General features: G+C 38.1%; 53 protein-coding genes, 3 tRNA genes and 3 pseudogenes (2 of these 59 only partly in view). 37 read left to right on the top strand and 22 right to left on the bottom strand.

What is annotated here, in order from left to right:
- The 3 genes in view from CVS95_RS01125 to CVS95_RS01115 are tightly spaced (each overlapping or abutting the next) and all read left to right on the top strand, a layout consistent with a single transcriptional unit that may run on beyond the window.
- Positions 1 to 905, top strand: partial view of an SH3 domain-containing protein gene (locus tag CVS95_RS01125; protein WP_107695276.1) — the end only. It extends 1,105 nt beyond the left edge of the window; 905 of the gene's 2,010 nt are visible here — the last part of the coding sequence; its start codon lies off the left edge, out of view; the stop codon is at positions 903 to 905.
- Positions 906 to 2,225: an ATP-dependent DNA helicase gene (locus CVS95_RS01120; RefSeq protein WP_107695275.1), complete on the top strand. Its 1,320-nt coding sequence runs from the start codon at positions 906 to 908 to the stop codon at positions 2,223 to 2,225.
- Positions 2,222 to 2,761, top strand: coding sequence for a hypothetical protein (locus CVS95_RS01115; protein WP_107695274.1), 540 nt, complete (start codon positions 2,222 to 2,224; stop codon positions 2,759 to 2,761). The genes CVS95_RS01120 and CVS95_RS01115 overlap by 4 nt, the downstream gene beginning before the upstream one ends.
- A gap of 26 nt (positions 2,762 to 2,787) precedes the next feature.
- On the opposite strand, the gene lolA is transcribed toward CVS95_RS01115, so the two are convergent.
- Entirely contained in the window at positions 2,788 to 3,300 is a 513-nt protein-coding gene (gene lolA, locus CVS95_RS01110) for a LolA-like outer membrane lipoprotein chaperone (protein ID WP_084041469.1), read from the bottom strand.
- 97 nt (positions 3,301 to 3,397) lie between these two features.
- On the opposite strand from lolA, the pseudogene secA reads away from it, so the two are divergent.
- From secA to CVS95_RS01100, 3 genes and pseudogenes are all read left to right on the top strand, one after another.
- Positions 3,398 to 5,794: pseudogene (secA, locus tag CVS95_RS01105) on the top strand (preprotein translocase subunit SecA); the annotation flags it as partial.
- 108 nt (positions 5,795 to 5,902) lie between these two features.
- Positions 5,903 to 6,004, top strand: a pseudogene (locus CVS95_RS09935) (SEC-C metal-binding domain-containing protein); the annotation flags it as partial.
- Positions 6,005 to 6,056: 52 nt separating this feature from the next.
- On the top strand, positions 6,057 to 7,256 hold the full coding sequence (locus tag CVS95_RS01100) for an ABC transporter permease (protein WP_107695272.1): 1,200 nt from the start codon (positions 6,057 to 6,059) through the stop codon (positions 7,254 to 7,256).
- A gap of 102 nt (positions 7,257 to 7,358) precedes the next feature.
- On the opposite strand, the gene CVS95_RS01095 is transcribed toward CVS95_RS01100, so the two are convergent.
- From CVS95_RS01095 to CVS95_RS01085, 3 genes are read right to left on the bottom strand one after another with little or no spacing between them, the layout of a single operon-like run.
- Positions 7,359 to 8,984: a cation:proton antiporter gene (locus CVS95_RS01095; protein WP_107695271.1), complete on the bottom strand. Its 1,626-nt coding sequence runs from the start codon at positions 8,982 to 8,984 to the stop codon at positions 7,359 to 7,361.
- Positions 8,985 to 8,987: 3 nt separating this feature from the next.
- A complete protein-coding gene (locus CVS95_RS01090) occupies positions 8,988 to 9,362 on the bottom strand; it encodes a heat shock protein transcriptional repressor HspR (RefSeq protein WP_107695270.1) in 375 nt (124 codons plus the stop codon).
- A 3-nt stretch (positions 9,363 to 9,365) separates the two neighbouring features.
- Positions 9,366 to 10,262 (bottom strand): DnaJ C-terminal domain-containing protein, encoded by an 897-nt coding sequence (locus tag CVS95_RS01085; RefSeq protein WP_072594939.1) that lies wholly within the window; start codon positions 10,260 to 10,262, stop codon positions 9,366 to 9,368.
- Between the two features lie 155 nt (positions 10,263 to 10,417).
- On the opposite strand from CVS95_RS01085, the gene CVS95_RS01080 reads away from it, so the two are divergent.
- The 5 genes from CVS95_RS01080 to CVS95_RS01060 all read left to right on the top strand — a co-directional run bounded on the left by CVS95_RS01080 (position 10,418) and on the right by CVS95_RS01060 (position 15,769).
- Positions 10,418 to 11,821, top strand: a complete 1,404-nt coding sequence (locus CVS95_RS01080; RefSeq protein ID WP_085657485.1) for a Do family serine endopeptidase — start codon at positions 10,418 to 10,420, stop codon at positions 11,819 to 11,821.
- Between the two features lie 97 nt (positions 11,822 to 11,918).
- Complete coding sequence (locus CVS95_RS01075; protein ID WP_103619089.1) at positions 11,919 to 12,596, top strand: response regulator transcription factor; 678 nt, start codon at positions 11,919 to 11,921, stop codon at positions 12,594 to 12,596.
- Positions 12,596 to 13,837 carry an ArsS family sensor histidine kinase gene (locus CVS95_RS01070; RefSeq protein ID WP_107695269.1) on the top strand — a complete coding sequence of 414 codons (1,242 nt, stop codon included), beginning with the start codon at positions 12,596 to 12,598 and terminating at the stop codon, positions 13,835 to 13,837. The genes CVS95_RS01075 and CVS95_RS01070 overlap by 1 nt, the downstream gene beginning before the upstream one ends.
- A gap of 31 nt (positions 13,838 to 13,868) precedes the next feature.
- The gene (locus CVS95_RS01065; protein WP_021090991.1) at positions 13,869 to 14,306 is read left to right on the top strand and encodes a hypothetical protein; all 438 of its coding nucleotides are present in this window, start codon (positions 13,869 to 13,871) and stop codon (positions 14,304 to 14,306) included.
- A gap of 20 nt (positions 14,307 to 14,326) precedes the next feature.
- Positions 14,327 to 15,769, top strand: a complete 1,443-nt coding sequence (locus CVS95_RS01060; protein WP_107695268.1) for a potassium/proton antiporter — start codon at positions 14,327 to 14,329, stop codon at positions 15,767 to 15,769.
- A gap of 295 nt (positions 15,770 to 16,064) precedes the next feature.
- Here CVS95_RS01060 and CVS95_RS01055 read toward each other — a convergent pair whose 3' ends face one another.
- Positions 16,065 to 17,336 (bottom strand): O-acetylhomoserine aminocarboxypropyltransferase/cysteine synthase family protein, encoded by a 1,272-nt coding sequence (locus CVS95_RS01055; RefSeq protein ID WP_107695267.1) that lies wholly within the window; start codon positions 17,334 to 17,336, stop codon positions 16,065 to 16,067.
- A 107-nt stretch (positions 17,337 to 17,443) separates the two neighbouring features.
- Between CVS95_RS01055 and CVS95_RS01050 the strand changes: the two genes are divergently transcribed.
- The 11 genes from CVS95_RS01050 to CVS95_RS01000 all read left to right on the top strand — a co-directional run bounded on the left by CVS95_RS01050 (position 17,444) and on the right by CVS95_RS01000 (position 26,876).
- Entirely contained in the window at positions 17,444 to 17,776 is a 333-nt protein-coding gene (locus CVS95_RS01050; RefSeq protein WP_002940272.1) for a hypothetical protein, read from the top strand.
- Positions 17,773 to 18,396, top strand: a complete 624-nt coding sequence (locus CVS95_RS01045; RefSeq protein ID WP_107695266.1) for an HAD family hydrolase — start codon at positions 17,773 to 17,775, stop codon at positions 18,394 to 18,396. Before CVS95_RS01050 ends, CVS95_RS01045 begins: the two co-directional genes overlap by 4 nt.
- A 48-nt stretch (positions 18,397 to 18,444) precedes the next feature.
- Positions 18,445 to 18,699, top strand: coding sequence for a DUF2018 family protein (locus tag CVS95_RS01040; RefSeq protein WP_087579959.1), 255 nt, complete (start codon positions 18,445 to 18,447; stop codon positions 18,697 to 18,699).
- Complete coding sequence (locus CVS95_RS01035; protein ID WP_107695265.1) at positions 18,692 to 19,123, top strand: hypothetical protein; 432 nt, start codon at positions 18,692 to 18,694, stop codon at positions 19,121 to 19,123. Before CVS95_RS01040 ends, CVS95_RS01035 begins: the two co-directional genes overlap by 8 nt.
- An 11-nt stretch (positions 19,124 to 19,134) precedes the next feature.
- Positions 19,135 to 20,028, top strand: coding sequence for a polyprenyl synthetase family protein (locus CVS95_RS01030; protein WP_107695264.1), 894 nt, complete (start codon positions 19,135 to 19,137; stop codon positions 20,026 to 20,028).
- The gene (gene hemA / locus CVS95_RS01025; RefSeq protein WP_072594950.1) at positions 20,028 to 21,311 is read left to right on the top strand and encodes a glutamyl-tRNA reductase; all 1,284 of its coding nucleotides are present in this window, start codon (positions 20,028 to 20,030) and stop codon (positions 21,309 to 21,311) included. The genes CVS95_RS01030 and hemA overlap by 1 nt, the downstream gene beginning before the upstream one ends.
- Positions 21,301 to 23,001: a proline--tRNA ligase gene (locus tag CVS95_RS01020; protein ID WP_107695263.1), complete on the top strand. Its 1,701-nt coding sequence runs from the start codon at positions 21,301 to 21,303 to the stop codon at positions 22,999 to 23,001. Before hemA ends, CVS95_RS01020 begins: the two co-directional genes overlap by 11 nt.
- Positions 22,998 to 23,429: an FxsA family protein gene (locus CVS95_RS01015; protein WP_107695262.1), complete on the top strand. Its 432-nt coding sequence runs from the start codon at positions 22,998 to 23,000 to the stop codon at positions 23,427 to 23,429. The genes CVS95_RS01020 and CVS95_RS01015 overlap by 4 nt, the downstream gene beginning before the upstream one ends.
- A gap of 8 nt (positions 23,430 to 23,437) precedes the next feature.
- Complete coding sequence (hemC, locus tag CVS95_RS01010) at positions 23,438 to 24,367, top strand: hydroxymethylbilane synthase (protein WP_107695261.1); 930 nt, start codon at positions 23,438 to 23,440, stop codon at positions 24,365 to 24,367.
- Positions 24,368 to 24,369: 2 nt separating this feature from the next.
- The gene (locus CVS95_RS01005) at positions 24,370 to 24,735 is read left to right on the top strand and encodes an Imm10 family immunity protein (protein ID WP_107695260.1); all 366 of its coding nucleotides are present in this window, start codon (positions 24,370 to 24,372) and stop codon (positions 24,733 to 24,735) included.
- Between the two features lie 332 nt (positions 24,736 to 25,067).
- Complete coding sequence (locus CVS95_RS01000; protein WP_107695259.1) at positions 25,068 to 26,876, top strand: menaquinone biosynthesis decarboxylase; 1,809 nt, start codon at positions 25,068 to 25,070, stop codon at positions 26,874 to 26,876.
- Between the two features lie 144 nt (positions 26,877 to 27,020).
- Here CVS95_RS01000 and CVS95_RS00995 read toward each other — a convergent pair.
- From CVS95_RS00995 to CVS95_RS00980, 4 genes and pseudogenes are all read right to left on the bottom strand, one after another.
- Positions 27,021 to 29,126, bottom strand: a pseudogene (locus CVS95_RS00995) (RNA degradosome polyphosphate kinase); the annotation flags it as partial.
- 178 nt (positions 29,127 to 29,304) lie between these two features.
- On the bottom strand, positions 29,305 to 29,889 hold the full coding sequence (locus CVS95_RS00990; RefSeq protein ID WP_107695258.1) for an NUDIX domain-containing protein: 585 nt from the start codon (positions 29,887 to 29,889) through the stop codon (positions 29,305 to 29,307).
- On the bottom strand, positions 29,874 to 31,241 hold the full coding sequence (gene mgtE / locus CVS95_RS00985; protein WP_103560280.1) for a magnesium transporter: 1,368 nt from the start codon (positions 31,239 to 31,241) through the stop codon (positions 29,874 to 29,876). The genes CVS95_RS00990 and mgtE overlap by 16 nt, the downstream gene beginning before the upstream one ends.
- Before the next feature lie 9 nt (positions 31,242 to 31,250).
- Positions 31,251 to 32,420, bottom strand: coding sequence for a peptidoglycan DD-metalloendopeptidase family protein (locus tag CVS95_RS00980; RefSeq protein WP_107695257.1), 1,170 nt, complete (start codon positions 32,418 to 32,420; stop codon positions 31,251 to 31,253).
- A gap of 113 nt (positions 32,421 to 32,533) precedes the next feature.
- On the opposite strand from CVS95_RS00980, the gene CVS95_RS00975 reads away from it, so the two are divergent.
- Both CVS95_RS00975 and CVS95_RS00970 read left to right on the top strand, forming a co-directional pair.
- Complete coding sequence (locus CVS95_RS00975; protein WP_021090557.1) at positions 32,534 to 33,256, top strand: plasminogen-binding N-terminal domain-containing protein; 723 nt, start codon at positions 32,534 to 32,536, stop codon at positions 33,254 to 33,256.
- 3 nt (positions 33,257 to 33,259) lie between these two features.
- Positions 33,260 to 34,081, top strand: a complete 822-nt coding sequence (locus CVS95_RS00970) for a YihY family inner membrane protein (protein WP_107695256.1) — start codon at positions 33,260 to 33,262, stop codon at positions 34,079 to 34,081.
- Positions 34,082 to 34,171: 90 nt separating this feature from the next.
- Here the strand turns inward: CVS95_RS00970 and CVS95_RS00965 are convergent, their stop codons facing one another.
- The 11 genes from CVS95_RS00965 to CVS95_RS00915 all read right to left on the bottom strand — a co-directional run bounded on the left by CVS95_RS00965 (position 34,172) and on the right by CVS95_RS00915 (position 43,994).
- Entirely contained in the window at positions 34,172 to 35,197 is a 1,026-nt protein-coding gene (locus CVS95_RS00965) for a hypothetical protein (protein ID WP_107695255.1), read from the bottom strand.
- A gap of 2 nt (positions 35,198 to 35,199) precedes the next feature.
- Complete coding sequence (locus CVS95_RS00960; RefSeq protein ID WP_107695254.1) at positions 35,200 to 35,901, bottom strand: metallophosphoesterase; 702 nt, start codon at positions 35,899 to 35,901, stop codon at positions 35,200 to 35,202.
- Between the two features lie 178 nt (positions 35,902 to 36,079).
- Positions 36,080 to 37,555 carry an aldehyde dehydrogenase family protein gene (locus tag CVS95_RS00955; protein ID WP_107695253.1) on the bottom strand — a complete coding sequence of 492 codons (1,476 nt, stop codon included), beginning with the start codon at positions 37,553 to 37,555 and terminating at the stop codon, positions 36,080 to 36,082.
- Between the two features lie 127 nt (positions 37,556 to 37,682).
- Positions 37,683 to 38,852 carry a sensor histidine kinase gene (locus CVS95_RS00950; RefSeq protein ID WP_107695252.1) on the bottom strand — a complete coding sequence of 390 codons (1,170 nt, stop codon included), beginning with the start codon at positions 38,850 to 38,852 and terminating at the stop codon, positions 37,683 to 37,685.
- Positions 38,845 to 39,507 carry a response regulator transcription factor gene (locus CVS95_RS00945; protein WP_107695251.1) on the bottom strand — a complete coding sequence of 221 codons (663 nt, stop codon included), beginning with the start codon at positions 39,505 to 39,507 and terminating at the stop codon, positions 38,845 to 38,847. The genes CVS95_RS00950 and CVS95_RS00945 overlap by 8 nt, the downstream gene beginning before the upstream one ends.
- 9 nt (positions 39,508 to 39,516) lie before the next feature.
- Positions 39,517 to 39,771, bottom strand: a complete 255-nt coding sequence (locus tag CVS95_RS00940) for a pyruvate kinase (protein ID WP_054196512.1) — start codon at positions 39,769 to 39,771, stop codon at positions 39,517 to 39,519.
- A gap of 62 nt (positions 39,772 to 39,833) precedes the next feature.
- A complete protein-coding gene (locus tag CVS95_RS00935) occupies positions 39,834 to 40,739 on the bottom strand; it encodes an AEC family transporter (RefSeq protein WP_085657464.1) in 906 nt (301 codons plus the stop codon).
- A 97-nt stretch (positions 40,740 to 40,836) separates the two neighbouring features.
- Positions 40,837 to 42,597: a response regulator gene (locus tag CVS95_RS00930; protein WP_107695250.1), complete on the bottom strand. Its 1,761-nt coding sequence runs from the start codon at positions 42,595 to 42,597 to the stop codon at positions 40,837 to 40,839.
- 66 nt (positions 42,598 to 42,663) lie between these two features.
- Positions 42,664 to 42,750 (bottom strand) — tRNA-Leu (locus CVS95_RS00925).
- A 70-nt stretch (positions 42,751 to 42,820) separates the two neighbouring features.
- A complete protein-coding gene (locus CVS95_RS00920) occupies positions 42,821 to 43,123 on the bottom strand; it encodes an HU family DNA-binding protein (RefSeq protein WP_012001719.1) in 303 nt (100 codons plus the stop codon).
- 124 nt (positions 43,124 to 43,247) lie between these two features.
- The gene (locus tag CVS95_RS00915; RefSeq protein ID WP_107695249.1) at positions 43,248 to 43,994 is read right to left on the bottom strand and encodes a YaaA family protein; all 747 of its coding nucleotides are present in this window, start codon (positions 43,992 to 43,994) and stop codon (positions 43,248 to 43,250) included.
- Between the two features lie 139 nt (positions 43,995 to 44,133).
- Between CVS95_RS00915 and flgL the strand changes: the two genes are divergently transcribed.
- The 4 genes from flgL (at position 44,134) to CVS95_RS00895 (ending at position 48,957) form a co-directional block, all read left to right on the top strand.
- Positions 44,134 to 46,449 carry a flagellar hook-associated protein FlgL gene (gene flgL, locus CVS95_RS00910; RefSeq protein ID WP_107695248.1) on the top strand — a complete coding sequence of 772 codons (2,316 nt, stop codon included), beginning with the start codon at positions 44,134 to 44,136 and terminating at the stop codon, positions 46,447 to 46,449.
- 41 nt (positions 46,450 to 46,490) lie between these two features.
- Positions 46,491 to 48,674: a DNA translocase FtsK 4TM domain-containing protein gene (locus CVS95_RS00905; RefSeq protein ID WP_413784122.1), complete on the top strand. Its 2,184-nt coding sequence runs from the start codon at positions 46,491 to 46,493 to the stop codon at positions 48,672 to 48,674.
- A gap of 107 nt (positions 48,675 to 48,781) precedes the next feature.
- A tRNA-Gln gene (locus CVS95_RS00900) sits at positions 48,782 to 48,856 on the top strand.
- 26 nt (positions 48,857 to 48,882) lie between these two features.
- A tRNA-Met gene (locus CVS95_RS00895) sits at positions 48,883 to 48,957 on the top strand.
- Positions 48,958 to 48,985: 28 nt separating this feature from the next.
- Here the strand turns inward: CVS95_RS00895 and CVS95_RS00890 are convergent.
- Positions 48,986 to 49,309, bottom strand: a complete 324-nt coding sequence (locus CVS95_RS00890) for a tyrosine-type recombinase/integrase (RefSeq protein ID WP_159071250.1) — start codon at positions 49,307 to 49,309, stop codon at positions 48,986 to 48,988.
- Positions 49,310 to 49,565: 256 nt separating this feature from the next.
- Positions 49,566 to 49,868, bottom strand: a complete 303-nt coding sequence (locus tag CVS95_RS00885) for a c-type cytochrome (protein ID WP_072594134.1) — start codon at positions 49,866 to 49,868, stop codon at positions 49,566 to 49,568.
- A 91-nt stretch (positions 49,869 to 49,959) separates the two neighbouring features.
- Between CVS95_RS00885 and gmhB the strand changes: the two genes are divergently transcribed.
- The 9 genes from gmhB to CVS95_RS00840 form a co-directional block, all read left to right on the top strand.
- Positions 49,960 to 50,475, top strand: coding sequence for a D-glycero-beta-D-manno-heptose 1,7-bisphosphate 7-phosphatase (gmhB, locus tag CVS95_RS00880; protein WP_107695245.1), 516 nt, complete (start codon positions 49,960 to 49,962; stop codon positions 50,473 to 50,475).
- Positions 50,472 to 51,461, top strand: a complete 990-nt coding sequence (gene rfaD, locus CVS95_RS00875; RefSeq protein WP_107695244.1) for an ADP-glyceromanno-heptose 6-epimerase — start codon at positions 50,472 to 50,474, stop codon at positions 51,459 to 51,461. The genes gmhB and rfaD overlap by 4 nt, the downstream gene beginning before the upstream one ends.
- Positions 51,454 to 52,872 (top strand): D-glycero-beta-D-manno-heptose-7-phosphate kinase, encoded by a 1,419-nt coding sequence (gene rfaE1 / locus CVS95_RS00870; RefSeq protein WP_107695243.1) that lies wholly within the window; start codon positions 51,454 to 51,456, stop codon positions 52,870 to 52,872. The genes rfaD and rfaE1 overlap by 8 nt, the downstream gene beginning before the upstream one ends.
- The gene (gene gmhA / locus CVS95_RS00865) at positions 52,847 to 53,416 is read left to right on the top strand and encodes a D-sedoheptulose 7-phosphate isomerase (protein ID WP_107695242.1); all 570 of its coding nucleotides are present in this window, start codon (positions 52,847 to 52,849) and stop codon (positions 53,414 to 53,416) included. The genes rfaE1 and gmhA overlap by 26 nt, the downstream gene beginning before the upstream one ends.
- Before the next feature lies 1 nt (position 53,417).
- The gene (locus tag CVS95_RS00860) at positions 53,418 to 53,813 is read left to right on the top strand and encodes an SseB family protein (RefSeq protein ID WP_107695241.1); all 396 of its coding nucleotides are present in this window, start codon (positions 53,418 to 53,420) and stop codon (positions 53,811 to 53,813) included.
- A 97-nt stretch (positions 53,814 to 53,910) separates the two neighbouring features.
- Positions 53,911 to 56,532, top strand: a complete 2,622-nt coding sequence (gene gyrA, locus CVS95_RS00855; RefSeq protein WP_103593220.1) for a DNA gyrase subunit A — start codon at positions 53,911 to 53,913, stop codon at positions 56,530 to 56,532.
- A 44-nt stretch (positions 56,533 to 56,576) separates the two neighbouring features.
- Positions 56,577 to 57,077 carry an LPP20 family lipoprotein gene (locus CVS95_RS00850; protein ID WP_107695240.1) on the top strand — a complete coding sequence of 167 codons (501 nt, stop codon included), beginning with the start codon at positions 56,577 to 56,579 and terminating at the stop codon, positions 57,075 to 57,077.
- Positions 57,053 to 57,445: a hypothetical protein gene (locus CVS95_RS00845; protein WP_107695239.1), complete on the top strand. Its 393-nt coding sequence runs from the start codon at positions 57,053 to 57,055 to the stop codon at positions 57,443 to 57,445. Before CVS95_RS00850 ends, CVS95_RS00845 begins: the two co-directional genes overlap by 25 nt.
- Positions 57,446 to 57,456: 11 nt before the next feature.
- A protein-coding gene (locus tag CVS95_RS00840; protein WP_107695238.1) for a sigma-54-dependent transcriptional regulator crosses the window boundary here: on the top strand, positions 57,457 to 57,671 show its 5' end (the start). Its footprint extends 940 nt past the window's final position; the window shows 215 of its 1,155 coding nt (coding positions 1-215); it begins with the start codon at positions 57,457 to 57,459; its stop codon lies off the right edge, out of view.

Genomic DNA, 57,671 nt, shown 5'->3' with positions numbered 1-57,671 from the left:
CGCTTGTGCATCTGCCAGGGCATATCATGCTTTATGCTGGATACAAGGGCGATGATATATATGTAGTGCATGATGCTTGGGGACTAAAAACCGAAAATAACGGCAGAGCGTTAATCGGTGCTACGGCAGTAACTACGCTAAATATCGGACAAAACAGAAGCGATATACAAAACTCAAATTTACTCATTTCAAAGGTGGACTCTATAAATGTGATAAAGCCGGAAAATGTCATAAGCGATAAAGCTAGAAAAATTTCAGCTTTGCAAAGGGCTTATGGTGTTAAGGTTGAGGATAATTTGGTCAAATTAGGTGATGGAACAATATTTGTCTATGATGACTTTAAACAAAAAGATGATGAGTGTAGTATCGGTGCTGATATAGAGGATATGAATGCGCTTGATTACGCTGCATTTTCGCCGCTTAGCACCGCACTAAGTGATGCTGGCAGATGTAGAAATTATGAATTTTTAGGCAAAATTTATGGCTCAAGCGAGAGTGAGGTAAAAGCAAATTTAGTAAATGTCATCTGGCTAAAGGACTTTTTAAATTTGCCTTTGAAATTTAACTCTAAAAATGGAGCTGCAGCCGCTTTACAAGATGTAAGTAATGAGCTAAACGATATGGTAAAAAGTGATGCGAGCTTGCTTGAGTATTTAAAAAATCTAGGTGGAACATTTAAGTGGCGAGTGATCGCTGGCACAAACCGCTTGAGTCCGCACAGCTACGGTATTGCGATCGATATAAATGTGAAAAAGAGCCATTACTGGCAGTGGAGCAAGGGCTATGAGAATTTGATCCCTGAAAAGATCGTGCGAGTTTTCGAGAAACATAAATTTATCTGGGGCGGACGCTGGAAGCACTTTGATACGATGCACTTTGAGTATCGCCCAGAGATGTTTGAGTAAATGAAAGAGCAAATTTTAGAAATTTTATCTCGCTCAAACGTCTTTTTAACAGGCGGCGGCGGTGTTGGCAAGAGCTATTTAACCGCCTCCGTCATCAGACACTACAAAGAAAATTTTAAAAACGTCATAATCCTTGGCTCAACTGGTATAAGTGCCGTTAGCCTTGGAGGAGTTAGCTTGCATAGTTTTTTTAAATTTGGCTACTGTAAGGACTATGAGGAGCTAAGGCGCTTTGACTATCATCAAAAAGACAAACTAAGCAAGCTAAGAAATATGCTTGATGCATGTGATCTGCTTGTAATTGATGAAATTTCAATGGTGAGCTCAGATTTAATGGAGATGATAAGATACCGACTACTTACTTCCAAATTTAAAGGTAGGGTGCTTATAGTGGGTGATTTTTATCAGCTTCCACCAGTGCAAAGGGAACAAAACGAAAATAGGCTTTTTAATTTTTTATATGCTTTTAACTCCAGTGCGTGGGAGGATATGAAATTTACAAATGTTGAGTTACTAGTCTCGAAACGTACAAACGATCTTAAATTTTATGAGATTCTCTCTCGTCTTAGAGTAGGCGAGCTAGATGATGAAATAATGAGCTATATAGAGAGTTTAAGAGTGACCAAGATAGAGCCAGATGATGATACAAGTGTGCTTTTTGGCAGAAACGCCGAGGCTGAAATGCTAAATCAAAAAAGGCTTTCAGAACTTGACACGCCACTTGAAATTTCAAACTCAGATGTGAGCATTTTGGATGAAAATTTAGATAAAAAAGAGTTTGAAAAATGGGCAAATACACTAAATATCTCAAGAGATTTGGAGATGAAGATAGGCGCTAAGATCATCTTTACATCAAATAAATGGGGTGAGTACTATAACGGCGAGCAAGGCAAGATCATGCAAATCTTAAAAGAAAACGGCATCATCTCAAGCGTGATCGTGAAAAAAGATAGCGGCGAAATTTGCGAGATAGAAAAAGCCGCTTATATATTTAGTTCGTTAAATTTAAACGAAGATGAGATCGAAGAAAATGTACAGGCATCGCTCTATCAGTTTCCATTTAAGCTTGCTTATGCTCTAACTATCCACAAATCTCAAGGAATGAGCATAAACTCGCTCATTTGCAATATCAACCATATTTTTGCCAAAGGACAACTCTACGTCGCACTTTCTCGTGCAGTAAGTCCTAAAAATTTAAAACTTTTTTATGATAAAAAAAGTGATTTTAGGCAGCATTTAAGAAAAGTGGTTAAAATTGACGACGAAGTTAAGAAATTTTACCAAGAAAACGTATTTTTGCATATTAAGGAGAATTTATGAAAAAGCTATTTTTAAGCCTTGCTTTTTGTGTTTTTGCGTTTGCAGACGTGCTAAAAGTAAGAGATTTTCAAACAGATATCTACTCAAAAGCTGGACAAAATTTAACAAAAAAGATAAATATGAACCTTGAAGTTGTCGGACGTGATATTGAAGAAAATGAAGCGTATGTTCTTGATGCTTTAAACATAATAGTTGGTAGCTTTTACGTGGAGGATATTTTAACCTCAATGGGAAAAGAGAAATTTAAAGAGCTTTTCATAAAATACGCAGCCAAAAAGCACTCTCTTGATATCGATGATGTGCTTATCTTAAATATAAAAGTGATAAATAATCTTGAACTAAGCGAGATCATAAAAGCAATAAAAAGCCAAAATTTATGCTCTGATCCAAGTGTTAATGAAGAGATTGTAGCAAAACCAGAAAAGAAGAAAAAGGGCAATGAGATTATCATCTCTCCAGATCCAAATGACGTAGTTCAAAAGCCTATCGATCTAAATAATGTTCAAGAATTTGGAAAAGATTTTGGAGAGAAGTGAGTAAATTTGGCTAAAGCTAGCCAAATTTATTGATTTACAATGTCGTAACCTTGAGGAATGACAGGAGTTAGCGTCTCTTGTGGTATGAGCGCGTCTTTTACTGGGTTGCTTAGAGTTATTTTTATCTTATTTGAAAGTTTATCTTTATAGTCAATCGTCGTTGGAAGCGTGTTTTTAATAGTTATAAAGTATTCAACTCCGTCATATATCGCTTTGTAAAGTGTTGGTTGAATTTGCTCCGCATGAGCCAAAACTTGCGTCAAATTTGGCGTATCATCAAGCTTTGAAATGATGGCTTGCTCAAGCTCGTCCTCAATAACGATCACACGTTCTTTGTTAAAATAAATTCTCTTTGGCGTTGGACTTTCGTATATCCAAAGTGCAGTATTGTCGTTTTTTGCGTAAAATCTACCCTTATAATTTATACTTTTGCCCTCGCTAAAGACAGTTTGCGTAAAGTCGCTTTGCAGGCTTTTAAAATTTAAGCCAGCACCAAATGAGCAAACTGCGACGAGAGATGCAACTAGAAATTTTCTCATTTTTTATCCTTTTTTGGCGTATTCTAGCCCAGTTTAATTAAATAAATAGTTAAACTATGCTAATATCCAAAGTTTAAAAATTTAGGAAGGTAAAGTAATGATTTCATCGGTATTTAGAAAGATTTTTGGCACGAAAAACGATAGAGAAGTCAAAAAATATATAAAACGTGTGGCGCAGATAAATGCGCTAGAGCCTACTTATGAGAAGATGAGCGATGATGAGCTTAAGATCAAATTTAATGAGCTAAAAGCCCAAGTAGTAGAAGAAAAAGTCACTTTAGATGAAATTTTAAATGATGTTTTTGCGATCGTTAGAGAGGCTAGCAAAAGGGTGCTTAAGATGCGCCATTTTGACGTACAGCTAATAGGCGGCATGGTACTAAACGAGGGCAGGATCGCTGAGATGAAAACGGGCGAGGGTAAGACCTTGGTGGCAACTTTGCCAGTTATATTAAACGCGATGAGCGGCAAGGGTGTGCACGTAGTGACCGTAAACGACTACCTTGCAAAGCGTGATGCTACGCAAATGGGCGAGCTTTATAACTTTTTAGGCTTAAGCGTTGATGTAATACTAAGCGGCGGATACGACGACGAGGTAAGGCAAGCTGCCTATAACGCCGACATAACATACGGTACAAACTCAGAATTTGGCTTTGACTACCTTCGTGACAATATGAAATTTGAAGCTGGTCAAAAGGTGCAAAGAGGTCATAACTTCGTTATCGTGGATGAGGTCGATAGTATATTGATAGATGAGGCTAGAACACCACTTATAATCTCTGGTCCAACAAACCGCACGCTTGATGGCTACATAAGAGCCGATCAAGTCGCAAAACAGCTTACCAGAGGCACTCCAGCTGATCCAAATGTGCCAGGCTCAAAGCCAACAGGGGACTTTATAGTCGATGAAAAAAATAGAACGATAATGATCACAGAAGCTGGCATCAGCAAGGCTGAAAAATTATTTGGTGTTGAAAATTTATATAACCTTGAAAATGCCATACTAAGCCACCACTTAGATCAAGCTCTAAAAGCTCACAATCTTTTTGAAAAAGATGTTCATTATGTCGTAAAAGATGGCGAGGTAGTCATTGTTGATGAATTTACTGGACGTCTAAGCGAAGGCAGACGCTTTAGTGAGGGGCTTCACCAAGCGCTTGAGGCAAAAGAGGGCGTAAAAATCCAAGAAGAGAGCCAAACGCTAGCTGATACAACATACCAAAACTACTTTAGGATGTATAAAAAGCTTGCGGGTATGACTGGTACAGCTCAAACTGAGGCCACTGAGTTTTCTCAAATTTATAACCTTGAAGTTATCTCGATCCCTACAAACCTGCCAGTTAAAAGGATCGATCAAAACGATCTTATCTATAAAACTCAAAATGAAAAATTTAAAGCTGTCATCGATGAAGTCAAAAAGGCTCACGAAAAGGGTCAGCCAGTACTTGTAGGAACTGCAAGTATCGAGCGCAGTGAAGTGCTTCACGAGATGCTTAAAAAGGCTGGCATCCCACACTCTGTGCTAAATGCTAAAAACCACGAAAAAGAGGCCGAAATCATCGCTCAAGCTGGTGTAAAAGGTGCTGTGACTATCGCTACAAATATGGCAGGACGCGGTGTTGATATCAGGATCGATGATGAGGTTAGAAATTTAGGCGGTCTATATATCATAGGCACCGAAAGGCACGAGAGTAGAAGGATAGACAATCAGCTCCGTGGCCGTGCTGGACGTCAGGGTGATCCTGGTATGAGTAGATTTTATCTAAGTCTTGAAGATAATCTTTTAAGAATTTTTGGTAGCGACCGTATAAAAGCGATCATGGATAGGCTTGGTATCGACGAGGGCGAGAGTATCGAGAGTCGCATGGTAACAAGAGCTGTTGAAAATGCCCAAAAAAAAGTTGAGAGCTTGCACTTTGAGGCTAGAAAGCACTTGCTTGAGTATGACGACGTGGCAAATGAGCAAAGAAAAACTATCTACAAATACCGCGACGAGCTACTTGATAAAAACTACGATATGAGCGAAAAGATAGCTCAAAATAGAAAAGAGTACGCTGCAAATTTACTTGATACAGCTGAAATTTTCCATGGCGGCTTGAAAGATGACTTTGATATTAAAAATTTATGCTCTATCATCCTTGCAGATTGTGGCGAAGAGATAGACGAGAGCGAGTTAAAAGGCCTAGAGTATGATGAGCTAATAGAAAAGATTGCGCAAATTTTTGAAGTAAGATATAACGAAAAAATGAGCATTCTAAATGAAGATCAAAGAAAAGAGATAGAGAAAATTCTATACCTTCAAGTACTTGATAATGCGTGGAGAGAGCACCTTTATCAAATGGATATCCTAAAAACCGGTATCGGACTTAGAGGGTATAATCAAAAAGATCCGCTTGTTGAATACAAAAAAGAGAGCTATAACCTCTTTATGGAGCTAGTTAGCAGGCTAAAAAGTGAGAGTGTTAAGACGCTTCAGGTTGTAAGATTTAAGAGTCGTGAGGAGCAAGAAGAGCAAGCTAGAATGATGCTTGAAGCTAGTCAAAATGCTGAAAATGAAAATTTAAGCTACAACAACCAAGGCGAGGATGATAAATTTACGCCTGAAAAAAAGATACCAAGAAACGCTCCATGCCCTTGTGGAAGCGGTAAAAAATATAAAGATTGCCACGGAAAAAGTGGCCCTAAAAAAGGCATATTTGCTTAAAATTTCTACTTTTAAGGCGCCAAAAGCGCCTTAATCTTTTAAAGGCTATTTGATGACAAGCTTACCAAAGTACCTACTTTTTAAATATTTAAGATTTGATAAAACTCAGCCATTTATCACCCTAAGTGCCTTGCTTGCCTTTCTTGGTGTTAGCATCGGACTTATGGTTTTGATCGTTGCAATGGCGATTATGAATGGATTTGACAAAGAATTTGAGCGCAAACTTTTTACGATGAACTATCCAATAACCATTCAAAGTGCCTTTAAAGGCTCTATTGATGATGGCTTTGTTGATGAGCTAAAGGCTAGATTTAGCGACCTAAAATTTAGTCCATTTATAAGCACACAGGTCATTTACCGCTCGGCAAATGCACTTGAGGGCGGACTGGTTTATGGCGTAAATTTTAAAGATGAAAAACAGATAAACTCAGTCGTAAATGAAGCTTTAAAAGATAAAGAGCTAGATGGTTTTGAGATACTTGTGGGAAGTGGCATAACAAGTGAGTTTAGACTAAGAAACGATGAAAAACTAACGCTTATCTTTACAAAGGCTGATCCAGCTGGCTTTTCGCTAACGCCAAAGATGAAGCGCTTTGACATCGGTGGCTCATTTACATCTGGGCTAATCGCCTACGATAAGGCGTTTTCATACACTTCAGTTGATGCTTTGAGGAAAATTTTAGACTATCCAAAAGGCGTTTATGATGGAATTCATATCTTTTCAAGTAAGCCATTTGATGATATAAAAAGAGTGCGTGAAGGGCTTCCAGCTGGCACGGTAGCTATTGGCTGGTGGGAGCAAAATGGTAATTTTTTCTCAGCACTCGCACTTGAAAAAAGGGCACTTTTTATCGTTTTGATGCTAATTATCCTTGTGGCGTCGTTAAATATCATAAGCTCGCTGCTAATGACAGTGATGAACCGCAGGCAGGAGATCGCCTTGCTTCTTGCACTTGGGGCTAGTAAAAGTGAGATAAAAAGAAGCTTCTTTTATCAAGGGCTAGTAATCGGGGGCGGTGGCATTATATTTGGCTTGATACTTGGCTTTTTAGGACTATTTTTACTTGGAAATTTCAACATTATAGACTTGCCAGCTGATGTTTATGGCTCAAGCAAACTTCCACTAGAACTTTCTTTGATTGACTTTGTTCTTATAATAGTTGGGGCTATTTTTATCGTTGCTATCTCGTCTTATTACCCAGCTAAAAAAGCCACGGAAGTAAATGTGCTTCAAACTTTAAGAAATGAGTAGAGCCTAGATGCCTAGGCTTGCTCATCGCTTGTAAAAGTTATTTTTAAAAGATTATTTTAAAACTGGCATAAACTCGTAAAATTCTAGGATAAATTTATACTTTTACGCTCTTATATCATGATCGATTTTGCATTGAAGAGCCTCGTGTACGAGTGTTTTTGCCATGACGCGCTCTTCATTTATTAGGTGAAAATTTTTACCCAGCTCACCAAAAATATCTTTATTGCCCTCGCCATTTATTTTTATTATAGTTTGGGTATTTACGCCGTAGTCTTTTATCTTTTGCGCGATGAGTTCCACTCTTTGCTCATTATTAACAGTTATAATAACAGCAGCTGCATCGCTTAGGCAGGCATTTTCAAGTGTGTGACTTTGAAGAACGTTACCTAAAAATACATTTTCCCCACGGCTCCTACCAAGCTCAACTAGACTAATATCATTATCAAGCACAAGGTATAAAAGCTTTGTCTCTTTTAGTCTTAAAACGACCTCTTGCCCAAGCCTTTCATAGCCAAAGACTACGATGTGATTTTTTATTTTTTGCGGCTTTAGAGTTTCATTTGGTTCAACAACGATCTCACGTTCTATGAGGTCTGCTATCGCGTCTAGTTTTTTAAGTATAAAAGGCGTGGCAAACATCGACACAACTGAAGCTGCGATAAAAATTTGAGCAGTTTGTATATCAAGTAAATTTCTAGTAGTCATTAGTCCAAAAACAGCTAGTGCAAATTCGCCTATTTGACAAACACTAAGTGCAGTTTTTGCAGCAACTCTTCGCTTTAAATAGATGCTTAAGATAGCAAAAACAACAACTGCTTTTATCACCATGACACTAAATACTAGGCCAAGAACAAGCCAGATATTTGAGATGACGACAGCAAAATTTATCTGCATACCAACAGTTATAAAAAATAGTCCAAGAAGTAAATCTCTAAAAGGTATGAGATCAACTTCGATTTGGTGCTTATACTGTGTCTCAGCCATCATCATACCGGCCAAAAATGCACCCAAAGAGTATGAGAAGCCAAAGAAGTGAGCCAAAGTGCTAGAGCCAACGACCATAAATAAAATCGTAGCTATAAAAACTTCTTGCGAATTTGTTTGAATAACTTTATAAAATATCCAGTTGATGACATATTTACCAAGTAAAAATAGCACAACGATAAGAATAATCGCACTTGTAAATGTCTTTAGCAAAAGCTCATTTATTGAAGCATCTTGCGAGCTAAACATATCTATCATAAGCAAAATAGGAATGACGGCAATATCTTGAAATAGTAAAATTCCAAGTGCTTTTCTGCCGTAAATTTTGCTCACATCGCCACTATCGTTTAGCGTCTTTAGTACGATCGCAGTTGATGAGAGTGCAAGTGCAAGGCCTGCAATAAGTGCCGTTTCGTCTTTTAAGTGAAGGGCATAATAAAGCATAACGCCCATTATAAAGCCACTTAAACAAACCTGTAAGCCACCGTTTAAAAAAACCTCTTTTTTCATTCCCATTAAGTGTTTAAAGCTAAACTCAAGCCCAATGGTAAACATCAAAAATGCGATACCAAATTCCGCGATATGAGAAATTTCATCATTGCTTTTTAGGTTGAAAAATTCTGATATAAGCGTACCTGTTACGATGTAGCCGATGATGGTTGGTATCTGAAATTTTTTAAAAATGACGTTTAATGCGACTGAGATCGCTGCAACAAGCAAGAAACCTTCTAAAATTTGTTCCATATATTATTTTTTGCCTTCGTAAAATACAAGATCAAAGCTACTTTTTCTTTTTACAAGCGATCTTTTTGTGCTAGTTTGGTTGGTAGCTTCGTGCAATTTTTTATTTAGCTCATCAATAGTTGATTCTAAATCGTCAATTTTTTCTTTCAACTGAAGTATCACATCAACGCCGGCTAAATTTACACCTAGTTCGCGGGTTAAATTTAGTATAGTTTTTACGCGATCAACATCTTTTTGTGAGTAGAGCCTCATCTTGCCATCTGTTCTTGATGGCTCGATAAGTCCCTCTCTTTCATACTGTCTTAAAGTTTGTGGATGTATGCTTAAAACCTTTGCAACAACGCTTATTAAAAAAAGTGGTTCTTCATAATTTTGCATTTTTTACTCCGGTAATTTTTCTTTTAACTCTTTTACTAAGCCTTCATCAAGCTCACTAATATTTGGAAGTTTTACCCTGGCTTTTAAGTAAAGATCGCCATAAATTCCGCTCTTTCTGTTTTGCACGCCATACCCTTTTAAACGGATCTTTGTGCCTGTTTTTGAGTTCTCAGCGATCTTAATCGTGACATCTTTTTTGTAAGTATGTACATCGACTTTTCCGCCAAAAAGCATAGTTTTTAGTGGAATTTCTATATCTTTATAAAGGTCATCTCCGACTCTTTCATATTCGTCGCTTGGCTCAACGCTAATGGCAAGTATGAGGTCGCCTTTTTGACCACCAGCACTCTTGCCTTTGCCTTTTACACGAAGCTTCTCGCCGCCTTCTATGCCGCTTGGAATTTTTATCTTAATGCTTTCGCCATTAAAATTTATCTTATGTTCACCACCAGTTACAGCTACGTCAAATGGTATAGAAATTTTTGCATTTACGTCTAGATCAGCTCCACCAAAGTCAAATCCACCACTACTAAATCCGTCAAAGCCTCCAAAATTACTACCAAATCCGCTGCTAAATTTAGCTCCACCGCCGCCAAAGCCACCTGAGAAGATATTCTTTAAAATTTCATTTAGATCGCCCATATCGGCTGAACTACTAGCAAAGTCGTGGAAATTTTGACCGCCAAACATAGTATCGCCGTACTGGTCGTATTGAGCTCGTTTTTTATCGTCGCTTAAAATTTCATAAGCAGCATTTATCTCTTTAAATTTATCTTCTGCTCCAGGGTCTTTGTTGATATCTGGGTGATATTTTCTGGCAAGTTTTCTATAAGCTTTTTTTATCTCGTCACTTGAGGCACCCTTTGAAACCCCTAAAGTCTCATATAAGCTTTCACTCATATATTCTCCTTATATTTTTTTGATACGGATTATATCACAAAGCTTTAGTCTATGCAAGTCAAGTTTATTTTTGTTTAATAACAAGAAAAAGTGTTAAGATTTTATTTTTTCACTATATTTATAATTTGCAAAAATTTTTAGTTTAAAGGAAAAAAATGAAAAAGATTGTGCTAATTTCATTAGTAGCAGCTTCTTTTTTAGTGGGGGCTGATATTAAATTTAATGAAGCTAACTCTAATATCACGAGAGTCTCACCACTTAGCGATAAAAATAGCGTACTTTCTTATTATGACTCGATCGCTCAGGCAAAGCTTTCAGTTGTAAATATCTCAACTACAAAAACGGTAAATAATGCTGGCATTGAGCAGATGTTTAACGACCCTTTCTTCAATGAATTTTTTGGATTTAACTTTGCAAAACCAAAAGAAAAAGAAAAAACTACTTCACTTGGCTCTGGTGTTATCATCTCAAATGATGGATATATCGTTACAAATAACCACGTTATAGAAGATAGCGATCAAATAGTCGTAACTCTTGCAAATGGCGGCAAAGAGTATAAAGCCAAACTAATAGGAAGTGATCCAAAAACCGATCTAGCCGTCGTAAAGATAGAAGCAAACGGACTAAATGCGATCACTTTTGCAGACTCATCAAAGCTGCTTGATGCAGACGTCGTATTTGCAATAGGTAATCCATTTGGCGTTGGTGAAAGTATCACTCAAGGTATCATTTCAGGGCTAAATAAAGATAATATCGGGCTTAATCAATATGAAAATTTCATCCAAACAGATGCTTCGATAAACCCAGGAAATTCAGGTGGAGCTTTAGTTGATAGCAGGGGCTATTTGGTTGGAATAAACTCGGCCATACTTTCAAAAAGTGGTGGCAATAACGGCATTGGCTTTGCGATCCCATCAAATATGGTAAAAGATATCGCTAAAAAGCTGATAACTGACGGCAAGATCGAGCGTGGCTTTATCGGCGTTACGATTGCAAATTTAACTGATGAGCAAAAAGAGCTTTACACAAATAAAGAAGGTGCTTTAATAAGTGGCGTAGAGCAAGGCATGCCAGCAGATGAGGCTGGACTAAAAAGAGGCGATTTGGTTATATCAGCTAATGATAAAGCTATCAAAAATGCAAATGATCTTAAAAATTTCATTGGCTCACTAACTCCAAATAGCAGCGTTGATATAACTTACGAGCGATCAAATAAAATAATGAATGCAAAAATCAAGCTTGCAAACGCTGATCACAATTCAAAAGACATAGCAAAAAGCATTATCATCGAAGGACTTAGCGTTAGCAATCTAAGCGATGAGATAAGATATAAATACAAAATCAGTCCAGATACTCAAGGTGTGCTAGTAACTGATGTGAAATCAGGCTCAAAAGCTGAAGACTTTGGCTTTGAAAGAGGCGATGTGATCGTTCAAGTTGGCGAAGAGAGTATAAAAGATCTTCAAACATTTGCAAATACAATCAAAAATACAAAAGGTAAAAAGACACTAGTGTGGATAAATCGCGGTGGTATCATACAAGGCCTTGTTATAAAATAATCATCCAAGAGCTGAAATTTCAGCTCTTAACCCTTTTAAATTTTTAAAATCTTAATCTGCTATAATCCTTAAAAATAAATTTACAACAGGAAAGATCATGACTAGAATTTTAATGATAGAAGATGATATGGAGCTTGCTGAAATTTTAACTGAATATCTAGAAAACTACGATATTGAAGTAGTAACTGCTGAAGAGCCATATATCGGACTATCTACGCTAAATACAAGTAAATTTGACCTAGTGATACTAGATCTTACATTGCCTGGTATGGATGGATTAGAAGTTTGTAAAGAGATCAGGAAAAATCACAATATTCCTATTATCATATCAAGTGCAAGACATGATATAACGGATAAGGTAAATGCTCTTGATAACGGAGCGGATGATTATTTGCCAAAGCCATATGACCCACAAGAGCTTTTGGCTCGTATCAAAAGTCATCTAAGAAGGCAGAGTATCACCCCAGCAAATGAAGCGAGAAATTTAAATAAAGACCTGGTTCTAAAAGAATTTGAACATGAAATTTTATTTAAAGGAAACGTACTAAATTTAACTGCCGCAGAATACGATATCTTAAAATATCTACTTTTAAAAGAGGGCGGAGCGGTTACTAGAGAGGAGCTTATCTATAACTGCGAGAGCATAAACGAGGATAGCTCAAACAAAAGTATTGACGTCATCATCGGCAGAATTCGCCAAAAACTAAATGAAAATCCAAAAGAGCCAAAATACATACACGCTATCCGTGGTATCGGCTATAAATTGGTTCTTTGATGCCAAGATCGTCTATTTTTATAACCATAACTTTTATCTTTGCCCTTGCTCTCGTTTCGATATTTCTAGCTTTTTTATGGCTCATGGGCTTTGATAAGCAAAACTATACAAGAGAGCTAAATAACAAATACTCAAACGTTGCTAGGACAAATTTATTTTATATGGGTGGCATCATAAATAAAGCTCAGTATGACCGTCAGCTCTCAAACATCGATATGCCAGAGATCACAGCTAAAAACGAAAAAGAAGAAATTTTAAAAAATGCAGCCGTTTTAGAAGAAATTTCAAGCGATCTAGGTTCAAGTGCGATCTTGCTTTATGACAAGCATCATTACTTAAGGATTGAGCATTTAGACGAGCTAAAACTTTTAATGGATAAGGAATTTCAGCCTTATAGATACGAGGTGATAAAGGCTGTTTTTCTGGTGGTTGCGGTCATTTTGCTAGGTGCTTACATTTTTGTCATATATAAGATAAAACCACTTAGAAAGCTAAAGCGTCAGATTGTGAAATTTGCAAATGGCGAGCTTGATGGCGTACAAAATGTCGGCAATGGCAAGGATGAAATTTCTGAAGTTTCAGAGGCATTTTATGAGGCGGTTTGTCAGATCAAGGCGCTTAATGACTCAAGGCACCTTTTCTTAAGAAATATAATGCACGAGCTAAAAACTCCTATCACAAAAGGTCTAATAGCCGCTCAAATGATAGAAAAAAGTAAAAATCAAGAGAGGCTGATCTCTGTCTTTCACAAGCTTGAAAATTTGATAAACGAACTTGCAGCGATAGAGCAGATAACATCAAAAATAGGACTTAGTAATAAAACGCCATGTTTTATGAGGGATCTTATCGATGAGGCAATCGATATAGCCATGGTTGAAAAAGAGTGTGTTGGTATCAGTGAGCTTGATGAGGTTAGGGTGCTTGTTGATTTCAAGCTATTTTCAGTTGCTATAAAAAATATGATAGATAATGGTATAAAGTACTCAACTGATAAGCATGTAAATATCGTTGTTAGCAAGGATCATATGAAATTTATAACCCAAGGTGAGAAGCTAAAAAATGATCTTGACTTTTATATCCAGCCATTTATCAAAGGAGAGGATACGCAAAAGAGTTTTGGACTAGGCTTATATATAGTTAGCAATATACTTGATGCTCATGGACTCAAATTTAGATACGAATATAAAAACGGAATGAATGTCTTTGTTTTTGAAAATTTACAAGATATAATAGTGACTTAAATAAAACATAATAAACAAAAGAGGGCTAAAAATGGCAGCAAAAATTTTCTCACCAGTTGATATTTTATCAATAATAGATCTTGAAATAGCTTTTATAAATCGTTATAAAAATGTAAAAGATTATGCAAAAAATTTATCTTTGATATATTTTTCTTTGCCAAGCACTAAAGAGTATAGTGAACTATTTGAAAAATTTTTAAGACAAACTGACGTCGTTGTAAGAGAGAATGAACATTATGTGGTCGTGCTTCATGGAACAAATGAAAGAGGAGCTAGCGAACTATTATCAGGTATTCAGGAGTTTTTAAACGCTGAGCCAATTGATTTGATTGTAAGCTATCCAAAAGATGGAAGAAATGCTAAAGAGCTTACTACTAAACTTCAAGATGAGATAAAAGATAACTACGGTGTATTGCTTGAAATGCTTTCAAATCAAGAAAAATTTGAAGCTTTTGAAAGCATGATTTAATATAAAATTGTGGAGTTGGATTGGAGAATTTACTACTATTTTTTGCAGTTTTGCTTATAACTAGCATTCTTTTAAGTAAGATCTCTGATAAATTTGGAATTCCATCTTTAATAATATTTTTAGGTGTTGGTATGCTGGCTGGCTCAGACGGGCTGCTTGGCGTAAATTTTGATGACCAAGTAATCGCTCAAAATGTTGGCATGCTAGCACTCATATTTATACTTTATGCTGGTGGGCTAGATACTGATTTTGTATCGATTAAGCCGATTTTTGGTAGAGGTTTGGCTCTTGCTACACTTGGTGTTTTTTTAACCGCACTAGCTATCGCTCCAGTAGCAAAATATCTGCTTGATTTTACTTGGGCAGAGGCATTTTTGCTAGGTTCTATCATCTCTTCGACAGATGCGGCAGCAGTATTTGCCATACTAAGAGCTAAGAAAATTTCACTTAAAAATAGAATTGCACCATTGCTTGAGTTAGAATCTGGCTCAAACGATCCAATGGCGATATTTTTAACTATGACCATTATTCAAATGATCTCGCTAAATAGTACACCGACAGCATCTGAGTGGGCTATTACGCTTGTTAAGCAGTTTGGTATAGGTATTGCCATGGGCTATTTGTTTGGCGTAACTTTGCCAGCTATCTTTAATAGACTTCGCCTAAAAAGCTGGGGCCTTTATCCAGTTTTTTCTATTGCTTGGATATTGCTTTTATACACACTTTGCTTTAAGGTTGGCGGCAACGGTTACCTGGCTGTTTATATAGCTGGAATTTTTATAAATAAAAAAGAGTTTTCTCACAAGAAAAATTTGGTCGGTTTTCATGACGGTATCGCTTGGACGATGCAGATAGTTGTCTTTTTGACGCTTGGTCTTTTGGTAAATCCTTCCGAGCTTCCAGCAACGGCACTAATGGCGCTTGTTTTGGCCTTATGGCTTATGTTTTTTGCAAGGCCACTTGGTGTTTTTGCATCGCTTGCATTTTCAAAATTTAAGATAAATGAGCAAATTTTTATCTCTTGGGTTGGGCTAAGAGGCGTTGTGCCAGTTGTGCTAGCTACCTATGTTTATGTCGATGGCGTACGTGATGCGGATATGATTTTTAACATTATATTTTTTATGGTTTTGATTTCTATTTTGATACAAGGTATGTCACTTGGCTTTGCAGCTGATAAATTTAAAGTCAAAGAGAGCGAGCAAGAGGATGTTAAGGCAGTAGAAAACTCTCCTATCTTAAGCTACACACTTCGTCAGCATACCATTCACTATGGTTCAAAACTAATTGGCAAAGATTTGGCTCAGCTTGAGCTTCCAACTGAGTTTTTAATCATCCTAATAAAGCGTAAAAACGAGTATCAAAAGCCGACTGGCTCAACAATCTTTGAAGAAAATGACCTGTTACTGATACAATGCGAAAATCAAGTGCTTTATCAAGATACGATTAAGTATTTGACTTATTAAAAATTTTTGATAAAAATTGCCACATTTTATTTCTCTTTGTAAATTTTAAAACTTTACTCACTCGCCTTAGCAGACTACTAAATTTAGGCTACACTTCGTTTAGCACTAAATTTAGAGCCGTGATATGCTCGCTTGTAAATTTTTAAAATTTAGTTGGCTTTAGACAAAACATATACGGTGTGGCCCATTTTAAGTATATGAGAAAATTTACATTGATTTATTATTTTGATCAAAAGCGTACAGAAGGTTTAAAAGTTGAGTTAAATTTCTAGCCCAAAATGAGCTAGAAATTTGATTATTCTAAGGCTTGGGCTAGATCGGCTATTAGATCCTCAGCATTTTCAAGGCCTATGCTAACTCTTATTAGCTCTTTTGTGATGCCAGCTTTTATAAGCTCTTCGCTGCTTAGTTGCTGGTGAGTTGTCGAGGCTGGATGCGTGATGAGTGACTTTGTATCGCCGATATTTACCACGATCTTAAAGAGTTTTACGCGCTCTAGCATCTTTTTTGCGCGCTCAAAGCTATCAGTCTCAAAGCAAAATAGTCCATTTGCCATACCGTCTTTAAAGTATTTTTGTGCCTTTGCGTGATCTACGTTGTCGGCAAGCCCTGGGTATGCCACACTTTTTATATGTTTGTGAGAGTTTAGAAATTTAGCCACTTTTAGGGCGTTTTGCGAGTGTCTCTCAACCCTAACAGCAAGCGTTTCAAGTCCTTGTATGAGCTGCCAAGAGTTAAACGGAGATATCACAGCGCCGATGTCGCGCACGATGGCAAGCCTCATTCTTAGCGTGTAGATGTCAAAACGATCCGTCATATCAGCATATACGATGTCGTGATAGCTCGCGTCTGGGACGTTAAAGTGCTCATATCTCTTGTTGCCTTTTAGCTTTTCGTTTAGGTGATTTGCGCTTACAACAACACCTGCTAGGCTAAGACCCTGACCGCTCATATATTTGCTAGCACTATGCACACAAACATCGACACCGTGGCGAAGTGGCTGAAAGATGATAGGCGTTGGCACGGTGTTATCGGTGATGCTGATGATGCCATATTTGTTTGCGATTTCTACGATTTTTTCTATATTTGGGATAGAAATTTGCGGATTTGAGAGCGTTTCAAAAAATATAGCCCTCGTTTTATCATCTATCAAGTCCTCCAGATCATCAGCCGTGTCGCTGTCAAAGACTCTGGCCTCTATGCCAAATCTCTTTAGCGTGTGCGTAAAAAGCACCGTCGTGCCGCCATAAATTTTTTTGGCAATGATAATGTTATCGCCTGCTTTGGCTAAATTTATGATGCTGTAAAACAAAGCTGACTGACCGCTTGCAGTCGCTATCGCAGCGGCTCCGCCCTCAAGTGCAGCGACTCTTTTTTCAAAGATATCTGTCGTTGGGTTGCTAAGTCTTGTGTAGATGTAGCCGTTATCTTTTAGATCAAACCTAGCAGCTGCTGTCTCGGCACTTCCGAAGTCATAAGCTGTGCTTTGAAAAATAGGCACAGCCATCGTGCCAAAGCCCTCGTTTGTATCGTAGCCTACGTGGATCGCAGCGGTTTCTTGCCTCATTTTTGCTCCTTGTTTAAGTAATTTTGGCGTAAATTATACATTAGCAAAGCCAAAATTTAGGGGATAAAATCAAATTTTGATATAATTTGCCAAAAAAAAGGAAAAATTTGAACCAAGTCACGGACAAATTTAAACGTGTAAAGTATCTTCGCGCGCTAGAAAAATTTGCAAAATCAGCGATAAACGGGCTAAAAAGAGATGACTTTGACGAGACTGAATTTCGCCAAAGAGTAGAGAAAAACGCGAAAGTCATCGAAAAAGTAGAGGCCGTTTATCTTGATCAGCCATACTCAAAGGCGCTAGAAAATTTTATAAATTTGCTTATCAAAAATGCCCCAAAAGAGGAGCTTTTAAAGGCGGCAAATCTGCTTGATAAGCTCAAAAATCAAAAGACATATAAAAAAGAAAAGCATAAAAATAAATTTAAGGATGAGGATTGAAAGTAGTTATTTTCGATATGGACGGTACGGTGATAGATAGTGGCGAGGCGATATATAAAACGGTAAATGAAGTAAGAGATGAGCTAAATTTGCCGCCACTTGAAAAAGAATTTATCATAAAAGCGATCAATGAACCAGGTAGAAATTTGCCCCTTGAGTTTTACGGCATCGACACGCCAAGTAGGAGCTTAAAAGAGGGATTTGAGGAGAAATTTAAGAAATTTTACGATGAGTGCGCGACTACCTATGATGGCGTAAAAGAGCTTTTGCAAAAGTGCAGAGATGCTCACTACAAAGTCGTTTTGGCAAGCAATGCACCACACGATACGCTAGAGAAAATTTTAAAGAAAAATGAAATTTATGAGCTATTTGACGAGGTTATCGGCGCTAGCAAAGAGATACCGCAAAAGCCAGATCCTGCGATGCTTCACCTAGCTGTTAGTAAAACTGGAGCTAATAAGGCGATCTTTGTTGGAGATAGCCTAAAAGACGAGCTAGCTGCCAAAAATGCAAATATACCTTTCTTGCAAGTTAGCTGGGGATTTGGCGAGGAGAGTAAAACTGCAACTTATAACGCTAAAAATGTCAGCGAGGCGTGGGAGATAATATTAAATTTTTAACTTAGTTTTAATTGGCTATAATCTTAAGAAATTTTCAAAGAAACAGCGATGATAGATATATTTGAGGGCAGTGCGAGGGATAAATTTTATGACATTTTGTTTAACGCAAATGCCGTTTTAGTTAAAAACGAGATAGATAAAATTTTTGAAAAATTTGTGGCTATGAGTGAGCTTTGTGAAAAGCATGGCGTTAGTGAAGATGAGATCAGAAATTTTATAGCCTCAGAGCAAGATAAAATTTATAACGGAGTAAATGACCTATATATCGAGCTTAGTGGAGAAATTTTAAGCCAAAATGAGTAAGATTTTTGCACTCATTGCTTTGCTAACCGCTCTTGTTTTTGCAAAAGAGCCAAATTTTGACCCAAGCTCAGTGCATACATTTGAGCTTAAAAAAGATGAGTGGGCAAGAGTTTTTATAACTGAGAAGCGAACTCAAAGGGTTGAGACGTTTGACTTTCGTTGGACGCTATTTGATAGCACAAATATCACCGTGCAAAGCTTTTTTAGGCGCTATCCAAGGCAGATGGTCTTTTCGCTAAGGCAAGGACAAAATACCTACATCCAGCGAGTTTTGCCTGATTTTACGATGCCGCCAAATGAGAGCGTGAGCCTTTATATATCATTTATTGATTTTAAGGATAAAAAGGCGCATTTTAGGGTGGCTTTGCTAGATGAAAGCAAGCGTGTGGATGTGGGTTTTAGAGATCCTGACGAAGCTAAATAAAAAGGAAAAGTATGGATAAAATCGATGAAATAATGAGCAAATTTATAAGCGAGCTTGGCTACAAAGAGGCGTTTGAGATGTTTTTAAAGATAAGCTCTGGCAAAAAGCTGCGCTCAAAACTTCTTTTAAAGATCGCAGGAGAGAGCGAAATTTCACTTAAACTTTGCGCTATCATCGAGCTTATCCACCTTGCAAGCTTACTTCATGACGACGTCATAGACGAGGCAAATATAAGACGCGGCAAGCCAAGCATAAACGCACTTTTTGGCAGCAAAAACTCAGTCATGCTAGGCGACATCCTCTACTCAAAGGCTTATTTTGAGCTTACAAAATTTGATCCAAATATCGCAACTATCATCTCAGACGCAGTCAGCAAGCTAAGTATCGGCGAGATGATGGACGTGAAAATGGCTGAAAAATTTAATGAAAACGAGCAAGAATACCTGAAAATGATCTACTATAAAACAGCTGTTTTGATAGAAGCCACGGCAATTTGCGGGGCAAAGCTAGCTGGCAAAGATAGCAAGAAATTTGGAATTTATGGCAAAAATTTAGGTCTTGCGTTTCAGATCGTTGATGACATCTTAGACATCACTCAAGATGAAAAAACGCTTGGCAAACCAGCGCTTAATGACTTTGTCGAGGGCAAAACGACACTTCCTTACATTTATCTTTATAAGAGCTTAGACGAAGCTGGCAAGGCAAAGCTTAGTTCGCTTTGGTCAAAGAAGCTAAATGCGGGCGAAATTTCATGGCTAAAAGAGGAATTTATTAAGACAAATTCGCTTCAAAAAGCAGTAAATGAAGCAAAAAGGCTTGGAGCTGAAGCGATAGAAGCGATAAAAGAGTATAAAAATGCCGAGCTTGAAGGGATCATAAAAAGCATGATAGATAGGGAATTTTAATGCACTATTTAGATATAAGTTTTACGTATAAAAATACTGATATTTCAGTTAGAGAAAAGCTTGCATTTGATAGCGATGAGAAAAAAGAGCAAATTTTAAAACTACTAAGATCAAACAAAAGTATAAACGAATGCATGGTTTTAAACACATGCAACCGAGTTGAGATAATTGCAAGCGTTAGTGATCTAGAAAGTGCAACGACGCATGCGTTTAGGTGTATGTCTGTATTTTCAGGTGTTTTTGAAGATGAGCTTTATGAGAGGGCTGATATTTATGAAGATAGCGGAGCCGTGCACCACCTCTTTGCCGTGGCAAGCTCGCTTGATAGCCTAGTCGTCGGCGAAACGCAGATCGTTGGTCAGTTAAAAAATGCCTTTAAATTTGCTTACGATAGCTCAGCTTGCGGCGAACAAATCAGTAAAATCATCCATTATGCATGCAAATGTGCTGCTAAAGTTAGAAATGAAACTCAAATTTCTAAAAATCCGATCTCTGTTTCAAGTGTGGCTGTGGCAAAAGCAAAAGAAATTTTTGGCACGCTTGAAGGAAAAACTGCTATAGTCGTAGGAGCTGGCGAGATGGGCGAGCTAGCAGCAAAACACCTAATCTCAAGTGGTGCAGAAGTCATCATTATAAATAGAAGCTCCGAGCGTGTTGAGCAGCTAGTTGATAGCCTTGGGGACAACGCTAGCTGGGATAGCATTTTAAAATTAAAAGAGTATGTAAATAATTATGATCTAATATTTTCAAGCACCGCAGCCCCGCACGCGATCATCACAAACGCCATAATCGAACCAAGAGAATTTCATAGATACTTTTTTGATATTGCCGTGCCAAGGGATATTGATCTTATAAATACAGAATTTATTAGTGTCTATACGGTCGATAGTTTAGAGGAGATAGTAAGGAAAAATTTAGCTCTAAGAGAGGAGCAAGCACAAAAAGCTTATTCGATCGTAGGTCAAGGCACAAGTGAATTTCTAAAAATTTTAAAAGAAGATATGAGTGTGCCACTCATAAAATCGATCCGCAAACAAGCTGAAATTTGCGCTAAAAATGAGCTAGAAAAAGCGATAAAAAAAGGATATTTAAAACATAGTGATTATGAGGAGGCACAAAAGCTCATTCATCAAGTTTTTAAAGCCTTCTTGCATCAGCCAACGATGAAGCTAAAAAGCCTTGCGGACGAGGAGAGATCTAGCGAGCTTTCAAATGGAGTTAGATTTTTATTTGATATAAAAGAAGAGCAAAATTTTCAAGTGGGAGATATAGATGAGATTTAGTAAATTTTATGCACCAACGACCAAAGAAGCACCAAAAGACGCCTCTTTACCAAGTCATAAATTTTTAATAAGAGGTGGATTTGTCGAGCAGATAGGCTCTGGTCTTTATAACTATCTACCGCTTGGAAAGATCATGCATGAGAAAATTTCTCGCATCGCGCGAGAGGAGATGGATGAGGCTGGAGCGCTAGAGGTGAACTTTAGCGTGGTTACTTCAGGCGAGCTTTGGAAGCAAAGTGGACGTTACAATGTCTTTGGCAAGGAGCTTTTACGCTTTAAAGATAGAAAAGAAAATGACTTTGTTATAAGCCCTACAAACGAAGAGGCAGCCGTTGCTTTGGTACGTGGCAAGGTGACTAGCTATAAGCAGCTACCGCTAAATTTATACCAGATAAATACTAAATTTCGTGACGAAGCAAGACCACGCTTTGGCTTGCTAAGAGGACGAGAATTTACAATGAAAGATGCTTATAGCTTTCACTCAAGCAAAGAGGATCTAAAGCGTGAGTTTGACCTTATGGAGGCAACTTATAGTAAAATTTTCACTCGTTTGGGGTTAAATTTTAGAGCTGTTGAGGCTGATAGTGGAGCTATCGGCGGTAGCGGCAGTAAAGAATTTATGGTGCTTGCAAGTAATGGCGAAGATGACATCCTTTGCTGTGAGGCTTGCAAATACGCTGCAAATATAGAGGCTGCTAGAAGAAAAGCTAGAACAACCGATGCTGAAGCGCCAGAGGCTGACGCGGCTAGATTTAAAACGCCAGATACAAAGACTATAAAAGGTGTGGCAGAATTTTTCAAAGTTAGCGAGTTTTACTGCATAAAAGCTGTTATTAAAAAAGCTATTTATGAAGACAAAGAAGAAGTTGTGGTCTTTTTTGTAAGGGGCGATGACGAGCTTCAAGAGACAAAGGCACAAAACGCTTGCAAGGCACTTGAGCTTGTCGATGCTAGCGAAGAAGAGATTATAAGAGCTGGGCTTGTGGCTGGATTTTGCGGACCAGTTGGGCTAAAAGATGTGAAATTTTACATAGACAACGAGCTAAAAGGCGCAAATAATATGATATGTGGTGCCAACGAAAAGGATTACCACTTTGTTGGCGTTAGCGTTAGCGGATTTAACGAAGAGAGATTTAAAGGCCTTGTAAAGGTAAAAGAGGGCGATAAATGCCCAGAGTGTGGCGGAAATTTAAAACTTAGTAAGGGCATAGAAGTCGGTCATATCTTTCAGCTAGGCGATAAATATTCAGCTGCGATGAATGCGACATATCTTGATGAAAACGGTAAGGCTAAGCCATTTTTGATGGGCTGCTACGGCATTGGCATAAGCAGGCTTATCGCTGTAATGATAGAGGCTAGCCACGATGAGAAGGGCTGCATCTGGAAAAAAGAGTGCGCGCCGTTTGATGTGGAGATCATCATCTCAAATTTAAAAGACGAAGAGGGCGCAAAATTTGCATTTGAGCTTTATGAGAGCCTTAAAAAAGCTGGCGTTAGCGTCATCATTGACGATAGAAACGAGAGATTTGGCGTTAAGATGAATGATTTTGAACTCATCGGCTTTCCTTATGCGCTGCTTGTGGGTAAAGAATTTGCAAATGGCAAGGTCGAGTTTATAACAAGAGATGGTTTAAGTAAAGAAACGATCGGCGCAAATGAAGCCTTTAAAAAGATAAAAGAAAGCTTATGAGATTTTTCGCATTTTTGTTTTTTTTGATAGAAGCGATATTTATCTATCTTTTTGTTGATAAATTTGGCTTTTTAAACTATTTTCTCGAGGTGCTAGTCTCTGGATTTGTAGGCATTGCACTTCTTTTAAATGCTGGATTTTCTAGTTTAAATTCGCCTCAAGTGGCGTTTAAGAGCTTTCTTGGCGGAAATTTATTTAGTCAGCTAGGGCTTAGTTTTGGCGGAATGCTTTTATTTTTGCCAGGAATTTTAACAGATATTTTTGGTATAGCCGTAGTCGTTTTTTCTTTGATATTTAAAAAAAATGCAGCCAAAAACGAGAGCTATCAGGAGTTTAAATTTCAAAATTTTAGTGAGCAGAGTGCTAAAAAAGATGATGGCGAGATCATCGACGTTGAGGTTATCGAAGAGCCAAAAAGAGTAAATTAGGAGTGATAATGAAAGAGATAAAAATAGCAACTAGAAAGAGTATCTTAGCGCTTTGGCAAAGCGAGCATATCAAGGATAGGATCGAGGCGCAGCACAAGGGCATGAAGGTCGTGCTAGAGGGCATGAAGACAAAGGGCGACGTGATCCTTGATACACCACTGGCCAAGATCGGTGGCAAGGGGCTTTTTACAAAAGAGCTTGAAGATAGCATGCTAAAAGGCGAGACTGACATCGCAGTGCATAGCCTAAAAGACGTGCCAGTAGTCTTTCCAAAAGGGCTTAGACTAGCGGCCATTTGCTCACGCGAGGATACTAGAGATGCGATGATAAGTGAGAAATTTGCTAAATTTAGCGACCTGCCGCACGGTGCAAAGGTTGGCACAACGAGCTTGCGCCGCAAGATGCAGCTACTTATCATGAGGCCTGATCTTGAGATTATCTCGCTTCGTGGAAATGTGCAAACTAGACTTAGAAAGCTAAAAGAGGGCGAATTCGACGCGATTATTTTGGCGATGGCTGGCATAAATCGCTTAAATATCAAGACTGAAGTGGCACATATCTATACATTTGGCTTTGACGAGATGATACCTGCGATGGGGCAGGGTGCTCTTGGGATAGAAGCCAGAGATGAGAAGAAAATTTTAGATGAGATCTCTTTTTTAAATGATGAAAATGCAGTCATAGAAACGACCATAGAGCGTGACTTTGTAAGCGTTTTGGAGGGCGGCTGCCAAGTGCCAATAGGCATAAGTGCAAGGCTAAAAGGTGATGAAATTTCTATTGATGCGATCGTTGGTCTGCCTGATGGAAGCGAGTTTATAAAAGATAGCTTAAAGACTAGCAAAGATAAATTTCAAAGCGTTGGCAAGGAGCTAGCTCATAAATTTATAGAAAAAGGGGCAAAAGAGCTTTTAAAACGCGCTGAAGAGATGGCGTAAGCGTGTTTGAGCTAAAATTTAAAGCAAAAGCCCTAAGCGCTACTAAAAATAGCAAAGACAACTACTATATGATCGGTCTTGCAGACGACAAATATGACTACAAAAACTACATAATCTTTCAAAGACCGATCAAACTAAAAAGTGATGACGACGAAAACGCCGACATAAACGGCCTATATGCTGAGTATAATGGCGACGTTTGCTACAACGCTTGCAAACGAGTAAAGATCACTGATAAAACTATCATTTTTGAGGTGCAAGATAGCATTATTAGCGTTGTTATAGAGGGTGTTAAACTTAACGAGCACTTTATGAAATATAGCAAAGAGATATTTGGCGAGCTGCTAAAATGTAGCATATCTGAGTAATTAAAAAATTTACTGCTGTTTTCAAAACTGCGATGGCATCTAGTGTTTAACCTAACAAAAAATTTGTGATGAGTTACTTTGGAAAAGACGTAAGTATACCGGCCATGCATAGGTGTGCGTCGAGCGCTAGTTTACAGACATTCGACAATGGAGTATAAATTTAGTGCTCGCTTCTATTTAAATGGCGAGGCAATATCGCAAAGACTGCGTCCAAAACAGCGATCGATACTCTGATAGCTATCGGTGCGTGCGGTAAATAATAGCCATCCGCTTTGCTTCGCCTTTTTCAGCTATTTTTGGCTAAAATCGCCCAAAAATCAAAAAGGCGAAATATGGACTACATCAAGCTTTTAAAAGAAAATAATCTACTTCGCGTCATCGACGAGCCTGCGGATATCGACCTAGAGATCGCGCACACAAGCTATATCGAGGTCAAGCGCGAGGGTTCGCAAGCGCTACTTTTTAAAAACCCAGTTTGCAAAAAAACTGGGCGTAAATTTGCCCCAGTGCTTACAAATATCTATGGCTCAAAACGTGCGCTTGAGCTTATCTTTGGGCTAAAGCCTGATGAGATCGCAGAAGAGATAGAAAAGCTTTTAAAGCCTAAAAAACCAGAGAATTTCAAAGAAAAGCTTGATTTTTTAGCCTATCTTTTTAGCATGAGAAAAATTTTTACTAAGAGATTAAAAGGTGAGGGTGAGTGCCAGCAGGTGAAACTTATAGGTGAGGATGCTGATTTGCTATCGCTTCCGGCGCTAAAGACATGGCCGCATGATGGTGGCGCATTTATTACGATGGGGCAGGTCTATACGCAAAGCTTGGACGGCGCTTTACAAAATTTAGGCATGTACCGCCTACAAATTTATGACAAAAATCGCCTTGGCATGCACTGGCAGATCCACAAAGACGGTGCAAATTTCTTTCACGAATACAAGCGTGCAGGTAAAAAAATGCCAGTCTCTGTAGCCATTGGCGGTGATCCACTCTACATCTGGTGTGGTCAAGCACCGCTTCCAAAGGGAATTTTTGAACTTTTGCTTTATGGTTTTATCCGCAAAGAGCCAGCCAAACTTGTAAAATCCTTAACGAATGAAATTTACGTCCCGCACGATGCAGACTACGTGATAGAGGGCTTTGTGGATACGACTAAGTGCGAGCTTGAGGGGCCATTTGGCGATCATACCGGCTTTTATACGCCTATCGAGCCTTTTCCGGTGATGGAGGTTACGGCGATAACTAGCAAGCGTGAGCCGGTATTTCACGCAACTGTTGTTGGAAAGCCGCCACTTGAGGATAAATATATGGGCTGGGCGACTGAGCGGGTTTTTTTGCCACTTTTGCGAACGACTGTGCCTGAACTACTGGACTACAATATGCCTGAAAATGGCGTTTTTCACAACCTAATCTTAGCCAAGATAAATACGCTCTATCCAGCTCATGCAAAGCAGGCCATGCACGCATTTTGGGGCGTTGGACAGATGAGTTTTGTAAAACATGCCATTTTTGTTGGAGCCGATGCGCCTGAACTTAAAGATTATGATGAATTTACTATCTTTGTTCTAAATCGTTTTGGTAGCCAGAGTGTGCTAATAAGCCAAGGTGTGTGCGATCAGCTTGATCACGCTAGTCCAAATTTATGTTTTGGTGGCAAACTCGGCGTAGATGCGACGCAAGACTTTTGTAAATTTAGCCCTGTGGTTTTAAGCGACAGCGAGCTTTTAGCTAAGTTCCAAAGTATAGCTCCAAATGTAAAAGAACTTAAGCAGTTTAAAACGGATACCAAAACGCCTATTTGTGTAGTGAAATTTGAAAAAGATTGTGCGGTAAAAGAGCTTTTTGATAAGCTTTTGACATTTAGAGAATTTTTCAAACTCCTTATCGTTGTAGATATGCAAAATCACCTTGAAAACCCATATATGCTACTTTGGCGTGTGACAAATAATATCGATGCCTTGCGTGATATCTACATCGAGGGCGAAAATTTCTGCGTAGATGCCACTAGTAAAGATGAGCGTGAGGGATATACTAGAGGCTGGCCGTTACAAACGGATTGTGACCGCGAAGTAGTTGCTGATCTAGTTAAGCGCGGCATAGTAAAAGATGAGCCAGAGTTATTTAAAAAATTTGAAATATTTGGCTAGCTTTAAGGTACTCAAGTAAATTTATAAATTTTGCTTTTTGTTGTGGATTTAAAATTTTTAATAATATTTGCTTAATCAAATGCTAGTGTTTGTTTGCTAATTTAAAAAAAGCTTTTAGACTAGGTCTAAAAGCTTAATTTATTTTTAGCTCTCTTTTAAGAGCTTACTTGCGAGCATATCGGCTTTTGCTTTATCTGTATCTTTTTTTACGGATTTGTAAATTTTAGATATATAATTTTCCAAAACTTCGTGGCAAGATATTACTTTTTCATTTTCACTTCTTGCTACTTTTACGTATTCGCCGCTATTTTGTAGCTCAAAAGCTAGGTCATTATCGCTTAGCTGAAGCTCTAAAATTTCAAGTAGTCTCTCTTGAAGCCTTGGCTCAAAGATAGGTGTCATAAGCTCCAAGCGACGCTCTAGATTTCGTGGCATCCAGTCAGCACTTGAGATGTAAATTTTTGGCTGAGCATGTTTAAAGTATAAAATTCTAGCGTGCTCTAAGTATTTACCAATGATCGAGCGAACTTTTATATTTTCGCTTTTACCTTTTATGCCAGGTCTTAGTCCGCACACACCACGAACTATAAGATCGATCTTTACACCTGCGTTTGATGCGCGGCTAAGCTCATTTATCACATCTTCATCGATTAGGGCATTCATTTTAGCGATGATTCTACCTTCGCTTCCTTTGCTTGCTTCCACTCTTATCTTTTCGATGATACGCTCTTTTATCTGAAAAGGCGACATGCTAAGAGCGTTTAGACGGCGATTTTTATTATATCCTGAGAGGATGTGAAAAAACGAAGTCGTATCTTGGCTAAATTCCTCTTTGCTCGTAAATAGGCTCACGTCAGTGTAAATTTTTGCTGAGCTGCCGTTGTAGTTGCCTGTGCCAAAGTGCATATAAAATTTAAGCTTATCGCCGATTTGACGGATGACCTGGCTAACTTTTGCATGCACCTTAAAGCCTGTGATACCGTATATCACGTGCGCGCCTGCGTCTTCAAGCGCCTTTGCCCAGTGCAGGTTATTTTCCTCATCAAACCTTGCCTTTAGCTCAACCATCACAGTTACTTGCTTGCCATCGCTTGCGGCGTCTATTAGACTTTGAATTATTGGTGAACTTTTATCGACTCTATAAAGTGTCATTCGAATAGATATGACTTTTGGATCTTTGCTGGCTTCTTTGATAAAGCTTACAACTGGATCAAAACTCTCAAATGGATGCACTAAGAGCACATCTTCTTTATCTATGGCGTCAAATACCGAGATGCCATTGCCAAATGGTGGTAGTGTCTTTGGAACGTAAGGCGCATTTGCCAGGTGGGTAAAATTTTTGCTTCCAGCTATCTCCCAAAGCGAGCTAAGAGTGAGCGGAATACTTGAAAAATAGACATCTTTATGAAAAATTTTCATATGAAAATTTAAGAAGTCCAAGATGTCAGCGTCTACGTTTTTATCGATTTGCATACGAACAAAAGCCCCTTTTCTGCGAAGCTTTAGTCCTTGCTCAAGTATCATCATAAAATCATCCGCTTCTTCTTCTTCGATGACGATATCAGCGTTTCTTGTCACTCTAAAAGCAGCTGAGCTAAGTAGCTTATACCCTGGAAAAATTTCTTCTGCGTGGCGATGCACGATCGTTTCAATCGGCACAAAAACATTGCTACTTGGCTGTGTAAAACGTGGCAAGACTCTTGAAATTCTTATCATGCCGTATTTTAAAATTTCTGGATGTTCGATATCAGCAAGCTTAACGGCAAGAGAGAAGCTAAGGTTGTTTAAGTGCGGAAATGGATGAGTCGCATCGACAGCGATAGGCACGATGACTGGCAAGATATTTGAGAAAAAGTATTCGTCGCACTTTTGCTTCAAGCTATCATCAAGCTCGTCATAATTTTTTATAAAAAGTCCCTCTTTGCTAAGAGCATTTACTGTTTTTTTATAGTGATCTTCTACTAAATTTTGCTCATTTTGTAAATATTTTCTAATCTCTCTTAGCTGATCAAGTGGGCTCATGCCATCGCCACTGCTTGTAGTAGCTCCAGCTGCAAAAAGCTGCTTTAGGCCAGCGACTCTGATCATATAAAACTCGTCTAGATTTGTCATATAAATGGCTATAAATTTTAGCTTTTCAAGTAAAGGAATTTCCTTTTCGCACTGAGCGAGTACCCTTGAATTAAAGCGTAGCCAGCTTAATTCTCGGTTTATAAAAAGAGTTTCATTTTCGCTCATCATCTTCTCCTTGTGTGTTTTTGAGTTATTTTATGATATGTGCGGTTATAAAGTTCTTACTTTATTTAAAATTTTGGTTACAATAAGCCAAAATTTAAATTTAAAGGCTTGTTATGTCTGATTATGTGATATTGGTTGGTATCTTTTTAGTGGCAGTCGTTGTTTTTGCACTTATTAAAAAGATATCGTTTTAGCTTTTAAATTTCTCCCACCACAAATAAGCAAAGATAAGCCCAAAACCCTTGACTTTGCTCTCGTCGAAGGCAAATTTCATCATATCTTCTCGCTTTATGAAAACAAGCTCGATATCTTCGCCATCGACGCCACCGCCAGAATTTACCTTCATGCTCTCATCGATCTTTGCGTAAAACATAGTTTGCATATTGCCTCCAAAGCCAAAAGCACCGTATGTCATCGTGATACGCTCTATCTCTTTTAGCTCATAGCCCACTTCTTCGATCGCTTCTTCTCTGGCTGTTTGCTCTTCGCTAAGTCCTTTATCCATAAGGCCTGCGCAAAGTTCGTAAGTAAAGCCTTGCTCATTTGTTTTGATGCCTTCTTTCTCTTGTGAGTACCAAACAGCTGGGCGAAACTGCTTTACAAACAAAAAGGCATCCTTTTGCTCGTGATATAAAAAAATACTAACGCTATTCATCACCTTGACGCAGTCCCAGTCTCTTTGAGCGCCATTTTGCATAAATTTCATCTTAAATGGCTTTAGATATTTTGACTCGCCAAGAGGCAGAATTTCTAAATTGGTTATAGTAGTATCCATTTTGCAAGTCCTAAAAAGCTAAAAAATCCTATCGCATCAGTAAAAGTAGTAAGAATGACGGCTGAGCCGACTGCAGGATCTATATTAAAGCGCCTTAGCGTCAAAGGTATGATCGTGCCAAAAAAGCCAGCAAAGAATAAATTCGTAACCATGCTAAGCCCAATAACAACGCCAAGCATACCTTTGTCAAACCAAACAGAGGCGATTATGCCCATTACCACACCAAAGATTAGTCCATTTATGAGTGAAATACTAACCTCACGTTTTAAGACATTTTTGGCATCTTTAAACTCGATCTCACCAAGTGCCAGACGGCGAACCGTAACGGCAAGCGCTTGTGTGCCAGTATTTCCACCCATTGACGCAACTATTGGCATTAAAACAGCAAGAGCGACGTAGGCTGCGATTGTCTCGTCAAAAAGTCCTATTATAGATGAGCTAAAAAGAGCTGTTAGTAAATTTACGCCAAGCCAAACCGCACGACCACGACCTGCTTTAAATAGCGTATCATCCTCTTCTGACTCGTCATCAACGCCGGCTAGGTTATAAATTTGCTCAGTTGCACTCTCTTGAATGTAGTCGTGAATATCATCAGACGTGATACGACCAAGTAAAATTCCAGTGCTACTAGTAACTGCAATAACGTTTAAATCGTACTCTTGAAACATATCAGCGACATTTTGCATAAGGTCCATATCATTTGCAACATGTGGCTTGTAGTGATCGATCTGTGCTGACTCGATATTTTGCTTTAGCGTCTTTGTAAAATCAAAAAGTATAAGATCTTCAAGTGGGATAGCGTATTGTAAAACGCCATTTTTATCGATGATAAAAAGCTGAGAGATATTTTCTAGCTTGCCTTCTTGCTTTTCTCGTCTAAGTCTTGCTACTGCATTGCCAAGCTTTTCTTCAAGATGAGCCGAAAAAAGCTCTGTTTGCATGTGAGCACCAGCTCTATCTTCTTCGTAGCTTCTAAGTCTTAAAATTTCATTTTGGTTTTCTCTATCAAGCTCATTAAAAAGCTCTCTAGCTTTATCCTCATCGATATCCTCGATGTATTGAAGCAAATCAGTCGCATCATCACTCTCTAGCTCTTCAAGTGCTTCTACGATCTTTTCAGCTGGAAGTTGTTCGATCACATCTTTTAGCATGTGATCAGGTAGCTCGATAGCAACATCACCTAAAATTTCAGGATCTAGCTTCTCAAGATATTGAGCAAAAAGCTCCTCATCGTGTTTCTTTAGTGTTTTTAGGTGTTGGGCTAGCTCATAAGGCGAGAGTTCGTTATCTTCTAAATTTTCATCTAAATGCTGATCTATCAGCTCTTTTGCTTCTTCTAGTTCTTGGCTCAAGTTTTACCTTTAAAATTCTATTACATTAGGGAAAAATTCCACTTTGTGGTACTCTTTTTCATTATTTAAAGCATTTTTTATTAGCTCGTCATTTTTGCTAACAACTGCTTTAAATTTAGCTGATTCCTTCTTGTCTTCTAGGCTTTTAACGACCTTTATTGCACTTTCTGGATTGATAGGTTTATTGTCCCTATAAAGACCAAAATGAAGATGTGGCCCTGTGCTCATACCGCTTGTGCCAACGTAAGCTATAAGCGTACCTTGCTTGACTTTTAAACCGCCTTTTATGCCTTTAGCAAAGCCATTTAAGTGAGCATAAAGCGTCTCGTAGCCACTAGCGTGAGAGATGATAATGGTTCTGCCATATCCGCTTTTTTGCCCGACAAATTTAACCGTGCCATCGCCTGCAGCTTTGATCGGTGTACCTTTTGGAGCACCGTAGTCAACGCCAAGGTGCGCTCTATATCTTTGTAAAATAGGGTGCCATCTTTTTAGGGTAAAAGCTGATGTGATTCTAGCGTTTGCAAGAGGGCGGACTAGTAAAAATTTATCATTTTTCTTGCCGTTTTTATCATAAAATTTATCTTCAAATTTATACATGACATATCGTTTATTTTTTGTTTCTATCATCGCAGCATAAATTTCTGGAGTACCAAAAGAGCGGCCCATGCGTATTTTTTGATTATAAACGATAGCGATCGTATCGCCTTTGTTTATTTTTTTAAAATCAATGCCACTTCCTTTAAAAATTTCTTTAAAGCCAAGAGCTAGCGTGCCAGAGCCAGTGTAGTCAAAAATGTCTTCGGAGACTGATTTGTCCACCTTTAAGGCTAAAAATTTATCTTCGCTTTGATAAGAGATGGGAAGAAATTCTAATTTAAATTTATCATTATCATCTCTAAAAATATGCATTTGAAGCTCGTCACTAACAGGGATTAGTACTTGTTTGGTGTTGCCGTTGTCGTCTTTATAAATTTGATACTTTGTGCCAGCAATGATCTCTTCTGTTAGTTCTTGATCTTCGGTTGCTAAGTTGTAGTAAAGTGAAAGTGGGATTTTGTTTGTCTCTAAGAAATTTAAGAAGTTACTTCCATTTGGCCAGCTAAGCTCTTCGACACTTGGCTTTATAGCGTATAAATTTATAGATAATATTGCAAAAATTATAAAAATACGAGGCATTAATGTCCTTTTAAAAAGCTGGTGGGATTTTAACTAAAACTTGCTTTAATTTTGCAAAAGATAAAGCATTTTAGGCTATAATCGCTCTAAAAATTTAAACTTAGGAGATATATTTGAAACGTATATTTGTGATTTTATCGCTAGTTTTTGGCTTTGCTTTTGGGGCTGATTTTTCTTTAAATGAGTATAGAACTCCTATAATTAGCGTCGATAGTGACGGCACAGCGACGATAGTTGATAGTCCAGAAATTTTAATCGGCTCTAGTGGTGTCGTACTTCATAAATTTGATACTGATAGCTCTATCATCGCAAGAGTTAGCGTTATCTCAAAAAATTCTGGCTTTGCTAAGATTAGATTTGAGGTGTTTGATCTGCTTGAACAAAAGGCACTCCCGCTTCCAGGCATAGCACCTGCAAATGGCGATATGGTCGTGCTAAACTATCTTTATAACCGCTCATTAATCATCGTGCCAAATAAAGAAATTTACGAAGAGATCACGTCTGCGTTTCCAAATATGATATTTATTCACCCAGATATTATAGGAGCGTATCTAAGCTACGAATACAAGCCAAATCCAAGCAGAGATGACTTTAGAAAAATGTGCGCTCAAAGTGCAGCCGGTCTAATTTTCGTAGCAATGGATGGCAGAAGCGTTTTTGCTGATTGCCAAAGCTTTAAAGTACTAAAAGAATTTAAAAGTGGCGAGGTTGAGTACTATCAGCTACCATTTTATACAAGAGTTAGCGACATAGACACTGTGTTTTGGAAGCTAAATAGTGAGCACATCAACAACTACGACGCTCACTACGAAAAACTTTTCGAAGAAGATAACTGATAAATGAGCCGTTTGTCCTTAAGTAAGCAAAATTTAAAGGAGTTTTTAAATTTGCTCCCAACGCTTAAGGACAAAGAGCTCTTTCACTACGCCTCAAGCCTTAGTTTTCATACGATTTTATCGATCATCCCGATACTTCTTATATCATTTTCTATCTTTACAAAATTGCCTAGTTTTGAGGATTATTACGCCAAAATTCAAGACTTTATCTTCTCGGCTCTTTTGCCAAGTAATCAAGAGATCATCTCAAACTATTTGCAAAATTTCTTACAAAATAGCGGAAATTTAGGCTTAGTTGGCTTTGTGGCGATGATATTTACATCAGCCATGTTTTTTAGCGACTATGAATATGTAGTTTTAAAAGTGACACGTGCAAGTAGAGCTAGAGGATTTTGGTCGGCACTTAGTTCGTATTGGACGCTTATCACGCTTGCGCCACTTGGTCTTGCTGGCAGTTTTTATCTCTCAAGCCTCATTCAAGAGATGCTAAACTCAAACGTGATCACAAACTCGATAAATTTTTTAAGCATATTCCCATATCTCATCATCTGGGCGATATTTTGCATCACATATCTCATCTCAGTAAATGACGAGATAAAATTTAAGAGCGCATTTTTTAGCTCATTTGTCGCCTCGCTTGTTTGGTATATTGGCAAGTCAGCCTTTGTCTATTATGTCCTTTACAACAAGACCTATCTAAGCGTTTATGGCTCGTTTTCAGCCGTGCTTTTCTTTTTTGTCTGGATCTATATATCGTGGATCATCTTTTTATATGGGCTAAAGCTTTGTGCTTATCTCTCAAACAGCTCAAAATTTAAGAGATAAATTTAATAGTTAGTATCAGCTAACAATATATTTTTATAAATTTACTAGCTAGTGTGATTCGTATTATTTTATGTAAAATCTTATGTAAAATTAGCGTTTAAACTCGCAAATTTCTATCTTTACTCCAAGCTCTTTACTAAATTCTTTAGTCTTTTTCTCTAGCTCGTCTTTGTCAAAGCAGATAAGATCTATGTAAGATCGCATCTCGCCATTTGCTTCACCTATGATCTCGCAAATTTCACTCTCCTTTAGCGCATCTGAAATTTTATTTTTGCTATCAACGCCAAACTGTATGTCGCCACCGTGAGATATGGCTAAAAAGCAAAAATTTATGCCAAGCTCAAAAGCTTCGTTATAAGTATCGCTTGCACCGTCGTAGTATTCGTTTAGTAGCTCGCTAAGAGATGTAAATCCTGTGAAAACGTCGTCACGTAGCTTGTTTGAACGAGGTTCTAGCTCATAGACCATAAAATTCTTAAGCGGCTCGTTTGAGGCTTCCTTGCCAAATTTCTCATCTATAAGATCGGCAAAGTCGATCAGTGGCACGCCTTTTTCTCTTGGCTCGTCTATTATCTCAAACTCTCCAAGCATATTTATCATGTTCATCTCACCAACTACGTTGTCACAAAGTATGAGCGATAATGTATATGCCTTGTTTTCATCTTCGCTTTTAAGCTTACTTAGAGTCTCGTTATATAGGCACATATCCACGCTTTTGTCGTTGAAATTTGCATAGACCATGACCTCATTTGCATCAACGCTTACGCCATACATCTGTATAGTAGCTACATTGCGCGGTGCACGTGGCTTGCCAAGTGTGCAAGTAAGCTTTGCTTCATACTCTTTTGGCATACGCGATTTGATAAATTTAAGCCACAAAAGCCTATGTTTAAGTCCTTCTGGAGTGAGTACTAGATCGATCTTTCCATCAATAAGGCCTATCATAAAAGTTGGATCAACTAAACATAAATTTAGCGCTTCTTCGGTCATTTTGCTTGCAGCTTCAAAATTTTTATCTTCTAAATTTTGTTTGATGGCGTCTAAATTTTTGCCAAACTCGCTCCAAAATTTATTAACTCTGCTTGCAAAGCTAGAGCTCTTTTTAGAAAACCACATTTTTATCCTTGTTTGTTAAAATTTTCAACATTTTTTTGCGTATAAATTTTCATCGATGGAAATTCTAAGGCACTTAGTTTGTCATATTCTTCTTCATTAAAAACACATCCCGTATCGATATTGGCGCTGTTTGAGTAAAATTTAGCTTCACAAACCGGGGTATGACCGTATACATTAAAGATGCCCTCTATTTGCATCATATCGCCTCTGCCTGAGAGTATGTGTTTTTTAAATTCCTCTTTTAAACTATCATCGTTTCTCTTATCCCAAAACTTGCCAACTGCCGAGTGTGAAACGACCAAATGCTCGCCGTTTTGGTTTTTGTGGTCTTTAAACTCTAAATATACTGGAATACTCTCTAAAAATTCTATGTGTTTTTCTCTGAAGTTTATGCTTTGAATTAGATATGATCTGTATGTTTCTTCGCCACCATTATTGTAAAACCAACTTGTATCAAATGGTATTTTGTTTTTTAAAAAGAAATCTTTGTTGCTTAGCAGCCTTCGCTCATGATTTCCCATTACCATTTTATAGTTATTTTGTATGATAAGCTCGACTGTCTCGCAACTATAAGGCCCTCTATCTATCACGTCTCCTACAAAGCAAATTTGAGATTTTTCTTTGTTTGGAAACTGGTCAATAAGCTTTAAGAGTGTATTAAAACAGCCGTGCACATCGCCTATGATATAAATTTGCTCGCTCAATTTTTCTCCTTTGTGTCAAATTTTAGTCTATTAAGCTTAAAAATGTAGTGTTAAGAAAACACTTTTGTATAGCTGTACTATATTGGCGTAATGCTAGCGATATATAAAGTTAAAACCTAGTAAAAGATATTTAAAATTTAAGGAATTTAAAGTAGAAGGGAGCCTAAGCTCCCTAAAATCATTGTGCGTAAAAGCCGCTAACCTTACCGGTTAGGTCAATCATGATGTTTTTCATCTGAGTGTAGTGCTCAAGGATTATCTTGTGAGTTTCGCGGCCGATACCTGAGTTTTTATAACCGCCAAATGGGCTGCCTGCTGGGATTTGGTTATAGGTGTTGATCCAGACTCTGCCAGTCTCCATAGACCTTGCCACGCGAAGTGCTTTTGTGATGTCTTGCGTGAAAATTCCGCCACCTAGGCCATATTCGCTGTCATTTACCATTTTGATAAGCTCGGCTTCATCTTTAAATTTGATGACAACGCCAACTGGGCCAAAAATTTCTTCTTGAGCCACTCTCATGTCGTTTGTCACATCAACTAGCAACGTTGGCTCGACAAATGCGCCCTTGTCGCAACCATTTGCGGTGTAGGCTTTACCACCAACTGCCACTTTTGCACCTTCTTTTTTGCCGATCTCGACGTAGTTTAGAATTTGCTCAGCTTGTTTTTTATTGATTTGTGAGCCCATTTGGGTATTTGGATCTAGCGGATCGCCAACCTTTATAGTGCTAAATTTCTTAACCGCAGCCTCTATAAATTTGTCATAAAAGCTCTCTTCTACGAAAATTCTTGAACCTGCGCAGCAAACTTGACCTTGGTTAAACAAAATGCCAAGCTGAAGGCCATCAAGCGCTTTGTCTAAATTTGCGTCGCTAAAGAAGATATTTGCGCTCTTGCCACCAAGCTCAAGTGTGGCTGGGATGATACGGCGAGCCGCTGCTATGGCGATATCTCGGCCGATCTCGGTTGAGCCAGTAAATGCTAGCTTGTCAAGGCCTGGATGGTTTTTAATCCACTCGCCACTCTTGCTGCCTTTTCCGGTTATTATGTTGATAAGACCTTTTGGCAAAATTTTATCTATCAGCCTAAATAGCTCAAGCACGCTTAGACTTGTCTCGCTTGAAGGTTTAAACACGCTCGCATCGCCTGCTGCGATCACTGGAGCTAGCTTCCAAGCTGCCATCAAAAATGGAAAATTCCAAGGTACGATCTGACCCACAACACCTATTGGCTCACGCAAAACGATAGAGAGTTGTTTCTCGTCAAGGACGTTTGCGCTGCCTTCTTCGCCCATGATAACGCCAGCAAAGTACCTAAAATGCTCTGCTGCAAAAGGAATATCAACATTTAACGTCTCGCGGATCGGTTTGCCGTTATCCATACTCTCGACCTTTGCAAGGTGCTCTTTGTGCTCATCAATGATATCAGCGATCTTGTTTAGCAGCTTTGCACGCTCGCTAATTGTAGTGTGTTTAAATTTCTTAAAAGCCTCGCGTGCAGCACGAACTGCGCCATTTACATCTTCTTCGGTAGCATCAGCGATCTTTGCAAGGTGCTCGCCATTTGCTGGATTTTTTGCATCAAGTGTAGCGCCGTCTTTTGCGTCACGCCACTCACCATTTATGAAAAGCCCATATTTTTCTAGTAACTTCATACTTTTCTCCTTGATTAAGATTTTGTAAAAGGATTATAATATTAATAAAATTTATCAAAAATAAATTTTGGACATAAATTCTCTTTTTTAATAAATTTTATTATTTAAAGTAGGATTATTTTAAAATTTAACTCTGCCAAGAGAGCAAAAACGTAGTCTCGCCATCAAGTTCGCTTTGGCATTTTACGACGATATCATTTTTCTTACAGCACTCTTTAACTAAATTTAGCCCTATGCCAAAGCCGCCTTGATCGTCGTTAAATCTCGTGTAACGATCAAAAATTTTCATCTGATCCTCTCTGCTGATGCCTCGACCGGTGTTACTTATGCTAAAGAAATTTGGCTCTAAAGTGATGCGTACTTTTGAATTTGGCGCTGCATATTTGGAGGCGTTGCTAAGAAGGTTGTCTAAAATTTTGCTCACATCCCCAAGATCTGCATTTATAAGGCTTGGCTTTAGGCTAGTATCTATCTCAAGTCCGCGTTTGGCAAAAAATGGCGAGAAATAGTTCAGTCTTTGTGTGGTTAGCAAATTTAGATCTATGAGCTCTTTTTTGCTAGGCTTGTCTAGGTTAAAGCTTAGATGAACGAGCGCGTCATAAATGTTATTTAGGCTCTTTGCGGCAAGGCTGATATTATTAAAACGCTTTAAATTTCGCTCATTTAGGTTGTCAAGATCGGCTGTTTCTATACTCATCGAGATGACGCTTAGAGGCGTATTTATCTCATGTGTTGAGTCTTTTATAAAGCGGTTTAGCGTATCTATCTTTTCATAAAGCGGTCTTAGGCTTAGTTTTGCTAGGTAAAAGGCAATAAAGAGCAGGGCAAAAAAGAAAAAGAGTGCCTTTAGTGTGGTCGAAATTTGCAAGGATAAAATTTCGCCGTTGATATCTTTGCCAACTAGAAAAATATCTGCGTGTGAGAGCTCGTCCGTGGTGTTGTCATCCATGTACTGGATCTTTTCAAATATCGCGACCTTGCCGCTAATCAAATTTACATTTTTGCTTTTGTCGATCTTTTGGCAGTCAAAGTCTTTATAAATTTTCTCGCCATTTTTTAACACGATGCAAGCATGCACGCCTTTTTCTTTTGTTAGACTTGAAATTGAGTCAAGTCCATTCATTCTAGCTTTCATGTAAATGCCCATTTTTATCTCTTTTAAAGACTTCACCTCGTTTAAAATGAGCGTTTCTTTTTTGTTTTTATAGTCATGTATGAAAAAATATCCTAAAAATAGCACAGTGCTAACAAGATAAAGGGATAAAATTTTAAATAAAATTTGCGTCTTTTCAGACATAGACATAGCCGTCCCCACGCCTATTTAAAATGGCATCTTTGCCTAAAATTTGGCGTAAATTTTTGATATAGACACGAAGGCTAAGTTCGCTTGGCTCCTCGTCAAATTTCCAAATTTTATTAAAAATTTCATCTTTGGTTAAAATTTTGCCTTTGTTTTGCAAAAATAGCGCGAGTAGGTCGCTCTCTTTACTTGAGATATTTACATTTTTGCCATCTTTGCTTAGTGTCTTGCTCTGCGGATGAAAGCTAAATTCGCTTGAAATTTTGATCGCATCGCCACTGTGATGAGAGAAATTTCTCTTTAGAAGTGCTTGTATACGTATGAGTAGTTCTTTTAGCTCAAATGGCTTTTTTAGATAGTCGTCGCAGCCACTTTTGTAGCCTTTTTCAAGATCGTCTATGGTATTTAGTGAGGTGGTAAAGATGCTAGGTGCGCTAACACCTAGCTCTCTTAAGGAAGAAAGAAGTGAAAAGCCATCTCCTTGTGGGATTTTGACGTCAAGTATAAGTAGGTCGAAATTTTGCTCGTAGGCGAGATCAAGTGCTTCTTTGGCATTATCTGAAGTAGTTACCTCATAGCCATTTTCGCTTAGATACTCACTGATGAGATCAAGTAAAATTTCATCATCTTCAACGAGCAAAATTCTAACCATTAAGCACCTTTACATGCCTTTTTTCATTTCGTCTTTTTTCATACCCATGTCGTCTTTTTTCATTTCGTCTTTCATGCCCATGTCATCTTTTTTCATTTCATCTTTTTTTATCATGGGTTTTTTGCCCATGTCATCTTTCATCATCTGCTCTTTCTTCATCATCTCGTCTTTGCCCATGTCATCTTTTTTCATCATTTCAGTAGCATTTGCAAGACCACCAAGCATAAACATAGCACCAAGTGCAACTAGTAGTAATTTCTTCATAACGTCTCCTTTAAATGAAATATGATGAAATACTATCTCTTTAGTGTTAAGTGAGTGTGAATTTACGCAAATACAAAATATATAACTGGAAGCGTGATAAATGAAAAAAGCACGCCTATGGCCACTGATGAGATGGCTAGCGAGCTATCAAGCCCAGCTTTTATGACCATCGCACTTGCAAGGGCTGATGTTGGCATCGCACATTGAAAGAGACCAACGACCCAAGTTTTGTTCATCTGGATACCTGAAAATTTTAATATGATAAAAAATACGATAGCTGGCAAGATCATCTTACACAAAAGCACAACGCTAACGCCTTTATATGAGCTTGTGATACTGCTAAAGTTAAGACCAACACCAATCGCAAAAAGTGCCACCGGAGTAACACTACCTTCAAACATCCTAAGTGGAGCAAAGATAAACTCAGGCAAAGGGACTTCTTTTAAGATAAGAGCCATAATAAGCGCGATAAATGGTGGAAATTTTAAAATTTTCATCGTATTTTGAAATAGAGAAACCTTCTCTGGTGCAGCAAAAGAGAGGATAAGTGGCCCAAGGATCGAAAGTGGGATACCAGTAGCTATTTGATCGTAAAAGATGACTTCATTTACCATCGCATCGCCAAAGAAGCCTTGAATGACAGGCATACCGACAAATAGGGTATTACCAAAAAGGCTTAGCATGACCATACTAACAGTTGTTACTTTAGTAAATTTAAAAATCTTACCAAGCACCAATGCCATGACAGCGCTGATAGCTGTTGAGCCAAAGCCAATTAAAATTGTATTTATAAGCGAAACATCGACGTTTACGTGATAAATTTTGTCAAAGATTAGCGCAGGCATTGCAAAACAAAGGACAAAATCCACAAATGGGATCGAGTGCTTTTGCTCAACAATGCCGACTTTTTTAGCAAAAAAACCAGTTGCGATTATGAAAAAAATTGCAAAAAGTGGAGTGAAGTTCATAGCATTCTCTTTTAAATCTAAATTTTTACGGAAAATTGATTATAGGACCCATAAGATTAAATTACAATAAACCTTTTTTAAAATTTGCTCTCAAAATTTATGCCTTAATATCAACTTTTTTATAAAATTTATCTCTCTCATCTATCTTTTCTTTGCCCTTTAAATCATTTTCAAGATAGCTGATATTATAAATTTCTCTTGTAGATATGCTTTTGCCATTATTTAGACTGATTAAAAATTTACTCTCAAATTTATTAGATAGATTGGCAATAGCGATCGCTCCAGCATCTTTTAGACTTACGATTTTATCACCTTGCATGAAGCCAATATCTTTAAAATCCAAGCTATTTAGCTGCACATTATTCATCTCTTTTGCCTCTAAATTTATGCTAGTTTTTAGCTCACTTGATGTATTTAGCTTGCCAGTATCGTTATAAAGCTCTTTTACGTCTATCTCTCTACCACTATCAAATTTTAGCCTTATGGTGCCATCTTTGTTTAGCTTCATAGCTACGACGCTATCGCTATCTTGTAAAGATGTGGCAGCTGTGGCTTCATTTGTTATAAAAGCCTTTTTTACCTTTTTTAAATTTGAGATACTAAACTCAAGTCCAGTTGCTTGCTTAAATTCATTTTCCATCGCGATCATTTTGGCTGATTTTGTCTTCTCAAGCTTTGATATATAAGCGTCCGCATTTTCTTCAAATTTCTTTAAATTATTGCCAAGATTTTCTATCATCTTGTTATATGCGTCAAACTCAGCGTTATAATCTTTGTAAAATTTCATAAAACTATCTTTTTGAAATTTTGTATATGAGAAATTTTCATCTTTTTTGTAATCTTTGCTCGGCTCAATGATCGGATTAAACTCGCTTAATCTTGCAGTATCATCAAAGCCCACTTTAAGATAGGCAAAATTTTTAAAAGAGCTATCTTTGCCAAAGATATTATTATGTCTTAGATCGACCCAGCCGTCATTTTGGGCATATTTTTTAAAGAAATTATTTATATCATTTTTCTCTATCTTTTCATATCTGTTTTCTGCAGCGAACAAAGTATTTGGATCTGAGGCGTAGTAAGAGTGCCTATAATCAATATCTTTTGTATTCACGTAAAGATCGGGATTATTTGTGATCATTGCTTTACGATTTAGCTCTTCTCTTTCTACTTGGTTGTGATTTATGATGTTTGTGCTGATAAACTGCCTAAGATCAACCCTTGGTATCACATCGCTTAAATTTGCTATTTTTTTATTTCCGTCTTTGTCATAGCCCCTTACTTTTAGCTTATCAAAGAGTATATCTTTTTGATCTAGCACGCCGTCATTGTTGCTATCAAAGCTAAAAAGATAGCTATTATTTTCTAATTTTGTAGTGCCAAGTTTATCATTATCGCCATAAATATCTAAAAATACTTCTACTTCTCCATGTTTTGTTTTTAGAGTGTTTGAGTAGGCGTAATCATTTAAATTTTTAAATTTTGTATTTTCTAAGTATCCACTTTTTAGTGTAGATATGCTATCTGAAGCTTTTATATTTTTAAAGTAGGAATTCTCACTAAAATGATAGCCTCTAGAAAGTTCATCAGAGTGGATTTTATTGTTACTGTAGATGAGATTTTTTGAGTAGTTATTTAAAATTTCTTCTACTTTTTGTAGGATTTTGTATCTGTTTTGCTCTTTGACCTCGGAATCAGTGATGTTTATAACTTTGCTTGCTTTGATACTTTCTTTTAAATTTGAAATTTGTTTGTTATTTATCTCTAAACCTTGTTTATCCTTAAAGGCATGGAGCATATCTGTAGGATTTTCTAAATCTTTTAAATTTATAAAGTTATATTTTAACGATGTGATATTCATCTAAAATCCTTTTTAAAGATGTTGCAGATAATATCGGATAAATTTAGAAAGTATTTAGGCGTATAATGGTGCCCGAGGTCGGACTCGAACCGACACAAGGTTGCCCTTACCAGATTTTGAGTCTGGCGCGTCTACCAGTTTCACCACTCGGGCTAAAGTAAAAATTGAAATTAAATTTTATGTGAGAGAAAAAAAGGGGGAGAGTTGCTCCCCTAAAAAGAAATTATTTCTTTTTACCTTTTTTAGCAGCACCAGCAGCAACTGCTTCTTTAAGTTTTTTGCCAACTTTGAATTTAACTGCTTTGCTAGCAGGAACGTCGATAACTTTTTTAGTTCCAGGAACTCTAGCTTTTCTTGCAGCTCTGTCAGCAGTACCGAAAGTACCAAAGCCTATAAAGCTAATTGTATCGCCTTTTTCAAGAACTGCTTGGATTGTCTCCAAAGTAGCATCAACAACTTTTAGAGTATCTTTTTTTGAAAGACCAGCCTTATCGGCAACAGCTTGAATAAATTCAGCTTTTTTCATGAACCATCCTTTTAAGAAGTTATGTGGCTATATTACACTCTTTTAAAAAAAAATACAATACTTTTTCCCTAAATTTAGCTCTTTTTTACGTTTTTTTAACAAAAAATACAATTTTTTTAAAAATTTACTCGCAAATTTCAAACATAAGCTCGGTCTTTAGCCCAATCTTTTTCATATCAATAAGCCTTAAATTTTTAAAATTTAAGCTCATTAGTTCATTTTTATTTTTTATAAGTTTATTTGCTATCTGGCGTAAGACTTCGCCTCTATACGCTTTTGCGTGATGACTCACTATTTTTTTATTTTTTACAAAACAAAAAGTTATGTATTCTTTTTTTATAGTGTAAAATTTTTCATAAAACTTAGCTCTAAGGTCTAAAATCTCATCATTTTGCAAAAAATCATTAACCACTTTACTAAAATTTTTTTCATAAAATTTTGAAATTTCAAAGCCACCTAGCTTTTCACCTTGCTTTAGTTTGTATTCTGGTATCTCATCTTTTGCTAAGATAGGCCCAAATAAATTTGAAAAGATTAAAACATTATTATCTATATATTTTTGCACCTCATTGTCTAAACCACGATAGTTTAGATGTTTATAAGCCACTCCATCATACCTTAAAATAGCTTTTATGCTGCCTTTTTGAGATAGGCTTTCTCGCAGCTGCTTACTCTCTTCAAGCTCTTTTAGCCCAAAAAGCTTTTTTATATCGTCTAAATTTGCATTTTTTAAAAACTCATCGTATCTATTTAAAATTTCAACTCTTTTGTTAAAAAGCTCTGGAAATATCAAATCCTTACCATTAAATTTATTATTCGTATTTAGAGAAATTTTACTTTCGCTTGGAGAAAAGAGAATTTTTAGTGCCATTTTTCTTACCTATTTTATATATAAATTTTTGTTGGATTATACAATAAACTTTTTGTGCTAAAAAAAATCAAATTTTTACCGATATAAAAACAAGCGGAATCATTTTTGCTTAGAGTGAATAAAAATTTAGGAAAAAATTATGAGAATAACAAACCAACTACGTTTTAGTCAGACTTTGCATGACTACCAAAAAAATATGACTGGTGTAAATAAAAGCTATAAGCAGCTCTCAAATGGTTTGAAAATTCAAGATCCATACGATGGTGCTGCGACTTATAATGATGCAATGAGGCTTGATTATGAAGCAACTACTCTCACTCAAGTAGTTGATGCCACTGGTAAATCTGTAAATTTCTCAAAAAATACAGATAATGCATTGCAAGAGTTTGAAAAACAGCTTGAAAATTTTAAGACAAAAGTAGTCCAAGCAGCTAGCAGCGTGCATAGTAAGACATCGCTAGAGGCTTTGGCAAATGACCTTCAAGGCATAAAAAATCACCTAGTAAATATAGCCAATACTTCGGTCAATGGGCAGTTTTTATTTTCTGGAAGCGCTGTTGATACAAAGCCAATAGATGGTGCAGGAAAGTATCAAGGTAACCGTGATTATATGAAAACATCAGCTGGTGCTCAGGTTGAGCTTCCTTACAATATCCCAGGATATGATCTATTTTTAGGAAAAGACGGTGATTACAGTAAAATTTTGACCACAAATGTTCGTTTAGCTGATCAAACTAGAACCGACATCTCTTATGCGCCAAAATTTCTAAACGATAACAGCAAGATAAAAAATATGATCGGGTTAAATTATGCTAGCGATTCAGTGGTTAGAAGTGATGGCTCTTACAATGGAACAATAAATCCGGATTATGATTTTTTAGATAATTCAAATGTAAATTTTCCAGATACATATTTTTTCATGCAAGGCAAAAAGCCAGACGGCACGACATTTACTAGCAAATTTAAGATGAGTGCAAATACAACAATGGCTGGACTTATGGAAAAAATCGGTATGGAATTTGGCAATACAAAAACAACAAAGGTTGTTGATGTAAGCATAAATAACGATGGACAATTTAATATCAAAGATCTTACTAAAGGTAATCAAACTATTGACTTTCATATGGTTGCAGCCACATCAGTAGCACCAAATCGCGGCGCAATCGCTCAAAACAACGCGCTTGATGCGGTAAATTCTCTTGAAGATCTTGAAACAATGGCGAATAACGTTCCAAAAACGGTTCATATCACTGAGTTTGTAAAGAGTAAATATACCGATAAAGATGGAAACGCGACAAATGCATTTGACTATGATAAGGTTAGATTTGAAAGAAAAGATAATGAGCTAATCGCAAATTTACCTCAAGTAGCTAGAAGAACGGGCGAATATGCAACAGATCAGACAAAGCTAAGCGAAGTTTCTGGTACAAAGGAGAGCTACGATAGAAATTTATATCCAAAAGATGTTGATGCTAGAAAGAGAGAGCTCTTTAATATCGACAACCAAGAGATAAATTTACAAGTAAAGTCAATCACTGGTACAAAATATGATATAAAGGTAAAAATGGGTACAGCAGGGGGTACAAATACTCCAGTGCAATTTGAAATAACATCTACACCACCAGGTGGCACGCCTTCTGCACCTAGGACTTTAACTGTTTATAACTCAGATGAGTTTGGAAGTTACAGAACTTATGCTAGTGATTTTACTTATAGGCAGCTCATGGATATCGTTGCTATGGCAGCAAGCGATAATATTCCAAACCCTCCACATGCAGAAAACGCAAATTTTGATACAGATATAGAAAAAGTAAAAAGAGATCAAAACTATAATGCCTATAAAGAGGCTTTATCAAAAACAAAGGGCGCGGTAGAGACAACTTTAGATGATCGTGGCAGAATGGTTTTAACTGATAAGACAAAATCAGTAACAAACATAGAAGTAACTATGCATGATGCAAAAAATAGCGATAAATTTGATGGCGATAGCACTGGTAGAGATACGGCTGGTAATGCTGGCCACCCTCAAGGAAAGGGTTCTGTCTTTAGCTTTAATGAAAATAATGCTTTAACTATTGATGAGCCAAGTACGAGCGTTTTTCAAGACCTTGATAATATGATCGAAGCTGTTAGAAAGGGATATTATAGAGCTGATGCAAATAGCAATGATCCACGAAATACTGGCATGCAAGGCGCATTACAAAGGCTTGATCATTTAATAGATCATGCAAATAAAGAGCTTACAAAGATCGGCTCTCAATCAAGACTTTTAACTGCTACAAAAGAGCGAGCCGAAGTAATGAAAGTGAATGTACAAACTGTTAAAAATGATGTAATTGACGCAGACTATGCGGAGTCATATCTGAAATTTACGCAGCTTTCACTATCTTATCAAGCAACCCTACAAGCAAGTGCGAAGATAAATCAGCTAAGCTTGCTAAATTATTTAAATTAAAATTTAAATCAGCAGGCTGCCTAGCTTGCTGATTTTTTAAAATTAAACTCAAGCGTGCTATAATAAGCCTTTTTTATAAAGGATCTAAAATTTTACGACATATTTTATTTACAATTTTTGTTTGCATTTTTATATATTTTGGTATCTCCACAGCTGCCCCAACTGCTGATTTTGTTGGCTCACTTGGACAAAGCCTTGGTATTTTAAATATCAAATATTTTGGACTTATTGCGTATGTTTATCCATTTTTATTGATCATTTTGGGCTATTTTGTCTATAAAAATTTTAAGAAATTTGACTTTGATTTTGCTCAGTTTTTAGTAGGAATTTTCCTCTTTTTTGTAGCTTTTTTGATGTTTCAAGCCTTGAGTGCTTCAAGTGTAAATGGCGGTATAATTGGAAATTTCATAGTTAGTGCCTTAAAAGAGGTGATCGGCTCTATCGGCACCGCGGTTGCTATACTTATGATGTTTATTATCTCGCTTGGGCTTGCTTTTAGAGAAAATTTTATCATTGTTTTAAGAAAGGCTTTTGTCGATAGAGAGCCAAAAAGCTACGAGGCGAGTAAAAATTTAAAAGATATAAAACCAAAACAAATCCCAAAGATAGAACGCAAAAGACAAAAGAATAATGATATAAAAGAAGAAGATCTTATAGAAGCTCAGGTACTAAATGATGATGAGCAGAATTTAGATGAAGAGCTAGAGCCTGAGTCAGAAATAGAGAGTAGGGCCTCAACTATAAATGGAGTTGAAATTTTAAACGAAGTGGCTGAGAATAAGAAGTTACTTGATCAAATAGAGCGAGGTAATGTCGAAAAGCCAAAGAATTTTGTCTTGCCACCGCTTAAATTTTTAAACGATCCGCCAAAACGCTCGCACAGTGTCAATGAAACGGAAATCGATCAGCAAATTTCTAATTTGCTTGATAAGCTCCGTAAGTTTAAAATAGACGGCGATGTGGTTAGAACTTATACTGGGCCTATCGTCACGACATTTGAGTTTCGTCCAGCTCCACATATCAAGGTAAGTAAAATTTTAACGCTTCAAGATGACCTAGCGATGGCACTAAAGGCTCAAACTATCCGTATCCAAGCGCCGATCCCCGGCAAAGATGTCGTAGGCATCGAGGTGCCAAATCAAAATTTAGAAACTATATATCTAAAAGAAATTTTAGAGAGTGAAATCTTTAAAAATGCCAGTAGCCCACTAACTATGGCACTTGGTAAAGATATCGTCGGTGCCCCTTTTGTGACAGACCTTAAAAAACTACCTCATTTGCTAATCGCTGGTACAACGGGATCAGGCAAGAGTGTGGGTATAAATGCGATGCTTTTAAGCTTGCTTTATAGAAACAGCCCACAAACTTTGCGCTTAATGATGATCGATCCAAAGATGCTTGAATTTAGCATATATAACGATATCCCACATCTTTTGACGCCTGTTATCACAGAGGCTAAAAAGGCGATCACAGCGCTTTCAAACATGGTCGCTGAGATGGAGCGAAGATATAAGATAATGAGCCAAACTCGCACAAAAAATATAGAGAGCTACAACGAAAAGATGAAGAGTGAGGGCGGCGAGCAGTTCCCATACATCGTCGTGATCATCGATGAGCTAGCTGATCTTATGATGACTAGTGGCAAGGACGTGGAGCTTTATATAGGCCGTCTAGCACAGATGGCAAGGGCTAGTGGCATACACTTGATAGTGGCAACCCAGCGCCCAAGTGTCGATGTCGTGACTGGCCTTATAAAAGCAAATTTGCCAAGTAGGATAAGTTACAGGGTAGGGCAGAGGATTGATAGTAAGGTCATCTTGGATCAAATGGGAGCTGAGAGCTTGCTCGGACGCGGAGATATGTTATTTACACCTCCAGGAAGCCCTGGTGTGATCAGACTTCATGCACCATTTGCTAGCGAAAAAGAGATAGAAACGGTTGTAAATTTCTTAAAAGAGCAACAAAATGTAGTTTATGATGAGAAATTTTTAATAGAAGAAGGCACAAGCGGAAGTGTGGCTGCTGGTACTCTAGGAGAAGATGAACTTGATGAGCTTTACGAAGAGGCCAAAGAGATCATTTTAAGTGAGCAAAAAACGTCGATCAGTTATCTGCAAAGACGTCTAAAAATAGGTTACAACAAAGCTGCAAACATAATAGAGCAAATGGAGAAAATGGGGGTTTTAAGTCCAGTGAATGCAAAAGGACAAAGAGAAATTTTATAGCTAAAGTCATAAATTGCTTTAATTTTAGAATTTTAATTTTTATTAAAATTCTAAAAAGTCTTGACAAAGCACATTAAAATCTATATAATTACAACTCTTAAAAACATTGGGGTATCGCCAAGCGGTAAGGCAACTGGTTTTGGTCCAGTCATTCAGAGGTTCGAATCCTCTTACCCCATCCACTTTTTAAATCCAAAATAATACTTATCGCGGAGTAGAGCAGCGGTAGCTCGTCGGGCTCATAACCCGAAGGTCGGCGGTTCAAATCCGTCCTCCGCAACCAAATGCCTCATATCTTTATCATCTAAAAACTAAACGCCAACCCCTGTGCCATCACGTATATCATCAATATTAAGATGAACGTAGTGCAAGCTACTTTTAATATCTGTATGACCCATAAAAGCCATCAATTTATGAGCATTAAATCCCTTCAAACTCACTAACCTAGAAGCCACTGTATGGCGTAATACGTATAGTCCGTGAGTGTTGTTTTCTCCCTTATATCCTAGATGGTTTCTTACAGCCCACCACATACGATTTGCTGTATCGTGGTTTAGATGAGTTATAGGGCACTTGTTTAAGGGTAAGTCTTTGCAGTTATCATAAGCCCCTTGATACGCCCAGTAGTAAGCCATACGAAGCACTTGGTCGTCTTTTGTTTCAGTAAAGAGTTTACGAGCCTCTATTTTACTTACGCTCTTAGCTATCTCTAAGCGTTGTTTTATGGCTTTGAAGACTAGAATAGTTTTATTTTAATATGTAAAAAGAAAGATTAGTAAAAAATAGGTTTCATAACTTTTAAATATAAAAAGAGAAATTCCCATCTACTATATGTTTTATGGATTATTAGTATAAATTTAAAAATGCAGGAGGGGCGAATGCCCCTAATTATTATTTTAAAGTTTGGATGTATTCAGCTACTGCTTTTGCATCTTCGTCGCTCATTGGAGTAGCGATTGGTTTCATCATAGCGCCAAGACCAAATTTATTTGCTCCTGTTTTATAACCCTTTAGTGCCTCTTCGATAGCTGCTGCATCAAGAGATGTTAAAGCTGGAACTTTATTATTAAACATTTTTTCAGCTTTTGCACCATGACAGGCGATGCATTTTTTGTAGATAGCAGCACCATCTGCAGCAAAGGCAGCAGTTGAAAGTAGAGCCGCAACGCTAGAAACAATTAGTAATTTTTTCATTTTTCATCCTTTGTAAAAAAGTTTATGCATTATAGTACAAAAAGGTAAATTCGCAAGAAGCTAGTTAAAATATTTTGGCTATAATCACCAAATGAATAAAAATGAGCCTATTAAAGCACTTTTTCTGGATCGAGACGGCGTAATAAACGAAGATGCTGGATATGTTTACGAGATAAAAGATTTTAAATTTATCGATGGCATTTTTGATGCGTTGAGGGAATTTGCTGAGGCTGGCTACAAGCTCTTTGTCGTGACAAATCAATCAGGTATCGGAAGAGGCTACTACACGCAGGAGCAGTTTGACACTCTAAATAAATTTATGCTTGAAATTTTCAAAAAAGAGCAAATTTTCATCACCAAGGTCTATTTTTGCCCACACGCTCCAGAGGCGGATTGCGCTTGTAGAAAACCAAATCCAAAAATGATACTTGATGCCTGCAAAGAGTTTAACATAGACCCTAAAAACTCACTCATGATAGGCGATAAGCCAAGTGATGTCGAGGCTGGAAAAAGGGCAGGTATTGGTAGAAATTTCTTGCTTGATGGCATAAATTTTAAAGATGTAAGAGATGTTTTAAATAAGCTAAAAAAGGAAAAATCACTATGAATTTAAATGGAAAAAAGATAATTATAACTGGCGGTGCTGGCTTTATCGGCTCAGCCTTGGCGCATTATTTTGATGAAAACTATAAAGACACTCACGTGCTTGTCGTGGATAAATTTAGAAACGACGAGACATTTAGCAACGGCAACCTAAAAAGCTTTGGTCATTTTAAAAATTTACTTGGTTTTAAGGGTGAAATTTACGCCGGCGACATCAACGATGAGAGCACACTTGAAAAGATAAAGAGCTTTCGTCCAGACGTCATCTACCACGAGGCAGCGATTTCTGATACGACCGTAAAAGAGCAAGACGAGCTAATAAAAACAAATGTAAACGCATTTGTAAATTTGCTTGACATCTGCGAGAGTTTGGGCGCAAAGATGATCTATGCAAGTTCAGGCGCCACTTATGGTAACGCAAAGAGCCCACAAACTGTCGGTGAGTGTGAAGCGCCAAATAATGTCTATGGCTTTAGTAAACTAAGCATGGATAATATCAATAAAATTTATGCAAAACGCGGTGTGAGCGTGGTTGGACTGAGGTATTTTAACGTCTTTGGCAAGGGCGAGTTTTTCAAAAATAAAACTGCTTCGATGGTGCTTCAGTTTGGACTTCAAATTTTAGCCGGCAAGACCCCAAGGCTCTTTGAGGGCAGCGACCAGATCAAACGTGACTTTGTCTATATAAAAGATATCATTGATGCAAATATAAAAGCACTTGATGCGCCAAGTGGCGTCTATAACGCAGCCACTGGCAAGGCCAGAAGCTTTCAAGACATCGCTGACATCTTGCAACGTGAGATCGGTGTAAATTTAGGCAACGAATATATCAAAAATCCATTTGTTGGCTCGTATCAGTTTCACACCGAGGCCGACGTGGCCCCAGCTAGAGAGGCATTTGGCTTTAGCGCGACTTGGAGCTTGGAAGAGGCGATAAAAGACTACTTGCCAGAGATAAAGAGAATTTATAAGGAAGAGATAAATGGCTAAGAGAGTTAAAATTTTAGTCGTCGGTGATCTTATGCTAGACCACTATATCTGGGGTAGTTGCGAGCGCATCTCGCCTGAAGCGCCAGTGCAGGTTGTTAAGATAAATAACGAAACATATACGCTTGGTGGCGCTGGCAATGTGGTGAGAAATTTACTATCTCTTGGCGCAAACGTGAGCGTGGCTAGCGTCTTAGGAGATGATGAGGCTGGTAAAAAGATAAAAGAGAGACTTGCTGAGCTAAATGTAAAAGATGAGCTGATACTTACTGAAAAAGGGCGTGAAAGCTCGATAAAAAGCCGTATCATGGCATCTCACCAACAAGTTGTCAGGATAGATAAAGAGAGCGTTGTCAAGATAAATTTAGAAGATGAGCTTGTCTTAAAAGTAAAAGAAAACCTTGCAAATTTTAAGGCCGTCTTGCTAAGTGACTATGGCAAAGGCGTGCTTAGCGAAAAGGTCTGCCAAGAGATCATAAACGAGTGCGTGAGGCTAAATATCCCAGTGCTAATAGACCCAAAAGGCAGCGACTACTCAAAATACAAAAATGCAACCCTTCTAACGCCAAATAAAAAAGAGGCGAGCGAGGCTACAAATTTAAAGATAAAAGACAAGGCTGAGCTTGAAAAGGCGATAAAACAGCTAAAAGACGAGCTAAATTTGACCTATTCGCTCATTACGATATCAGAAGAGGGCATCGCGCTATATGACGACAAGCTACACATCTTTGCGGCAAAAGCAAAAGAGGTCTTTGACGTCACTGGCGCTGGAGATACGGTGCTTGCCACACTTGGCTACATGCTAGCAAACGGAGCTGATATAAAAGAGGCGATAAAGATAGCAAACCTTGCTGCGGCTGTTGTCGTGGCAAAGATAGGTAGCGCAACGGCTAGCTTTAGTGAGATCGAGCAGCTGCTAAATAGCTCATTTGGAGCAAATTTCGAGCACAAGCTTAAAAGCGTTGAGGAACTAGAAGAGATTTTGAGCCAAAAGGACAAAAAAAAGGTCGTTTTCACAAATGGCTGCTTTGATATCTTGCACGCCGGGCACGTAAAATACCTAGCGCGCGCAAGAGAGCTTGGCGATCTTTTGGTTGTTGGCCTAAACTCGGACGCTTCAGTTAAGAGGCTAAAAGGGAAGGCTAGGCCTATAAATTCGCAAGATGATAGAGCCTGCGTGCTAAGTGGGCTTGGATTTGTCGATTATGTCGTCATTTTTGATGAGGATACGCCATTAAATTTGATAACAAAGATAAAGCCGGACGTGCTTGTAAAAGGGGCTGATTATAAAGATAAAGAGGTCGTTGGTAGCGAGATCGTAAAAGAGGTCAGGCTGATTGACTTTGTCGAGGGCAAAAGCACAACAGGGATAATAAAAAGGATAAAAGATGCTAAAAACAATGATAAAAAATGAGCTCGAGGCTCACCAAAAGATCTTTAGCGAGCATGTAAATTTGCTAGGTAGCCTAGAGTGTGCTTGCCAGATGGTAGCTGATACGCTAAAAAATGGCAAAAAGGTGCTAATATGTGGCAACGGCGGCTCTGCAGCGGACGCTCAACACTTTGCAGCCGAGCTAACTGGCAGATATAAAAGCGAGCGCCAGCCACTACCTGGCATCGCGTTAACTACTGACACTTCGGCACTTACGGCCATTGGCAATGACTACGGCTTTGACTATGTATTTTCACGTCAGTTTGAGGCTTTAGCGCAGTCTGGCGACTTACTCGTGGCGATCTCAACGAGTGGCAACAGCAAAAACGTCCTTGAAGCTATAAAAAGTGCTAAGAAAATGGGCGTATCGGTACTTGGGCTTAGCGGCAAAGGAGGTGGCGCTATGAATGAGGATTGTGATCTAAATTTAGTCGTTAGCTCAAGCGATACTGCGAGGATACAAGAGTCGCACATATTTTTCATTCACACGATATGTCAGGCTGTAGATGAGACTTTTAGGAGCTAAAATGCAAGAAGCGATGGATAAATTTTTAAGTGATCCTAGCGAGAAAAATGAGATAAATTTGATATCGGCTTTAAAAAAGGCTACTTTTTTCGCTCCGGTGCTTTTAAACCAAGCACTTGCAAAACCTGATGGCGGCGTAGTTTATGAGGAGGAGGGCTCAAATATCAAATTTATCCTACTTGAAGATGAGGGCGAGAAGCTTAGCTATTTTCCAGCATTTACTAGCAAAGAGGCGATGAAGCTTTGGCGAAACGATAGCGAGCAAGAGAGCATAGAGATAGGGCTAAAAGAGTATCTTGCGATGCTAAAAGAGAGCAGTTATGCTGGAGTCGTGGTTGATGCTTTTAGCTATGATTTTATTCTTAAAAAAGAGCAGATAGAAAAAATTTTAGACTAAATTTTCATAGCACTATTGCCAAAGTCGCTGATTTGCTATTTAGCAAGTTTTTATCAATTTTTAGCTAAAATCCCACAAGCTAAATTTAAGGATAAAAATGAAAGACAATCTACTTGAATTAACTCAAGATATCGCTTCAGTTGATATCGAAGATTCTATAAAAAATAGCTATCTTGACTACTCTATGAGCGTCATCGTCGGACGTGCTTTGCCTGACGCTAGAGACGGATTAAAGCCAGTTCATAGAAGAATTTTATACGCTATGGATAACCTCGGCGTTGGCAGCAGAAGTGCCTATATGAAGTCAGCTCGTATCGTCGGTGAAGTCATCGGTAAGTACCACCCACACGGCGACACAGCGGTTTATGACGCACTTGTTCGTATGGCTCAGAAATTTTCTATGCGCTATCCAGTCGTTGATGGACAAGGAAACTTTGGCTCAATTGACGGCGACAGCGCAGCTGCGATGCGTTATACCGAAGCTAGAATGACCATGCTTACTGAAGAGCTTTTAAAAGATATCGACAAAGATACGGTTGATTTTGTGCCAAACTACGACGATAGAGAGGTCGAGCCAGATGTTTTGCCTAGCCGTGTGCCAAATTTATTATTAAATGGCTCAAGTGGTATTGCGGTTGGTATGGCGACAAATATCCCACCACACAGCCTTGACGAGTTAATAGACGGTCTTTTGCTACTTCTTGAAAACAAAGAGGCGACACTTGAAGAGGTGATGGAATTTATAAAAGGTCCAGACTTCCCAACTGGCGGTATCATCTTTGGCAAAAAAGGCATCATAGAAGCCTACCGCACAGGTCGTGGCAGGGTCAAACTAAGAGCCAAAACTCACATAGAAAAAAAGCCAAACAAAGATGTCATAGTAATCGACGAGCTACCATATCAAACAAACAAAGCTAGGCTCATTGAGCAGATCGCTGAGCTTGTAAAAGATAAGCAGATAGAGGGCATCAGCGAGGTTAGAGATGAGTCTGATAAGGACGGCATCCGCGTAGTCATTGAGCTAAAACGCGACGCTATGAGCGACATCGTGCTAAATAATCTCTTTAAATCAACCACGATGGAGAGCACTTTTGGCGTTATTATGCTTGCTATTAATAACAAAGAGCCAAAGGTATTTAACCTTATCGAGCTACTTAAGCTATTTTTAAATCACAGAAAAACCGTTATCATTAGAAGGACGATATTTGAGCTTGAAAAAGCGCGCGCAAGAGCCCACATCTTAGAGGGTCTAAAGATCGCACTTGATAACATAGACGAGGTGATCGAGCTTATTAGAAATAGTGCTGATACGGCAGTTGCTAGAGAAGGCTTGATGAGTAAATTTAACCTCTCAGAGCTTCAAGCAAATGCTATCCTTGATATGCGTCTAAGCAAGCTTACAGGCCTAGAGAGAGAAAAACTAGAGGCCGAGCTAGCTGAGCTTATGGCTGAGATCGCAAGACTTGATGAAATTTTAAAGAGTGAGACATTGCTTGAAAATTTGATCAAAGAAGAGCTTTTAGAGATCAAAAATAAATTTAAAGTACCAAGAGTGACCGAGATCGTTGATGACTACGATGATATCGACATTGAAGATCTCATACCAAATGAAAATATGGTAGTAACCATAACTCACCGCGGTTACATCAAGCGTGTGCCAAGCAAGCAGTACGAGAAGCAAAAACGCGGCGGCAAGGGTAAAGTAGCGGTCACGACATACGACGATGACTTTATAGAGAGCTTCTTTACTTCAAATACCCACGATACGCTTATGTTTGTGACAGACCGCGGACAGCTCTACTGGCTAAAAGTCTATAAGATCCCAGAGGGAAGCCGCACAGCAAAAGGCAAAGCAGTTGTAAATTTGATTCAGTTGCAGCCTGATGAGAAGATCAAAGCGATCATCCCAACGACTGACTTTGACGAGAGTAAATCTCTAGCATTCTTCACTAAAAACGGCATCGTAAAACGCACAAATTTAAGTGAGTTTAAAAACATCCGCTCAGTTGGCGTAAGAGCGATAAGCCTCGATGAGAACGACGAGCTTGTAACTGCGCTCATCGCTCAGACATACGATGATATGCCGGTAACTGACCCTGAAAATGAGCTAAGCGTTGAGACAGAGGTACTTGAAGTTGAAGAGCTTCAAAACGAGATCGACGAAGATAATGTAAATGCCGAAGAGGACGCAAACTCAAGCGATGAGACAATGCTATTTGTCGTTACCAAAAAAGGTATGTGCCTTAAATTTAAGATCAGCAAGGTTCGCCAAATGGGAAGAACTGCACGCGGCGTAACTGGCATTAAATTTAAAGAGCCAGGCGATGAGGTCGTAGGCGCAGCAGTCATCGAAAGCAACGATCAAGAAATTTTAAGCATATCTCAAAAAGGTATCGGCAAGCGCACAACTGCTGATGAGTACCGCTTGACAAATCGCGGCGGCAAAGGCGTCATCTGCATGAAACTAACAAGCAGAACAGGTGATCTAGTAGGCGTTGTGATGGTTGATGAAGAGCAAGATCTTATGGCTCTAACATCAAGTGGTAAGATGATAAGAGTAGATATGCAAAGCATCCGCAAAGCAGGACGCAATACAAGCGGTGTGATCGTAGTAAATGTCGATGGCGATGATGTTGTAAGTATCGCAAGATGCCCTAAGGCAGATGATGGCGAGGACGAGGACGAAGCACCAAGCGAAGATATGGGGCTTTTGGAATAAATTTTGCTACTAAATTTTAAATAGAAGCGTAAAAAAGGTTGTTTATGAAGGTTAAAATTTTATCTTTTGCTTTGATGGTTGCTATTTTTGGCGGTTGCTCATTTAACGGCTTTATGGGTGAGCCTACTAGCACATCAAACCGCAACGTAGTTATCCAAAAGGTCGATAAAGACGATCTTAGAGAGGTGATGAAAAAAGAGAAGATGATATATGATAGCGCTCCAAAAGAGACCACTTTTAGAGCCACAGGCGAGGGCATAGCTCCGCTAAATTCGCTCTCATACGCTCAGTCGGTCACTCTTGCAAAAAGAGCGGCGATGGCGGATGCTTATTCTCAGCTTGCTGGTAAGCTTTATGGCGTAAAGATTAACGCTGAAGACACCGTAAGAGACGCGATGCTAAACGACTCATCTATCACTTCAAAGGTTCAAGGTCTTGTCAAAAATGCAAGGATCGTGAATGAAAATTTCAAAGACGGGCTTTATAAGGTAAATATGGAGCTTAAGATAGACGAAGATAAGTGGCGAGAAGTCTTTTCTTACTAACGATACTTTTAAATTTCGCCTTTTGCCTGGAGGAGTTTATCTTCTGGGCAAAGGTCGATACGAAAAATCAAATAGTTGCCTTTGAAGAAATTTCATTTTCTAAGGCGATGACTCTCTCGCCAAATCCAAAACCAAAATTTCTTTGCCAGATAGACGCTTTTAAAGATGAAAACACCACAACTCTTGGCTTTTTAAATTTACACAAAGATGAAATTTTTGACTGCTTTGCTTTAAAAAAAGTGATAATAAAAAATGAGCTAAATGTCAAAAATTCACAGGTCACAAACGCTTCAAATTTGAAAATTTTGCCAGTTAGATTTATGGTGGAATTTAAGCCAAAATCCGCTATCATCGGCACACTTCAATAAAAAGAGATCAAATGAATATCGTCATAGTAGAAGATGACATCAATATGCGAAAGTCGCTTGAGATCGCACTTGGCGAGTATGAAGAGCTAAACATCAAGAGCTATAAAAGCGCAGTTGAGGCTCTAAAAAAGCTAAGCGACGACACTGATCTAATCATAACCGACATAAACATGCCAAAGATGGACGGACTTGAGTTCATTAAAGAACTAAATGGCAAATTTGACGT

This window comes from Campylobacter concisus, assembly GCF_003048905.1.
Classification (GTDB): Bacteria; Campylobacterota; Campylobacteria; order Campylobacterales; family Campylobacteraceae; genus Campylobacter_A; species Campylobacter_A concisus_V.
The sequence above is the reverse complement of the archived record's forward strand: the minus strand, read 5'-3'. Positions and strand labels throughout refer to the sequence as shown.

Excerpts from the sequence above, each read along its gene's own strand:
- CVS95_RS01120 (WP_107695275.1), top strand. The coding sequence starts at position 906 with ATGAAAGAGCAAATTTTAGAAATTTTATCTCGCTCAAACGTCTTTTTA.
- CVS95_RS01115 (WP_107695274.1), top strand. The coding sequence starts at position 2,222 with ATGAAAAAGCTATTTTTAAGCCTTGCTTTTTGTGTTTTTGCGTTTGCA.
- lolA (WP_084041469.1), bottom strand. The coding sequence starts at position 3,300 with ATGAGAAAATTTCTAGTTGCATCTCTCGTCGCAGTTTGCTCATTTGGT.
- CVS95_RS01100 (WP_107695272.1), top strand. The coding sequence starts at position 6,057 with ATGACAAGCTTACCAAAGTACCTACTTTTTAAATATTTAAGATTTGAT.
- CVS95_RS01095 (WP_107695271.1), bottom strand. The coding sequence starts at position 8,984 with ATGGAACAAATTTTAGAAGGTTTCTTGCTTGTTGCAGCGATCTCAGTC.
- CVS95_RS01090 (WP_107695270.1), bottom strand. The coding sequence starts at position 9,362 with ATGCAAAATTATGAAGAACCACTTTTTTTAATAAGCGTTGTTGCAAAG.
- CVS95_RS01085 (WP_072594939.1), bottom strand. The coding sequence starts at position 10,262 with ATGAGTGAAAGCTTATATGAGACTTTAGGGGTTTCAAAGGGTGCCTCA.
- CVS95_RS01080 (WP_085657485.1), top strand. The coding sequence starts at position 10,418 with ATGAAAAAGATTGTGCTAATTTCATTAGTAGCAGCTTCTTTTTTAGTG.
- CVS95_RS01075 (WP_103619089.1), top strand. The coding sequence starts at position 11,919 with ATGACTAGAATTTTAATGATAGAAGATGATATGGAGCTTGCTGAAATT.
- CVS95_RS01070 (WP_107695269.1), top strand. The coding sequence starts at position 12,596 with ATGCCAAGATCGTCTATTTTTATAACCATAACTTTTATCTTTGCCCTT.
- CVS95_RS01065 (WP_021090991.1), top strand. The coding sequence starts at position 13,869 with ATGGCAGCAAAAATTTTCTCACCAGTTGATATTTTATCAATAATAGAT.
- CVS95_RS01055 (WP_107695267.1), bottom strand. The coding sequence starts at position 17,336 with ATGAGGCAAGAAACCGCTGCGATCCACGTAGGCTACGATACAAACGAG.
- CVS95_RS01040 (WP_087579959.1), top strand. The coding sequence starts at position 18,445 with ATGATAGATATATTTGAGGGCAGTGCGAGGGATAAATTTTATGACATT.
- CVS95_RS01035 (WP_107695265.1), top strand. The coding sequence starts at position 18,692 with ATGAGTAAGATTTTTGCACTCATTGCTTTGCTAACCGCTCTTGTTTTT.
- CVS95_RS01030 (WP_107695264.1), top strand. The coding sequence starts at position 19,135 with ATGGATAAAATCGATGAAATAATGAGCAAATTTATAAGCGAGCTTGGC.
- hemA (WP_072594950.1), top strand. The coding sequence starts at position 20,028 with ATGCACTATTTAGATATAAGTTTTACGTATAAAAATACTGATATTTCA.
- CVS95_RS01020 (WP_107695263.1), top strand. The coding sequence starts at position 21,301 with ATGAGATTTAGTAAATTTTATGCACCAACGACCAAAGAAGCACCAAAA.
- CVS95_RS01015 (WP_107695262.1), top strand. The coding sequence starts at position 22,998 with ATGAGATTTTTCGCATTTTTGTTTTTTTTGATAGAAGCGATATTTATC.
- hemC (WP_107695261.1), top strand. The coding sequence starts at position 23,438 with ATGAAAGAGATAAAAATAGCAACTAGAAAGAGTATCTTAGCGCTTTGG.
- CVS95_RS01000 (WP_107695259.1), top strand. The coding sequence starts at position 25,068 with ATGGACTACATCAAGCTTTTAAAAGAAAATAATCTACTTCGCGTCATC.
- CVS95_RS00990 (WP_107695258.1), bottom strand. The coding sequence starts at position 29,889 with ATGGATACTACTATAACCAATTTAGAAATTCTGCCTCTTGGCGAGTCA.
- CVS95_RS00980 (WP_107695257.1), bottom strand. The coding sequence starts at position 32,420 with ATGCCTCGTATTTTTATAATTTTTGCAATATTATCTATAAATTTATAC.
- CVS95_RS00970 (WP_107695256.1), top strand. The coding sequence starts at position 33,260 with ATGAGCCGTTTGTCCTTAAGTAAGCAAAATTTAAAGGAGTTTTTAAAT.
- CVS95_RS00965 (WP_107695255.1), bottom strand. The coding sequence starts at position 35,197 with ATGTGGTTTTCTAAAAAGAGCTCTAGCTTTGCAAGCAGAGTTAATAAA.
- CVS95_RS00955 (WP_107695253.1), bottom strand. The coding sequence starts at position 37,555 with ATGAAGTTACTAGAAAAATATGGGCTTTTCATAAATGGTGAGTGGCGT.
- CVS95_RS00950 (WP_107695252.1), bottom strand. The coding sequence starts at position 38,852 with ATGTCTGAAAAGACGCAAATTTTATTTAAAATTTTATCCCTTTATCTT.
- CVS95_RS00945 (WP_107695251.1), bottom strand. The coding sequence starts at position 39,507 with ATGGTTAGAATTTTGCTCGTTGAAGATGATGAAATTTTACTTGATCTC.
- CVS95_RS00940 (WP_054196512.1), bottom strand. The coding sequence starts at position 39,771 with ATGAAGAAATTACTACTAGTTGCACTTGGTGCTATGTTTATGCTTGGT.
- CVS95_RS00935 (WP_085657464.1), bottom strand. The coding sequence starts at position 40,739 with ATGAACTTCACTCCACTTTTTGCAATTTTTTTCATAATCGCAACTGGT.
- CVS95_RS00930 (WP_107695250.1), bottom strand. The coding sequence starts at position 42,597 with ATGAATATCACATCGTTAAAATATAACTTTATAAATTTAAAAGATTTA.
- CVS95_RS00920 (WP_012001719.1), bottom strand. The coding sequence starts at position 43,123 with ATGAAAAAAGCTGAATTTATTCAAGCTGTTGCCGATAAGGCTGGTCTT.
- CVS95_RS00915 (WP_107695249.1), bottom strand. The coding sequence starts at position 43,994 with ATGGCACTAAAAATTCTCTTTTCTCCAAGCGAAAGTAAAATTTCTCTA.
- flgL (WP_107695248.1), top strand. The coding sequence starts at position 44,134 with ATGAGAATAACAAACCAACTACGTTTTAGTCAGACTTTGCATGACTAC.
- CVS95_RS00890 (WP_159071250.1), bottom strand. The coding sequence starts at position 49,309 with ATGGCTTACTACTGGGCGTATCAAGGGGCTTATGATAACTGCAAAGAC.
- CVS95_RS00885 (WP_072594134.1), bottom strand. The coding sequence starts at position 49,868 with ATGAAAAAATTACTAATTGTTTCTAGCGTTGCGGCTCTACTTTCAACT.
- gmhB (WP_107695245.1), top strand. The coding sequence starts at position 49,960 with ATGAATAAAAATGAGCCTATTAAAGCACTTTTTCTGGATCGAGACGGC.
- rfaD (WP_107695244.1), top strand. The coding sequence starts at position 50,472 with ATGAATTTAAATGGAAAAAAGATAATTATAACTGGCGGTGCTGGCTTT.
- rfaE1 (WP_107695243.1), top strand. The coding sequence starts at position 51,454 with ATGGCTAAGAGAGTTAAAATTTTAGTCGTCGGTGATCTTATGCTAGAC.
- gmhA (WP_107695242.1), top strand. The coding sequence starts at position 52,847 with ATGCTAAAAACAATGATAAAAAATGAGCTCGAGGCTCACCAAAAGATC.
- CVS95_RS00860 (WP_107695241.1), top strand. The coding sequence starts at position 53,418 with ATGCAAGAAGCGATGGATAAATTTTTAAGTGATCCTAGCGAGAAAAAT.
- gyrA (WP_103593220.1), top strand. The coding sequence starts at position 53,911 with ATGAAAGACAATCTACTTGAATTAACTCAAGATATCGCTTCAGTTGAT.
- CVS95_RS00850 (WP_107695240.1), top strand. The coding sequence starts at position 56,577 with ATGAAGGTTAAAATTTTATCTTTTGCTTTGATGGTTGCTATTTTTGGC.